The following is a 56,411-nucleotide window of genomic DNA, read 5'->3' as shown; positions in this document are numbered from 1 at the left end:
CCGCACAGTGAATAACGCGAACAGCTTGAACCGTCTATTATGATTCATTCCCGACTCTTCGCTGCCACTCTAAACCAAATAACGGCTGCCTACGCATTGTCTTGCAGAACCCATCAAGGCCTGGATAAATGTTTGCTGCATTGATATTCATCTGGTTTAGCTTTTTTAGGCCGCTGTAGCGTAGTTTTTTTGGGATAATGTACTTGACGATATCAGGGTTGCCTATCTGGTAATCTTTAACTATTTCTTCATGCGAATGCTTCAATGTGTTTGTAGCCACAAACAACCCTTGCTGAGAAAGCAGGCGATGATTAGAAAATGTTGGCTCAAAGGCAAAAAGACACGGATCATCAGATGCATTTTCACCTTCGAGAACTCTTGAGTAAATTTCGAGGCGATTTTTACCAAAGTATTCGTCATCATCATTTTTTATAGCGTGATGATTTACGCAATAAACTGCAGCACTACCTTCACCTGCCTCAAGAGCAAAAAACAATGCAATATAGGGAGAGAACGTAAAGTCAAGAAGCCTAGTGGGTGCCCCATGATGCTGCATTAACGATAACCAACTTAGACGATCAGCTTCTTTGGGTAGCGATGATAGATAAATATGTGCGTTGCACATAAAACGATCGATCATTACTCGCTCATGCTCCAACCTGTTCATGCGTTTTTCTGTTCTTGCATATGCCTTATGAATTGTTTGGGCCTCTTCAAACGCGCGATGTAACGAGCTTTCCAACTTCCAAGAAGCATCTATTTGGCCACGGTAAATCCATTTTCTATAATGTTTTCGTGAGACAGCATTGTCGTACTCACCCCAGCTCTTTAGAGTTATAATTTTCATGATTTTTATTTACTCAAAACTATAATTAGACAAAACATTTTGGCGTAATTTTTTTCGTCACTTGTGTCTGATAACGATCCTTGCTCATGGTTAATTCCTTGATCGACTTGAGTGGTTTTCATCACCATTCAAACGTAGAACATCATTGCCAATTCTGCAACAACTCTAGACTCCTCGACTTCGGGTCTTTTTGGATTTACAATTACTCCCCCCATCTTTATTCCGCTGCGGAAGCTAGGAAAACGTTTCCGCGCCCCGTGATTACTTTGCACCAGAATGTTGGCGATTTCCGATTCTCATTGTCGATGGTCATCATATACCCGCCGCCGGGAAACTCCTGATAATCCACTGTATTTCCATAGAGATCCATGCCCTGTTTCGCCAGCGAGAGCTTTATGGAATTATTAGTCTGAATGTTAGAGTCGCTTTCAATAGATATTGCGTCATATACCTTAGGTGTAACCAAGACACCCACATACATAACAAGTGAGCGGCTTTCACCTGGCTCTAATACCAATGGAAGTTTGACAGTTTTTTGATCGATGGTCATTATTCCACCATCGATTCCACTGTATGAGGTAAAGTCTGGTGATGGGCCAGTACTAATCGAGTACTGCATTAAAGAAAGTTTTTGGTTTCCAGTGTTTGAGAGACTGACTTCCCAAGGAATCTGTACGACACGTCCGAGAGATCCTAAGTTATGAGAAGCTATACGGATCGCGCCGTCAACGTACGGGTTTAGACGGACGGTCAAATCTTCTTTTTGTAATATTTGAAATTGTCGTTTCTGCTCATCAAGGGCGGAGTTTTGTTGAATATAGGCCACAAGGATCGTGCATATAGCAACAGCTAAAGATACTATTGCCATGACTCGAGCAAATCTGTCGCTGTTTGTGTTTTCGGTCATTGTGGCTGCTTCTATTAGTGTAGGGGAAATGGGCGGGGGAATCTATTTTTATAACAAAGGGGGATCAACAAAGGTGCGTATCCAGGACAAAAATTTTATTCATTCAGAATGCCCGAAACGGCGATGAAGCGTATGTGCTATCGCGGAGCAAGTAATTAGCACTCTTATCTCGCGTACGACAAAAGCCTGCAAAGCGGGCTTTTCTTGTGTACATCATCAGGCCAATTCCAACGACTGCTAGTGGCTGTTTTCTGCCTGTCGCGACCGGCGGAAAGCGATCATTCATGAGCGGCATCTTGCGACCAAGAGAAAATTTTTACCAAGAGTTTGACTTTGTTAATCCGATGAAAATGGCTCGTTACGTCGAATGGAAATTGGTGGATAAGTCCGTGCAATTACGCAGCAGGCTCAATTACGCTTCTCACACCGCGACCTCATAAGTTCAGTAATAACTTTTGAAGTGTATTTACCCCTAAGCTTAGCGACAAACAATGGTTCAATATCTTGAGCAAATCCTATGAGACCTTGCAAATGTGCAATCGATTTGCGGTCGAGTTGGCCTTGTATAAAATGATGAATCATTGCGCTGATCAATCGCTTTCTGTCACGACCGATAGTCACATTTCCATCGTTGCTTAGTACTAGTCCGGTAACTCGACGTTGGTTCTTTTTAGAGGCGTGAAGCGTTTTATTCGCATTGAGCAATAGCCCAGGCTCAGGTAATTCTTTGAGAGCACCCCGAAGAAATTCCTCAACAAGAAAAGTTTTGCCCTTTTCATTGGAGGAAAATGTTAAATCATCTGCATATCGTGAGTAGGTAATGTCACGCTCGAAGCACCACTGACTTACGACCGAGTCAAAGTTGAACATGACTGCATTAGATAGCATTGGCGAAGATGGAGCGCCAATACTTAGCGCCAACCGCCCTGTTACTTTATCGCGAATGCAACTCATCCTAGCCATGTCGGCGATGCTTCTTTCAGATAACTGCCCCTGAAATGCTCTAGATAACAGAGTCTGTATGTTGAATTCAGTTATCGATCCGAAAAAATTAACAAAATCAAATTTTGATATATATGAGCTACCAACATGCCGCTCAGCATTATCTTTAATGCTTGCTCCTTGCTTATACGCTGCTGCGCACTCATGCACCGGTAACTTGCAAAACCAAAAATTCATCATAAAATTTTGGATGATTTTAGTTTCTTTAGCAGGCTGAGCGATCGGCCTAATACCACCGTTTTTCTTAGGTATAGTATAGCGCTTGTAAGCATATGGAGCCCTGACTAGCAATCGAACGACTTCGTGTTCTGAAATCATAAATTCAGCTGAAAGGTGTTCACGAAAATTATACTCGCTCATTTCGCAACCCCTAACTTTGCTTGTTCAATAGCCCTATTGCGATTTCTTTCGGATGTTGCTGCTTTGTAATAATTGACGCATTCTACTTTCAGTCTCAATGTATCAACCATGCCTCCCGCTTTGAGAGCGAAGCGGAGCGTATGAAAAGATTCTTTACCACAAGCGTAAAATTTTGAATCACCGTAGCCGCCGATCTTCTTAATAAACTCAAACTCTTGCAATAAGAATATTTTTCGCCGCACATCATCACGATGAATATCTTTACCTAGCCCTTTAATCGCCTCGACAATTTCGCTTTCTTTAAGAGCAACAAAAATCCTAATCAGCTCATATATTAGAACGACAATATGAATATTGTTGCCAAGAGACAAGCTTTGTGTTTTTTTCAGAGCATTAAGTTCTTCTGCAATATCGTCCATAACGCCAGTAACAACATGCTCTGGAATCTCAAGCGGATACTTTGGGTTCCAAGGATAAACCTTGACGCCGCTTCCATGCCGTTCGTCTATATGCCTAAGAATTCCAAGATTAATAAAAGACTTATCGTCCGCATATTCCTCAGGTACAAATACAATGAGTTTTTTTTGAAAGTCTGGTAACTGCGAAAAAGCACCAAGCTCAGCAATGGAACCGTCGCTCTCAACGGCAATTGCAATGAGTGAGCAGATGCTCGCAAGATCTGCCTCAAAATCCATCAGGTTTCGATAGACCCCATCTTCATGCCACGACTTAATCTCTTCTGGCCGAAAAATATGGGGTGCCTTCATCATACTGAGCGCTTTGCGCTTCAAAGCATCACGAAGAGAATGGACGGGAGGATCCTCTGCATCGGCATGTTCTTTTTCAGGGACATAACCCCCGCAGAGTAGAACAATCGGATTCTTGGAGAAGTAAATTTTACTCTCGTCCAAGTCCACATCAGCAAGAATATGTCGCGGATCCATGCGAAAAAGGGCTCTTTACCAAGGTTCAGCCGCAGACAAGATCTGTGGACCGGAGCGACGAAGGAGCGTAGGGCCGCAGATCTTGTCTGCGGAATAAAACAACGCAATGCAATTGAGTCTGGCGAAACGCCTGACTAAGCCTTCAACGACTAGTATCTGGCTTTAAACGCGTAAAGAGGCCTCATTTCTAGGGCAGAACGCCAGCATTGTCAATTGTAATTTTCAAGTCTCATACCCCTAAATGCTCTGTTCCCGAGTGAAATTTGTAATGGGTATTCAAGGATATGAGCCGATCCCCTGGACGGAATCGGCAGACCAACGCGAGGGGTGCTTTGGGTTTGCATCTGGCCTTCTTTATCGTCTGCTATTGGCCGATTGCTGCCCGCTACGACAGGCAGAAATCGGTCAGAAGCAGAAATATAAAGAGTCTTCTAGACTTGGGGCGATTCAGTCCGGCATAGCACACTTACCAGAACTCTCATTTTTTGTAGTCTACGTACAGGGTAGTTGAGAGTGGATTTTTGCCGATCTCGTAATCAGGATTCAGTGTCGCGAGGTTGTGAGCGGCGATGCCAACACCGGCCACCAGACCTACGGCAAGCGCTCCTAGCGCCACTGGTGCACCGACAATGCTCGCTCCGGCAAAACCTGCAACCCCCCCCATCGAGAGGTTGCGAGCCATCATATAAATCCTGACAGACATGCCTTCTGATTCAATAGCGTTCTCCAGCCACGTCAGAGTGTTTGAGTACCTGTTGAATTCGCCGCACTCAAGAACAAAACTCTCATGTGACTTTATTTTATTTAAGACAAAATCATTAGTCACATCTTCAATTTTATAAACATTAACATCCATGACGCTTTCTCCAGGTTAACACTCCAGCTCGCTATCGGCAGAGCCCAGCAAAACTTTAGGGCTAGCTTTTAAGTACTGCATGAATGGTTTATGAACTAGTCACTAAGAACGATGAATATGTTGAATCACTCCCGATTCTTTAGAGCATTGAATGACTGCTTTTGGCCGTTTCCTGCCTGTCACGACTGACCAGGTTGGCTGCAAAAATCCCACTTCAGATGAAAGTCGCTTTCCATCAAGCGCAGTCTCTCGATTGCAGCTATGAAGTTTAGGGCGATCATGAGCCTACCCAGAACGCCAAATAACCGGCCAAATTCGTTTCCGCAAATAAGTGTCCACCCCTTGATTTCAGAGGCCTCCAGAGCATTAATGAATACTGCCTAGCGGAAACGAATACAACTTAAGGTATTGAAATATAAGGATTAATCTTCGGACTTGAAAACCGTCGACTGTAACAGGTCCATGAGTTCGAATCCCATCGCCTCCGCCATCTTAAGTACGACAAAGCCCTGATTATTCAGGGCTTTGTCGTTTCTACGGTTCACGAAAGCTTCCGCCCTTCTCATCGCGCTCCATGACTGATCGCACGATGCACCAGACGTGTTTTCAGCCCCGCACCCGCTATCACTCCGCCGAACGCCGCATCTCCTCCCGTGTAGGCATGCTCCAATCCGAGGCGCGCCTTTCATAAATAGAGTCGGGCTTCTGCTCTTCGTAGCTGAACATCAACAAGTAAAGCCCCAGCGCCACTGCAGCCAATAGTGCCCTGCCGATCGGATTGGCATCCTTCGGCAGTCCACCGGGGCCGATTGCTACCCAGCCTCCGCGAAGGTAAGCAAACACGGCTTGGGTAAACCACGCTTGCGCCCCTACACATGTCCAAAACTGACTCCACCCGCCCGTAAAGCACCAGAACGCGTTTACCAATGACGCGATCACCATGACCGCCAGGATCAAATAACGAAAACGTTTGAGAGCGCTCAGAATGCGGCTGTCCTGCTCCATATCTGCCCTGTTTTCACTTCAGGAAAAAAGATCCGATTATACCGTCGAGACTGCAAATATCGGCCAGCCGCCGGCAAACAGCTCGTTAAAATTGCAGTCACTCAACCGGCGTTTTTTTCTAGTACTCGACCAACATGATCGTCATTACTTGCGCGGGGGCAAGGAGCAAGACCTGATCCTCGCCAGCGTATTCAACCCGCCCCAGCGCGGGGACGAGCGGCACAAGCTCAACGCCAACCTGGAATCACGCTGGAAGTGTTCGAGCAGCATCAGGATATCTGGCGGGTTTGCTGGTGGCGCTTTTGGCCTCAGCCGCAGGCACACAAGGAGTGATCCTGATTCTAGCCGTGCTGACTATGCTGTTGGGCGCCGCAGCGGTATGGTGTTTTGCTGTCAGCAGAGGAACCCTGAATGCCGAAGAAACCACCGGCCCCTGAACACAAAGCCACCGCCGCAGACATCGAGCGTTCGATCCAGGCGTTAAACAAAATGGCCGAGCGCCTCTGGGGCGAAGGTCGAGAGGCCGAGGCCAAAGCCCTGCTCGATGCGCTCGATGCGTTGAACCGGGCGCTGGACAGAATCAGGATTGGCGAGAGTCGTCGGGTTATGACGCTTCACTGAGAAGCCGTGCCTAGAACCAACGTTATGAATCAGCTATGCCCAATTGGCAGGGCCAAGGATGAAGACAGATGCGCGCGATAAAAACTTTCTTCGGCATTTTGTTGCTGCTATTCGGTTTCGAATTCACCTACGAAAAACCCCGCCGAGTCTTCACGGCAGGGTTTGTCCGATTTTGCATGGTGGTCGCTTTTGCAGAATTGCTGATACTCCATATGATTTATAACGGCCCGGCGCGTTAGCTCTACGGTTTGAGAATCAGCAACGGCTCGCCCTTTTTGACGATGTAAGTCGCCAACTCCGAACCCTTGTCCGCACCTACGTTTTTGGCGACATGCGCCACCCCTTGCGGAATAAACAACGAATCCCCCGCTTTCAACGTCACCGGCGCCCTGCCCTCCAGTTGATATTCAAACGTGCCGCTGATCACGTAAGCGACCTCGACACCCGGGTGCGCATGCCGGGGCGAGGTCACGCCCGGTTCGAAATCGACTCGCGCCTGAATCACTTCGCGTTCGGCAGCACCGAGGTCCTCGCGCACCAGGTCGGTCCGGCTCAAGCCTTGTTGCCAGCTCTTGGCTGGCGCGTCAGCCGCGTGGACGATGCCGATCATTGAAGCGAGTAGCGCAGCGCTGGCCAGTAACAGTGGACGATGCATGATGTTGCCCTCTCAAACGCAGTGGTGGTGTAACCGCTACTTTGGGAGTCGCGTGTATGGCTGATGTGTCGTAAACCCCGGGTTTATTGTTCGCGTGTGTCTGCGCGGCAACTTGATACACGCTTATACAAAGGTGTCCTTGCCGGGTGACAGTGCCAACAGCCATGTCCGGAACGCGATGATCTTCTTCGCTTCCGCCGTTTCATGGGGCGCTACCAGATAAAAACCCAGTTCATCTTGCAAGCGCAGATCGAACGGAGCCACCAGACGGCCGGCCCGCAGATCGTCCTCGACATAGGTTGATCGGCCAATACACACGCCCTGCCCGTCGACAGCGGCCTGTACCGCCATCAGCGCCAGATCGAAGGTCAGGCGCGGGCCTTCGGCGAGTTGCGGCGGTTGACCGGCGGCACGCAGCCAGGCGCTCCAGTCACCGGCCGTCGCGCCACTGACTTGCAGCAATGCGTGATTGGCCAGGTCTGCAGGCGTTCGCAACGTCTTCGCCAATGCCGGACTGCATACCGGGAAAATGTCATCGGACATCAAAAAATCGCCACGCAGCCCCTTCCAGTCGCCGCGCCCATAACGGATCGCCGCATCAATCGTGCCCTTGCGAAAGTCGACCAGCTCAGTGGCCGCACTGATTCGCACATCAATAGCGGGAAACGCCTGCTGAAAGGACGGCAAACGCGGCAACAGCCACTTCGATGCAAACGACACCAGCGTACTGATCGTCAGCACGCTCTTATCGCGAGACGCGAGCAACTGCTCAGTCGAATAGCGCAGCTCATGAAACGCTGCACGCACACCCGGCAAATAGGCGTGCCCGTCCTCGCTCAGCACCAATCCCTCGTTGAGCCGCAAAAACAGAGGCGCGCCCAGCTCGGCTTCGAGTCGGCGGATCTGGTGACTGACAGCGGTCTGGGTGACATTGAGTTCTTCGGCAGCCTTGGTGAAGCTCATGTGCCTGGCGACCGCTTCAAAGGCGCGCAAGCCGTTCAGCGAGGGAAGTCGGACCGTCATGGTTCTGAGTGCTCATGAGATTTTGTCATACGCTAGCACCGTAAATGACCTTTGCGAAAGCCGCTTCAGCAATGGAATCTGGCGCCCTCGCTCAGCAAGGAAGTGCCATGAAACTGTATTTTGCGCCCATGACCTGTTCGCTTTCCCCGCATATTGTGCTGCGGGAACTGGGTTTGCCGTTCGAACTGGTTCGCGTCAACAACCAGAGCAAACGCACTGCCGATGGCCATGACTTTCGTGAGATCAATCCGAAGGGCTACGTTGCAGCGCTGGTTCTGGATAACAGCGAGGTACTGACGGAAGGGCCGGCGATCCTGCAGTTTCTGCTCGATCAGGTGCCCGGCAACACGCTGGCGCCACCCTTGGCTTCATGGGAGCGCACGCGCTTGCAGGAACATCTGAACTTCATCAGTACGGAAATTCACGGTGGCAGTGCACCGCTGTTCAATGCGCAGATCCCGGAATCGGTCAAAACGATTTTCCGCCACACACTGTTCAAGCGCCTCGACTACCTGAATCAGCAACTGTCGGCTCGGGACTATCTGATGGGCAACTTCGGCGTCGCCGATGCTTATCTGTTTACGGTATTGAGGTGGCTGCCGACCTTCGCCATCGACATACAAGACTGGCCGGCACTTGCCAGCTACATGCAGCGCATCGGCGCCCGCCCCTGCGTTCTTGCAGCCATCGCGGCGGAAGCCGCGACGCAGCCTGTCTGACCGGCCTCTGTAGCCATGGAACGGGCCATGTCGACGCTGTATCTGTAAACTGCGGCCCTCTTCACTCGCTCAATCAAAGGATCAGCATGGCTAACCAAGACATCACCTTCACTCCGGATCCGGACGCCGACTCGATTTCTTCGGACGTCGCTACGTTCAACGGCATCATGGTTTCTACCCAGATTCCAACCCGTGCCGACGGCAGCCTGGAATTGGGCGATATCACCGCGCAAAGCGAATGCACCCTGCAAGCGCTGAAAGTTGCGCTGGAAGGTGCCGGCAGTTCGATGGATCGGGTCATGCACCTGACCATCTACCTGACCGACATGGCTGACCGCGCGGCATTCAACGAGGTTTACCAGCGCTACTTCGCCAAGCCTTGGCCGGTGCGTGCGGCAGTGGGCGTTGCTTCGCTGGCGGTTGAGGGCATGCGCGTGGAAGTGACTGCGATGGCGGCCAAGGCCTGACTTCGCACCACCAAACCCTGTGGGAGCGAGCCTGCTCGCGAAGGCTTCCGTTCAGGCGCCATTGATACTGAATGTGCTGGCCCCTTCGCGAGCAGGCTCGCTCCTACCGGGGGTTGTGCAGTCTCAGCTGCCATCGGGCAGCACGGGCGTGCCGGGCGCGCGTTTCACGGGTAGAATGCGCGCCTAACCGTGACAGCCTGACTAAAAAAACTATGTCCTTGCCCAAGCATCATCTGGAATTGCTCAGCCCTGCCCGCGATGTCGCCATCGCCCGTGAGGCGATCCTGCACGGCGCTGACGCCGTGTACATCGGCGGCCCGAGCTTCGGCGCGCGCCACAACGCCTGTAACGAAGTCGGCGAAATCGCCGAGCTGGTGGAATTTGCCCGCAAGTATCACGCGCGAATTTTCACCACCATCAACACCATCCTGCACGACAACGAACTGGAGCCGGCCCGCAAGCTGATCCATCAGTTGTATGACGCTGGCGTCGATGCGCTGATCGTTCAGGATCTGGGCGTGATGGAGCTGGACATTCCGCCGATCGAACTGCACGCCTCGACCCAGACCGACATCCGCACCCTTGAGCGGGCGAAGTTCCTCGATCAGGCCGGTTTCTCGCAACTGGTATTGGCCCGCGAGCTGAACCTGCAGGAAATCCGCGCGATTGCCGACGAAACCGACGCTGCCATCGAATTTTTCATTCATGGCGCGTTGTGCGTGGCCTTCTCCGGCCAGTGCAATATTTCCCACGCGCAGACCGGGCGCAGCGCCAACCGTGGCGACTGCTCGCAGGCGTGCCGTTTGCCGTACACCCTCAAAGATGAAAAGGGTGGCGTGATCGCCTACGAAAAACACCTGCTGTCGATGAAAGACAACAACCAGAGCGCCAACATTCGTGCTCTGGTCGAGGCTGGCGTGCGTTCGTTCAAGATCGAAGGTCGCTACAAGGACATGGGCTATGTGAAGAACATCACCGCCTATTACCGCCAGCGCCTCGACGACGTGCTCGAAGACCGCCCGGACCTGGCCCGCGCGTCCAGCGGCCGCACCGCGCACTTCTTCCTGCCTGACCCGGAAAAGACCTTCCACCGTGGCAGCACCGACTACTTCGTCACCGATCGCAAGATCGACATCGGTGCATTCGATTCGCCGACCTTCACCGGTTTGCCAGTGGGCACGGTCGAGAAAGTCGGCAAACGTGACATGCAGGTCGTGACCCACGAGCCGCTGTCCAACGGTGATGGCCTCAACGTACTGGTCAAACGCGAAGTGGTCGGTTTCCGCGCCAACATCGCCGAAGCCAAAGGCGAGTTCGAAGAAGACGGCGAGAAGCGCTACCGCTACCGCGTCGAACCGAACGAAATGCCGGAAGGCCTGTTCAAGCTGCGCCCGAACCACCCGCTCAATCGCAACCTCGATCACAACTGGCAACAGGCGCTGCAGAAGACGTCTTCGGAGCGTCGCGTGGCCCTGAGCTGGGTCGCTCGTCTGCGTGAAGAGCAGCTGGAAGTCACCGCCACCAGCGAAGAAGGCATCAGCGCCAGCGTCACCCTCGCCGGTCCGTTCGGCGTGGCCAACAAGCCTGAACAAGCGCTGGAGCAATTGCGCGATCTGCTCGGCCAACTTGGCACCACGCAGTACCACGCCACCGACATCAAGCTGGATGCGCCACAGGCGTTCTTCATCCCCAACTCGCAGCTCAAAGCCCTGCGCCGTGAAGTGATCGAGAACCTGACCGCCGCACGCGTCGCGGCCCATCCGCGTGGCGGCCGTAAAGCCGAAACCAGCCCGCCGCCGGTGTACCCCGATTCGCACCTGACCTTCCTCGCCAACGTCTACAACCAGAAGGCGCGAGACTTCTACCACCGTCACGGCGTGAAGCTGATCGACGCTGCGTACGAGGCTCACGAAGAGCCGGGCGAAGTGCCGGTGATGATCACCAAGCACTGCCTGCGCTTCTCTTTCAACCTGTGCCCGAAACAGGCGAAAGGCGTGACCGGCGTGCGCACCAAAGTCGCGCCGATGCAGTTGATCCACGGCGATGAAGTGCTGACACTGAAGTTCGATTGCAAGCCGTGTGAAATGCACATCATCGGCAAGATGAAAGGCCACATCCTCAACCTGCCGCAACCGGGCAGCGTGGTTGGCCACATCAGCCCGGAAGACCTGATGAAAACCATTCCGCGCGCACCGCACTGAGTGGATGGCGAGTACGGTGCTACGGCGCCGTACTCGCCCGCCCTTCTGCGCAAATGCCAAATCGCAGGCATAAAAAAACGCCAACTTCTTGCGAAGTTGGCGTTTTTTCGAATATGGCAGGGGCGGCTGGATTCGAACCAACGCATGGCAGGATCAAAACCTGCTGCCTTACCGCTTGGCGACGCCCCTACTGCTCTTTCCAGCTACTCCGTTAGTTTCGCTGTGAGAACGGGGCGCAATTTACCAAGGTTTTTTTGCTTTGGGAAGCGCGAAGTGAAATATTTTTTGTTTTAAAACAGCGACTTAATATTTTGGCCTGAATCAGGTCCAGGGTGAGTCGGTTTAACCGCCGTGTATCACACTGTGTACGACCCCCACCGCGACACATCGACTTTCAACAAAGCCGTTCTTCGACACAGGCCAGATACGTCTCCGCGCTCAAATGCACTCAAGGTTTCAGGTGTTCATTCAGAACCCTTGGCCAAAGGCTCGCAAAGGAGACGTCACCATGAAAATGGCACTGCACACCCGCAAAACCGCATTCGGCTTGTCTATTCTGGCTGTGGCGCTGTTCGGCGCCTTTGGCAGCGCTCAGGCGCAAACGACTGAACCGGCCGCCGTCAGCTATTCCGCGCCCTCGCCCTTCGGCCCGCTCAAGCATGTGAAGGCCGGCGTGCTTGACGTCGCCTATGCCGAAACCGGCCCCGCGAATGGCCCGGTGGTGATCCTGTTGCACGGCTGGCCCTACGACATTCACAGCTACGATGAAGTCGCGCCGCTGCTCGCGGCCAAGGGTTATCGGGTTTTGATGCCCTATGCGCGCGGTTATGGCGATACGCAGTTCCTCTCCAAGGACACCCTGCGCAACGGTCAACCAGCGGCGCTGGCCAGTGACGTCATCGACTTCATGGACGCGTTGAAAATCAAGCAGGCGGTGCTCGGTGGTTATGACTGGGGCGCGCGTTCGGCGGACATCGTTTCGGCGCTGTGGCCGGAACGGGTGAAGGCACTGGTTTCGGTCAGCGGTTATCTGATCGGCAATCAGGCCGCCGGGCAAAACCCGCTGCCGCCCAAGGCTGAATTGCAGTGGTGGTATCAGTTCTACTTTGCGACTGACCGCGGTCGCGCCGGGTACGAGAAGAACACCCACGACTTCGCCAAATTGATCTGGCAGACCGCTTCACCGCAATGGAAATTCGACGACGCCACGTTCGACCGCAGCGCCAAAGCGCTGGAGAATCCCGATCACGTTGATATCACCGTGTTCAACTACCGCTGGCGCCTCGGCTTGGTCCAAGGCGAAGAGAAGTACGCAGCGCTGGAGCAGAAACTCGCCACCGCGCCGTCGATCAGCGTGCCGACCATTACCATTGAAGGCGACGCCAACGGTGCGCCGCACCCGGCGCCGGAGGATTACGCCAAGCGCTTTACCGGCAAGTATCAGTTCCGTTTGATCAATGGCGGGATTGGCCACAACCTGCCGCAGGAAGATCCGCAGGCGTTTGCCAAAGCGGTGATTGATGCGGATCACCTGTAGAAACAAAAAGGCAGTCAGCCGCAATGGCTGACTGCTTGATTATTTGAGGGTGGGATTGAGGCTTGAGGGATGGTCACGTTTTGCAGATGCTTTGCCTGAACGGACGCCATCGCGAGCAGGCGAACGCCTACAGGGGGAACGCATTTCAAATGTAGGAGTGAGCCTGCTCGCGATCACGCCCGACCAGACACCCTCAACCCCGACTAACGTGCGCGATCACTCGGTTGGCACAACCAGATCCAACGCTTTGTTCACCGCCAATTCCCCCAACATGACCACTTGCGCAATGCCCAGCAGGGTATGTCGGTTTGCGCCCTCCAGCATCCCGGCAAAATTACCGAGCATGACCGACGCGGACGCCAACGACCCGCAAGCATTGGTCAGCAACGACTCGATGTCTGCTTGCGGGTTGGCCATGAACAGAGCGTTGGGCGTATAGGGTTCGGCCATGATCGCGGCAGGCAACAGGTAATGGTCAAGCGCACGCTCAGCCGCTTCGTGGAGCTTTCTTGAATTGGGCGAGGCGTACGGCGATACCAGGTCAGTGACCGGTGGTTCGGGTGGCTGGGACATCAGCTGAAACTCCAGACAAGAACCGTTTGCGGTTCTTTGATAGAAGGCGTGAAGCGCCGCGATTACGGACGCTTCTGTGCAAATGAGGGGGCACGCCCCCTCACCCATCTGCATCGCGACTAGTGCGGCAAGCGCTGGTTGTCCAGAACTCGGCCGACCACCAGCTCGCTGAGCATGATCACCTGTTGCAGGATCAGCATCTTTTTGCGCTGTGAAGGGTCAATCGAATCGGCGAGATCTCGGGCCATGTCAGTGGCGGAGGACAAGGTTTCAGTGGCTTCGACGAGCAGGGTTTCGTTATCCACTGTGGGGTCGATGAGGTAGATCTTGCCGGTTTTGCGGGTGGGTATTGAGGTCTTCAGCGCTGAGGGGTTGAGGTAGAAGTTGATCGCGCGGTCGGAGGCCTCTTTGATGTTTTGAGGTTCGAGTGCGGCGTCGTAGGGGATTGGATCGGTTTCTGGCGGGTTTGGCGTGATTTTGAACATAAGGACTCTTTGTCTTGAAAGTATTGAAGAGCCGTCACTTTCGCTACCAAACGAAGGGTGGCGGCCACACGTGGGTTGGTAGACCGGTCAAGACAGAGTAAACCCCGGCGCCCCCGAAAGGGCCCCACGCATGGCCACCATATAAAACCGAGTCCCAAAAAAGAGACCGCATAAGGTGATGCAATACGGGCTGTCAAGAAACGGGCTACCAAACCCGATCACTGTTTTGCAGTGACAGGGAAACGATACAGCCCGCCTCAAGGCGCGTAAGCCGGCGGATTCTGGCGTACGCGTAGGCAACGGCGCAAGGTGTTGTAGCCGTTATGGCGTAACAGTGCGTGTAAGTTAAACGTGTGCGCGAAATGGTGTGTAAGCAGCCTGCATACCCTTGTCCCGGGATGCCTTGGCAAAGAGCTGGGCCAAATAGCGTTATTTCCATCGGTTCATATTAAGTGCGGACCTGATAAAGCATAGCGGCTTGCCTCTGCCATCAAGTCATCGCACATAGGATTCGCCTTGAGGACGTGTGCAGCCGGGTCGATTATCGACAAACCCAGCGATGTCTCTTCTGTGGCGCAAGTCCAGACCTCTCCCATAGGCCCGACAATTTGGCTCTCACCTCGGAACGTCGCCTCTGCGCCCGCATACATTTCCGCGCCAGTACGATTGGCACAGATAAGCGGAGTGGCGTTTTCCATTGCGCGAATGCGTGCAAGCCGGGTTGTCCAAGGCCCACCATAATTGGCTGGACAACACAGTAACTGCGCACCCTGGCGCACCAACAGGCGAGCGGCTTCTGGCATCCAGAGGTCGAAACAGGTAAGAACGCCGAAACGGCAGATTCCGTCATCGAAACACGCTAATGAATCGCCTGGGGTGAAGATGAGCTTTTCTATACGAGACAGGTGGCACTTGCGCTGTTTTCCCAGCCAGCGCCCTCGCGATACGACAATCGCCGTATTGTAGATTTGATCGCCGTCACGCTCGGCGATGCCCGCAATCAGCGTTGCATTCTTGTCTGCCGACAGCTGCAGTAAAAACTGCGCCGTTGGCCCATCGAGCGCCGATTCAGCATGAAGAAACAATGCCTCACGCGACTCGTGAAAATAACCAATGGTGCAAAGCTCGGGCATTACCAGGAGATCAAATTGTTCCGAGTCAACGGCATCGCGAATTTTAGTGAAGTTTGCTGCTGGGTCGCCAAATGAAACCGGGTACTGCAAAAAAGCGGTCAGCATGAATTCTTCCAACCATTATGGGGAGGGATCTGGGCCCGGAATTATCGTCCCTTGGGCGGCGTCAAGTCTGGACTATTTCTTTACCGGATCTCAGGCAGCCACCCGCGCCGCATCAGATCAGTCAACCGTAAACAACATCGACCTGGACATACCGAAGTGAACTCGGGCTGGTAACGGTTTGGGTTATTTGACCAGGCGTTTTTCTTTGGAAGGTCTGTAGCCGAAATATGAGCTGTAGCACTTGCTGAAATGACTCGGCGAGACGAACCCGCAAGCCACCAGCACTTCCACTTGTGACAGCTCAGTGTGCTGCAGCAAGCGCCGCGCTTCGGTGATGCGCAATTCCAGGTAATAGCGTTGTGGCGTGGTGCCCAGTTGTTCCTTGAACAAGCGCTCCAACTGGCGACGAGAACGGCCGGCATACACCGCCAGTTGCTCCAGCTCCAGCGGCTCTTCCAGATTGGCATCCATCAGCTTCACCACTTCACGCAGCGGCGCACTGACGCAGATGTTCTCGTCTGGTTTGATGCGCCGGTAACGCGATTCCTCGAAGGCGAGGATGTCTTCGATCCCTTCGACCAGGGCTTTGCCGTGCAGGCTCTTGATCCAGTCCAATGCCATGTGGAAAGCGCCGGACGGACTCGATGCCGTGAGCCGGTCGCGGTCGATCACGTAAGGCTCGCTGCTGACAAGGGTGGTTTTGGCGATTTCAGTCAGCGCCGGGCGATGTTCCGGGTGGATCGCGCAGCGATAGCCGTCGAGCAATCCGGCGCGGCCGAGGAACCACGAACCGTTCCACAACCCGGCGAGGCTGATGCCCCGCTCCGCTGCAACCTGAAGCAAATGAATAAACTCCTCACTCGCCCGCAACTCGGTGCGATACCCGCCACACACCACCAGCAGATCCAGTTGCTGAAGCGCGGCTGAATCCAGACGTGCGTCAGGGCGGATGACCAGCCCCAGATCACTGATCACTTCGCCGTCATCCAAGCCAAACGTGCGCGACGAAAACAACCCCGGACGCAATAGGTTGGTAGTGACAACGGTGTCCAGCGCCTGGGTAAACGCCGGTAGCGAAAAGTGTTCGAGCAGCAGAAAGCCGGTGCGGGTCAAGCGCGAGTCTTCCGCGCCTTGCTCATTCAGATAGCGGAGGTTTTTCCCCTTCATGCCTCCGCTGAATTGGCGTCGTTCGATCAAGTTGTGGTCCATCGGTCATGTTGTTGTGCGCCGATAGTTGGCTTGATCCGCTCAAGAGTCAATCACGCCTGTGGTTGATGGCTGGTGACGCAGTGAATTCCACCGCCACCGGCGGCGATGGCATCGATGTTGAGCTGGACGATTTCGCGCTGCGGATACAACTGCGAGAGCAGATCGAAGGCCTCCTTGTCGGCCGCTTTGTCGCCAAACTCCGGAGCGATGATCGCGCCGTTGATGACGAAGTAATTGATGTAACCGGCGGCGAAGTCCGGGTTGTCCTTGTTGAACTTGCTTTTGCGCGGTTTCAGCGGCGGCGACATCGTGTGGATCTGTAATTTGCGACCGTCAGCATCGGTGGCGTTCTTGAGGATTTCCAAGTGCGCCAGGGTGACCTTGTGATCGTAGGATTCAGGGTCGGTGTCGAGGTTGGCGATGACCACGCCGGGCTTGATGAAGCGCGCATAGAAATCGACGTGAGCGTCAGTGATGTCCTTGCCCTTAATGCCCGGCAGCCAGATGATTTTGCGCAGGCCCAGGCGTTCCTTCAGTTCAGCTTCGACATCGGCCTTGCTCCAGTCCGGATTGCGGTTGCTGTTGATCCAGCTGCTTTCGGTCATGATCCCGGTGCCGTGACCGTCGACCTCGATGCCCCCGCCCTCGCCCACCAGATCGGTGCGGATGTACGTGGCTTGCGCGTCGTCGGCGACCAGTGCGGCGATCTTCGCGTCTTTGCTGTGCCGCTGTTTGCCGCCCCAACCATTGAAATTGAAATCAACCGCGCCGAGACCACCCTTGTCGTCGATGACGAAATTGGCGCCGATGTCGCGCATCCAGATGTCGTCGAGCGCGGCGGTGACGTAAGTGATGTTCTGTGTGCCGCAGAATTCTTCGGCGATGCTGCGCTCATTTTTACGGCAGAACACCGTGACGGGTTCAAACCGGGCAATGGCGCGGGCGATGCGGCCGAGGGCTTCCTGGACGTCTTCGGTGAAGTCTTCCCAGATCGCATCCTGCGCGCCGAAAGCGATGTAGGCGCGCTCATGTTTATCGCCCTCGTCGGGCATGAACCAGCGGCCTTGCGCGGCAGCCAGGACTTTGCCCGGCGAAAGGCCCAGGCCTGTAACCGCAGCGCTGACAGCGGCGACCACCGAGGCCTGTTTGATGAAATCGCGACGAGTCGTCATGTGGGCTTCCTGTCTTCCAGTGAAGGGCCGACGCGTACGCCGGCCATTGATCATTTGCCAGTGGCAGTCTTGAATTTGGTCCAGGTGCGCATGCGCGCGCGCATGTCGGCCTGAGGGATGTCTTTGCCTGGTATCAATCGAGCATAGGTCGCCTCGTCGAGGTAGATATCCGGGTTGTCACGCATGCTGGCATCGACATTCGCCCGCGCCTTGGCGTTGGAGGTCGGATAACCGGTGAAATTGCTGATCGCTGCCATGTTCTCGGGGCGCATGACGAAGTTGATAAACGCGTAGGCGTATTCCGGGTGTTTCGCGTCGACCGGAATGGCCATGGTGTCCATCCACACCGTGGTGCCTTCACGCGGCACGCGATACTGAAACTTGGTGTGCTTACCGGCACTGTCCGAAGTGCGCTGGGCCTGGGTCATGTCGCCGCTGTAGCCGAGTGACAGGCACAGGTTGCCATTGACCAGATCGGTCACCGGTTGCGACTGGAACTTGCGGATGTATGGCCGCAGCTTCATCAACAGTTCACTGGCGGCGGCCAGATCCTCGGCTTTGGCGCTGCGCGGATCGCGACCGAGGTAATTGAGCACCACCGCCAATGCCTCATCCGGCGAGTCGATCATCGAGATGCCGCAATCGGCAAACTTCGCCGCCAGCTCCGGTTTGAACAGCATGTCGAGGCTGTTGACCGGCGCGTCGGCCCTGCGCTGTTTGATCTGTTCTTCGTTGTAGGTCAGGCCGATGGTGCCCCAGGTATAGGGCACCGTGGCTTTGCTGGAATGCTCGTAATGGCTGCGCAGTTTCTGCAAACCGGGTTCGATATCGGCCAGTTCGGTCAGCTTCGTTTGATCCAGCGGCATCAGGCTGCCGGCGCGCATCAAGCGTTCGGCGACGGTGTCGCCGGGGAAGATCAGGTCGTAGCCACTGCCGCCCGAAAGCATCTTCGCCTCCAGTGTTTCGCTGCCGTCCATGACGTCGTAGATCACCTTGATCCCGGTTTCGGCAGTAAAACGACTCAAGGTGTCTTCGGCAAAATAATCCGCCCAGTTGTACAGCCGCAGGGTTTTGTCTTCGGCGTGCAGCGACGGTATTAAGCAGATCAACGTCAGACCGATCGCGCCGCGCAAGCGTTTGTGGTGGATAGCCATATCAAACCCCTTGAGTGTTCCAGCGTGCGTGAAGTTGGCGACCGTCCTGACTGAGAAGCGGCCCGTACATGTCCGGACGACGATCGCGGTAGATGCCCCAGCTCAAACGCTCTTCGCGCATCGCCGCCAGATCGACGCAGTGCAGCAACACGCCAGTGCTGTCGCGGTCAGCGCTGGCGAGCAATTGGCCCTTGTGATCGCTGATGAACGACGAGCCATAGAAGCTCATTTGCAGGCTCGGATCGGTAGTCGCGACCTCTCGCCCGACCCGGTTCGCCGCCACCACCGGCAGCAGATTGGCAGCAGCGTGGCCGCGCATGGTCATCTGCCAATGGTCGCGGGAATCCAGCGCCGCGCAGCCCGGCTCGGAGCCGATCGCAGTTGGATACAGAAGTACTTCGGCGCCCATCAACGCCAGGCAGCGGGCGGTCTCGGGGAACCACTGATCCCAGCAGATCCCGACGCCTAGGCGGCCAAACGCGGTGTCCCAGACTTTGAAACCGGTGTCGCCGGGGCTGAAATACTCCTTCTCCTGATAGCCGATGGCGTTGGGGATATGGGTCTTGCGATACACACCCAGCAAGCGCCCGTCGGCATCGGCCACGCTCAGCGAGTTGAAGTAGGCGTTGCCGGCCTTTTCGAACCAGCTCAGCGGCAATACCACGCCCAACTCGCGGGCCAGTGCGGCGAAGCGCGCGAGCACATGGCTGTCGCGATACTCCTCGGCCAGGGCCATGTGTTGGTGGCTTTGTTCGATGCAGAAATACGGCGTGGCGAACAGCTCCTGCAACAGGATCACGTGCGCGCCCTGCTTCGCCGCGTCGCGCACTAGCTGCTCGGCGCGATCAAGGTTGCTCGGTAAATCCCAGGTGCACGGCATCTGGGTGGTGGCGAGGGTCAGCGTTGTCATGGTTTCAACCCCTCACTGGCCAGGCCGGCTGCTGTTGCGTGATGCAGTGCACGCCGCCGCCACCATGGGCCAGATGATTGATCCGCACCGGCACCACTTCGCGGCCGGGGAAGGTTTGCTCCAATACTTTGGCGGCGACGTGATCCGCCTCGATACCGTAGGCCGGCATGATGATCGCGCTATTGGCGATGTAGAAATTGGTGTACGAGGCACAGAACACTTCGGCGTCGGTGTCGACCGCGTCGGTGGCCTCGAACAATTCGATCAGCTCGAATTTACGTCCCTGCGCGTCGGTCGCCAGTTCCAGTGCACGGCGATTTTCCCGCGCCACTTCGGCGTATACCGACGACTTGTCGTGGGTTGCGTCAACCAACAAGACGCCAGGCCGGGCAAAGGCGCAGACGCCATCGACGTGGCCATCGGTCATGTCGCCGGTGACGTAATCCGGATCGCCCGGCAGCCAAATGGTTTTCTTGACGCCGAGCAAACGGCTGAAGATCTCTTCCATCTCCGCTTTGCCAATGCCGGGGTTGCGATTGGGGTTGAGCAGCACCGATTCAGTGGTGATCAGCGTGCCTTCGCCGTCGACATGAATCGCCCCGCCTTCATTACTCAGCGGCGTGCCGAAGCATTCCAGGCCAAGGTGATTGAGCGCACGGCGAGCCAGGCTTTCATCCAGTTCATGCGCCGACTTGCCACCCCAGGCGTTGAAGCGCCAGCTGACACCGGCCAGGCCTTGCTGCGGATGGCAAACAAAGGTCGGGCCTGAGTCGCGGCACCAGCTGTCATTCACGGCCAGCGCAATCAGCTCGATGTTCGGCCCGCACAATGCCTTGGCGCTGGCGACGGCGGACGGATCGACCACCAGTTTCACCGGTTCGAAGCGGGCGATGGCGTTGGCCACGCGCGCAAAATCTTCCTGCACTTGCGCCAGGGTCACACCCCAGCCCGACTCCCACAGCGCTTTGTTGTGCGGCCAGACCATCCACGTTGCGGCGTGGGTAGCCCACTCTGCCGGCATCATCCAGACGCTGTTTTTATTATCGTTGTGCTGCATGATAAGCCTCGTTAGTTAAGCCAATGTGTTCACGCCGCCAATGCTACGGACGCGAAAACAGGCAAACAAACGATGGATTTAGCGCACAACTGATTAGAGGAACTTATCGATATGCTCAAGCACTGGCCGCCGCTCAGCTCCCTGCGCGGCTTTGAAGCCGCCGCCCGGCTGGGCAGTTTTCACAAGGCTGCCGACGAGTTGAACCTCACTCAATCGGCGATCAGTCAGCAGATTCGCAGCCTTGAGGCTTACCTTGAGCAGCCGTTGTTTTTTCGCAGCGGTCGCAGCGTCGCGTTAACCGATGCCGGGCACGATTTGCTCAGCACCACGCAAGCGATGTTGCAGCAATTGGCAGTGGGGATTCGGCGCCTGGGGCAGTATCAGAAACCCAATCAACTGGTGCTCAACACGACGCCGGCGTTTGCCCGGCATTGGTTGTTGCCAAGATTGGCGGACTTTCGCGATCAGCATCCCGACGTGGATCTGTGGATCTACAGTACCGACGAGGTGCCGGATATGGCCACGCAGACCATCGACATCGCGATTCGCGACGATATCAGCGCGCAGGCTGAGTGCAGTTTCAAAGTGCTGCAAAGCGATCGACTTTATCCGGCGTGCCATCCGCGCCTGCTGAACACGCCGGCAGCGCAACGCAGCACCTTGCATGGCGAGCGGGAAATGGACTGGAGCCATTGGGCGGTCGAGGCCGGTATCGATGTCGGCCAGCAGGCTCAGGGGTTGAATTTTTCCGACCCGGGGCTGCTACTGGACGCGGCTTGCGCGGGGCTTGGGATTGCGCTGGTGAGTCAGTTGCTAAGCCGTCAGGCGCGCGCTGACGGCTTGTTGCAACCGCTGGTCGAGGCGACTATTCGCGGGCCAAACTGGGCACTGCTGACCCACCGCGACAGTGAAAATGACCCCATGGCCAGGTCTTTTATCGATTGGTTATCCGCCAACCTGAGCCTTGGCTCAAACGGCCGAGAAAACCCCGGCGCCTAAACGTCCCTCGAGACGCCCGCACAGCACGTAGTGCTGATAGCCGCTGGAGAACGATCCCTGGGAAATCGCGATCCTGACATCGTCATTCAATCGAAGGTACTGGGCTTCATCAAAGTTTTCTGCGCTGACTTCGCCCGCACGCCCGAGACGCTCGCTGTCCACCGTGAGACCTTGGCTGGCGAAGTGCTCGAAATCGATGATGCGATTCACCGCGTGCCGCTCCAGCACACCCTGATTGGGATGCATCGAGTAGATATGCAGGCCTTTATTGGCGCAGCGGTCGCACATGTCGACACAGTTTTTCTGCGTCGATTTACGCCGCGTCAGTTCTTCAAGCGGCATGTCGAGGTACTTGCCAACCTGATACTCGGTCTGATTGAAGATCGTGCAGCAAAGCACCGTGTTGCCATTGCAGTCGATGACCAGCCAGTCATCCTTGAGCGTGCACGCCATCTTGGGAAATTGCTGGATGACGTTGACGAGATCGTCGTACGGCGGCAATGCGAGGCGTTTCAGGGTGTCAATGTCCGTAGCCGTGACAGACGGGTCACGCTCGACAATGGCCAGTGTCTTCTCCAGCGGCATCATCACCGAATACCCGGTGGTGAAGATGAAGCCAAGACGCTCACTGAACGCGCGCATCAGTGATTCTTCTTCGATGTTATCCAGGTAGCGGTGATAGTAAACATCTACACGGGTCCTCAGACCCAAGCGCTGTTTGATCTCCTGCAGGGCGATCATGTTTTGTTTTACAACTTCGATATCGCCGCCGACATGGCCCTTTTCGTAGGTCTCCTGGTAAAAACCCGAGAGCGAAATACGGAAGTAACTCGGCTCGGCCATCAGGGCCTTTTCCATATTCTTGGCGAGATTAAGGTTGGTGCTGATACCGCTGCCCATACCGGCAGCGTTAATGATCTCGATAAATTCGCCAATTTTTGGATGAATCAGCGGCTCGGTCCAGTTATAGAGGTAGATCGTGTCGACGCCCTCTGTCTTGGCCTTGTCGACAATCTGCTTGAACATGTCGAGCTGCATGGCTTTTTTGAAATTGAGATTTTCCGAGTTGCCCATTGGGCAAGACGGGCAGCTCAGATTGCACGCACCGACGATATCGATGTACATATTCATGCGGGTGAAGCTCCTTGACTTGAAAGCCACGCATCTCATCACTGCAGTCTTTCAAGTCGCCTGATTGTGTTGGTTTTTTGACGGCACTGGCACACCGGCTAGCAATAACTGCACCACAATGCTTCTACGCCATTAACTCAACGACCCAATCGATAAACACGCGCAATTTCAGGCTGACATGCCGGTTCGGCGGATAAGCAATGTAAAGCGGCATCGGCGCGAGTTTCCAGTCTTCGAACAGCGGCACCAGCTCGCCACGCGCTTGATGGGCGGCAGACATGTACTTGGGCAGCCACAGCACGCCCATGCCCGCCAGGCCTGCCGCGAGGTAGGCGTTGCCGTCATCGACTGCCAATACGTGCCGTCCCTTGATCTGCAGGTTTTCAGTGGCGTTGTGCAAGGCATATGGCACCGGTTTGCCGGTGCGTGCCCAGAGAAAACCGACCACGCGATGGTGGCTGTCTTCCAGGTCTCTCGGGTGCGCGGGAATGCCCGCGCGCGCCAGGTATTGCGGTGCGGCAAACACTCCCAACTGCAGATCGGCGACCTTGCGTGCCATCAGCGACAGGTCCATGAGTTCGCCGCCGCGCACCACGCAATCGACGTTCTCATCAATGATGTCGACAATACGGTCACTGACGCCCATGTCGATCTGGATATCCGGATAACGCGCGTGAAACTCAGGCAGCGCCGGCACCAGAATCAACCGTGCGAGCGGACTCGGGACGTCCACTCGCAGCCGGCCCGAAGGTGATGCCGCCGCGCCGGGCAGGCTGGTTTCGGCATCATCGAGGTCGGCGAGCAAGCGGATCACGCGTTGGTAATACGCCGCGCCATCGGCGGTGACATTGACCTTGCGCGTGGTGCGATTGAGCAACTTGACCCGCAGGCGCGCCTCCAGTTGCTGAACCAGTTGGGTCACGGTGGTCTTGCTCATGTGCAAGGTTTCCGCCGCTTTGGTGAAACTCCCCGCCTCGACCACTCGGGCGAAGGCCTGCATTGCGTCAAAACGGTCCAAGGTGTGCCCTCGATTGTTTGGATTTCACAAACAGTGAACGCCAAGCTTGCGCGTTTATCGCTGGCCTGCAAATACCTACAGTGGCTCCATCAACTCAAATGAAGGAGACACTTCCATGACTCAGCGCGATGTTGTTTTTCCATCCGCACGCCGCACGCTTTACGAACGCCACCGTTACTCGCCCGCCATTCGCTCCAACGGTTTTCTGTTTGTCTCGGGACAGGTCGGCAGCACCGAGGACGGCACGCCAGAGCCAGACCTGAAGAACCAGGTGCGTCAGGCGTTCACTAACCTCAATGCAATCCTTGAAGAAGCCGGTGCCAGCTTCGATGACGTGGTGGATGTCACCGTATTCATCGTTGATCCCCAGTCGAAATTCGAGACGATCTGGAATGTGGTGCTGACCGAGTTCTGGGGCGAGGCGCCGCATCCGACGGTGACGGCGGTTGGTGTGACCTGGCTGTATGGGTTTGATTTCGAGATCAAGGTGATTGCCAGGTTGCCGTAAATATCCGGACACACCCATTCGTTTGCCATTTCAGAGGTCGTCTGTTTGCATGCTGCCCCACATCAGCATTCAGATCAGGGAGAGGATCGATGAACATTTTGGTGGTGGGTGCCAGTAAAGGCTTGGGCCGAGCTTTTATCGAAGGTTTGGGTAACGCGGGAGACACGCTGATTGGTGTGTCCCGCACGCGTCCCGAAGGTTTGGTGTGCAAGGCAGAGCATCCAGTACGCTGGGTGGAAACCGATCTGATGAACCCGGCCAAAGCCGCGCACGCCATCGAGCATGCGGTCGTCGACGATGGGCTGGATACGCTGATCTATAACCTCGGCATCTGGGAAGAGTCGGCTTTCGATCCAGCCTATGACTTTCTCGACAGTCCGGACGAAGAATTGCAAGCCATCGTCAGTTGCAACATCAGCGCAACAATCCTGTTGATCAAACGCCTGCTTCCCCTTTTGCTGAAAAGCCCCCATCCCAGAATCATCCTCACCGGATCAACCTCGGGCCTGCCACAAAGCGGGCGTCCGGAAGTCGCCTTCGGCGCCTCCAAATTCGCCCTGCGCGGGATTGCCGATACGCTGCGCGAAGGCTACCGACAGCAGCGTCTGGCGGTGACTTGCCTGAATCTGGGGTATCTCAACACCGAGGATCGGCTGAGCACGCCGCGAGATCTGGCTGCGCAGCGTGGCGAGGGTCAGCTGATTCCAGTTCACGATGTCGTTCAGGTGGTGCGCATGATTCTGAGTCTGTCTTCGGCCAGCTACGTCAAGGAACTCACCCTGCCGGCAATACTCGATGAACGCTTTTGACCGTTCCTGCCCTGATGGCGCTGGCCTTTACGCGTGCGAATACGTATAACCTCGCCGATTCGGCTACCCTCACGTAGCGCGCTGGTTCAGCTCTTCACACTTTTTGACGCTCACGAAACGGAGAATTCCATGCTCAAACGAACACTGGCACTGACCGCCGGCCTGGCCCTGTCGTTTTCTACCTTGATGGTGCACGCCGCTGACGTTTTGCGGGTCAGCGCGATTCCCGATGAAGCGCCGACCGAACTGCTACGCAAGTTCGAACCGCTGGGCGCTTATCTGGAACAGCAACTGGGCATGAAGGTGCAGTTCGTGCCGGTGGCCGACTACCCGGCAGTGGTTGAAGCGCTCGCGACCGATCGCCTCGACATGGCCTGGCTCGGCGGTTTCACGTTCGTGCAGGCGCGCTTGAAGACCGACGCAACCACGCCAGTCATTCCGTTGGTGCAGCGCGAACAGGATGCGCAGTTCACCAGCAAATTCATCACCGCTGACCCCAATGTACATAGCCTCGCCGACCTGAAGGGCAAGACCTTCGCTTTCGGTTCGGTGTCGTCGACTTCCGGCAGCCTGATGCCGCGTTACTTCATGCTGAAAAACGACAACATCAAGCCTGAGGGCTATTTCAGCCGTGTCGCCTACTCCGGCGCCCACGACGCCACCGTGGCCTGGGTGCAGGCTGGCAAGGTTGACGCCGGTGTGCTGAACGCCAGTGTCTGGCAGAAACTGGTCGACGCCGGCAAGGTCGACACCAACAAGGTCAAAGTCTTCGCCACCACCCCGACCTATTTCGATTACAACTGGACCGTTCGCGGCACCCTCGACCCGACACTGGCCGCGAAGATCAAAAAAGCCTTCCTTGATCTGGACCCGGCCAACCCTGAGCAGAAGAAGATTCTTGATCTGCAAGCAGCCAGCCGCTTCATCGACACCAAGCCCGAGAACTACAAGGGCATCGAGGAAGCCGCCCGCGCCGCCGAACTGCTGAAATGACCCTACGCCTCAAACAAGGCAGCCTTCGCCACGCCAATGGAGTCGACGCCCTGCGCGGTGTCGACTTGCAGATTGGCGTTGGTGAACAGGTCGCCATCATTGGCCCGTCCGGGGCCGGTAAGTCGAGTTTGCTCAACCTGCTGGCCACCGCCCTGCGGCCCAGCAGTGGCGAGATTGAAGTGCTCGGCGAACGCGCCTGGCACTTGTCCGCCCGCCTGCGTCAGCGTCTACGCGCGCGAATCGGTCTGGTGCATCAGGCGCCGCCACTGCCACCGCGTCAGCGTGTGGTGACGGCGGTGCTGGCCGGCAAGCTCGGCCAATGGAGTCTGGGTAAAAGTCTTTTGAATTTGTTGCATCCGCTGGATGTGGCCGGTGCGCGCGCGGCGTTGGCGCGACTGGACCTGGGCGACAAATTATTTGCGCATTGCCAGCAATTGTCTGGCGGCCAGTTGCAACGCGTCGGTATCGCCCGCGTGTTGTATCAGGCGCCGGAAATCCTCTTGGCCGACGAACCGGTGTCAGCCATGGACCCGGTCATGGCCGGGCACACGCTGTCGATCCTCTCGCGGCATGCTCGCGAACATAACGTAACGCTGGTGGCGAGCCTGCATGCGGTGGATCTGGCGCTGTCGCACTTCCCGCGAATCATCGGTCTGCGCGACGGGCAGATTCTGTTCGACAGCCCTTCTGATCGCGTCACCCCGCAAATGCTCGACGCGCTTTACGCCAATGAAAAACTGCAATCACCGACCGCTGCGGTGGCGCCTCTGACTGTGCAGATTCCACGATGCTGAAAGGCGATTCACGCGATCCCGCTGCATGGCCGCGTCTGCTGCTGACGTTGCTGGCGATTGCTTTGCTGTGGCCGGGCATTCAGCTCAGCGAGCTGAATCTGGGCGTGTTGCTGCCCGACAGCCAGAATGAAATGGGCCGTTTTGTCGCGCAATTCTGGCCACCGGCGCACGACGAAGCGTTTCTGCAGTTACTGTTCAAAGCCACCCTGCAAACTCTGGCCATCGCCACCGCCGGCATGGCTTTGGCGCTGGTGTTGGCGATACCGGCGGGCCTGGTCGCCAGTCGTGCGCTGTCGCTGTCTGCCGCGTCACGCGGTGGCGTGCCGAGCCGACTGGGGCGTCTGTTGCGCTGGCCGGTGCGCGGACTGTTGATTTTCCTGCGCAGCGTGCCGGAAATCGTCTGGGCGCTGCTGTTTGTGCGCGCCGTAGGGTTGGGGCCGGCGGCCGGTGTGCTGGCCATCGCCATTACCTACAGCGGCATGCTCGGCAAGGTCTATGCGGAGATTTTTGAATCGACCGATCAGCGTCCGGCGCACGCACTGTTGCAGGCTGGCAGCGGCCGTCTGGCGGCGTTTGCTTACGGCACGTTGCCCAACGTCGGGTCAGAACTGCTCTCGTACACGGTCTATCGCTGGGAATGCGCGATCCGCGCGTCAGTGGTGATGGGGTTTGTCGGCGCCGGCGGCCTGGGTCAGCAGATCGACCTGTCGATCCGCATGTTCGCCGGCGGTGAGGTCGCCAGTATCCTGCTGTGCTTCCTGGTGTTGGTATTGGCCGCCGACCAACTCAGCCGCTTGCTGCGCTGGAGGCTGACATGAATCGTCTGATCAACTTGCTGCTGATCGCCGGCATCGCGCTGGCTGTCATCGCGTCCTTCTCTTATCTGGGACTGGATCTGGGCGAAGTGGGCAGCGCCACCAGCCTCAAGCAGATGGGCGCGTATGTGCAGCGTTTTCTCAGCCCGGACTTGAGCGCGGATTACCTGAAAGCCATCTTGCACGGTTCGATGGAAACTCTGGCGATGTCGGCCCTCGGCACCCTGCTCGCTGCCGTGTTCGGCATCGTTCTCGCCCTGCCCGCCGCCGGACGGTTCGGCTGGCCGCTGCAAAGCGCCTCGCGCCTGCTGCTCAATGCCTTGCGGGCGATTCCGGAACTGGTCTGGGCCGCGCTGATGGTGCTCGCCGCCGGCCTCGGCCCGAACGCCGGCACCCTCGCCCTCGCCTTGCACACCACTGGGGTGCTCGGTCGCTTGTTCGCCGAAGCCTTGGAAAACACGCCACCGCAACCGGCCGAAGCCATTCGTTTACAGGGCGGCAATCCGCTCCTCGCCTTTTGCTACGGCACCCTGCCGAACCTTGCGCCGCAACTGCTCGCCTATGTTCTGTACCGCTGGGAAAACAACATCCGCATGGCCAGCGTGCTCGGCTTTGTCGGCGCTGGCGGATTGGGGCAGATGCTTTATGTGAGCCTCAGCCTGTTTCAGGAAGCGCAAGCCAGCACGGTGATTCTGGCGATGCTGGTGCTGGTGTTTGTGGTCGACTGGTTGAGTGCGTGGAGCCGCCAGCGCTGGGTCAAGGCCTAGTACGCAGGCTGGCGAGTGGATATCTGGCAGAAGCTGATTATGCTTCAGGAAAGCTTGCACATTTGCGCGATGGCGGCACTGTGCAAGCTTCCCGCAACAGCGCTTCCGGCATATGCCACAAGGCCAGAGTGAGACGAGCAATAACGGGGGACTCCGGCCTACAACAATAAGCACGACGGAGAACACCCATGGCCACAACCTACACAACGTCCACCGGCAGTCCACCGCGCAGCGGCGGCATCACCAAGGAAGAGCGCAAGGTCATCTTCGCTTCGTCCCTTGGCACGGTTTTCGAGTGGTACGACTTTTATCTCTACGGTTCACTGGCGGCGATCATCGCCAAGCATTTCTTTGCCGGTGTCAACGAAACCACTGCGTTTATCTTCGCCCTGCTCGCCTTCGCCGCCGGGTTTGCCGTGCGGCCGTTCGGTGCCATTGTGTTCGGCCGCCTCGGCGACATGATCGGGCGCAAGCACACGTTCCTGATCACCATCGTGATCATGGGCGTATCGACGGCGATTGTCGGCTTGTTGCCCGGCTACGCGACCATTGGTGTTGCCGCGCCGGTCATCCTCATCACTCTGCGCTTGCTCCAAGGCCTGGCGTTGGGCGGCGAGTATGGCGGCGCCGCGACCTACGTGGCCGAACACGCGCCGCGCAACAAGCGCGGCTTCTTTACCTCGTGGATTCAAACCACCGCGACCCTCGGCCTGTTTCTGTCGCTGCTGGTGATCCTCGCCTGCCGTACGGCGCTGGGCACTGAAGCCTTCGAAGCGTGGGGCTGGCGGATTCCGTTTCTGCTGTCGATCCTGCTGCTGATCGTCTCGGTGTACATCCGCTTGCAGTTGAGCGAGTCACCGGTGTTCCAGAAAATGAAAGCTGAAGGCAAGGCGTCGAAAGCGCCGCTGACCGAATCCTTCGCGCGCTGGGACAACCTCAAAGTGGTGATCATGTCATTGCTTGGCGGCACGGCCGGGCAAGCGGTGGTCTGGTACACCGGGCAGTTCTACGCGTTGTTCTTCCTGCTGCAGACGCTGAAGATCGACCCGCAGACCGCCAACCTGTTGATCGCCGGTTCGCTGCTGATCGGCACGCCGTTCTTCGTGATTTTCGGCAGCCTCTCCGACCGGATCGGGCGCAAGCCGATCATCATGGCTGGGTGCATTCTGGCCGCGTTGACCTACTTCCCGATCTTCCACGCGCTGACCCAGTACGGTAACCCTGATGTGTTTATCGCCCAGGAGAAGAATCCGGTCAAAGTGATCGCCAACCCTGAGCAGTGCTCGTTCCAGTTCGACCCGGTCGGCAAGGCCAAATTCACCAGTTCCTGCGACCTGGCGAAGACCCTGCTGGCAAAACGGGCGATCCCGTATGAGAACGTGATTGCCGAGCCGGGCACCGTCGCGCAAGTGCGCATCGGCGACAAAGTGGTCGAAAGTTTCGAAGGCAGCGCCCTGCCGGCCGCCGACTTCAAGACGCGTAACGATGCGTTTACTGCAACCCTCGGCACCGCGCTCAAGGAGGCCGGTTATCCGGAGAAAGCCGACCCGGCGAAAACCAATTACCCGATGGTGCTGCTCCTGCTGACCGTGCTGGTGATCTACGTGACCATGGTCTACGGCCCGATCGCGGCGTGGCTGGTCGAACTGTTCCCGACCCGCATCCGCTACACCTCGATGTCGTTGCCGTATCACATCGGTAACGGCTGGTTTGGTGGCTTCCTGCCGACGGTGGCGTTTGCCATGGTCGCCGCGACCGGGGATATCTACTACGGCTTGTGGTATCCGATCGTGATCGCGGTGATGACGGCGGTACTCGGCACATTCTTCCTGCCGGAAACCAAGGATCGCGACATTCTCAAGGACTGACACTGATTACCGTGCAGGAGCTGCCAAAGGCTGCGATCTTTTGATCTTTTTTTGAATATCAAGATCAATAGATCGCAGCCAGCGGCAGCTCCTACAAGGGAGTCAGCGAGCTCAGAGCGTCACGCCCGCCCATGGGCAGAAAACGCCGGTCGAGCTTGTAGAGCAGCGCCATGCTCACGTCCATATCGTTAAGCGCGCGATGGGCACACACCGCTTTTTCGTCGGCGGCCTTGGCGCGCTCGCAGTCGAAGCTGGCCGCGTGGCTGGCCCCGCCGATCATCAAAACAGACACACCGAGCACAGCTGGAAAGAGGTTTTTCGAGGACATGGCGTCAGGTATCCGGACAGTCGTGGATTGAATCGGTTTGGGCCATCGTATGGCGTATAAGTTTCTGCGCACCGCTCATCCCGGCGCCCCGCAAAAATATCGAACGCCCACCGCAACGTCACCTCCAATGTTTACATCACTGGAGGTCAGCACCATGAATAGCGATGACAGCAAAACCCCGAACGCCCCGCCCACCGACACCTCCGGTAAACCGGTGAATGTGGTCGAGCGCGATCTTGAAGACCGGGACGACGACACCGAAGCCGTGGACGAGGTGATCACGCCTTCATCCACCCGCGTGAAGGAACAGGACGCCGAGACGCTACAGCGCAAGATCGATGAGATAGAGCGCAAAGTGGCTGATGGTAATTAGTGTTTTGCAGGCGATCGCAAAAATCTACGGGATCTACCCCAACCCCAGCCCTCTCCCCCAAGGGGGCGAGGGGGAAAGGGAGCCGTTTTGTGTGCTTTTCACGATCTGAGTTCGACGCGCAATTGCACATCGCTAACTTGCATGAACACCCCGGTCAGTTCCCCCACCGTCCGGGAGAGGGGGAATGGGAGCCGATCTGTGTGCTTTTTGAATCTTCAGTTCACCCCGGTATTTCAAGTCGGCGTAACTTGCATGAACACCCCGGTCAGTCCCCTCTCCCCCTGGGAGAGGGCTAGGGTGAGGGCTTCTTCGCCATATTGAGTTTCACGGCCGCCCGAATCAGCGCAATCAACGCTTTCTCATCAATCCGGTCACCCTCGTGGAAATCAATCGCCCGTCGCGTATTGCCCTCAAGACTGGCATTGAACAACCCCGCCGGATCGTCCAGTGACGCACCCTTGGCGAAGGTCATTTTCACCGCAGCCTTGTACGTCTCGCCGGTGCTGATAATTCCATTGTGCGACCACGTCGGCACACCCCGCCACTTCCATTCCTCAACCACTTCGGGATCAGCCTTGTGCATGATCGCGCGGATCTGCGCCAGCGTTTCACTGCGCCAGTCACCCAGCTCGGCGATGCGTTGATCAATCAGAACGGAAGCGGATTCGGTGCCCTCGGTTTTATTCATCGCAGGATTCTCGACTCCAGCCTGCACAAACCACGCCTCACCGAAGCCCTGCGCACCGGTTTGATCTTCGGCGTGATCGAAGCCATCACGCCTATCATCGGCTGGTTGATCGGCCAGGCAGCGACTCGCTGGGTGGCTGAATGGGACCACTGGATCGCCTTCACCCTGCTGCTGGTTCTCGGCCTGCACATGATCTACAACGGTCTGAAACACGAAGAAGAAGAGGAAGAAAAACCCGGTTCGCACTCCTTCCTGATTCTCGCCGTTACCGCGTTTGCCACCAGCATCGATGCCCTCGCGGTCGGCGTCGGCCTGGCGTTTGTCGACGTGAACATCTGGATCGCGGCAGCGGCGATCGGTCTGGCGACCATGACCATGGTGACTATTGGCGTGATGCTCGGCCGAGTGCTCGGTGCTGTGGTTGGCAAGCGTGCGGAAATCGTCGGGGGCGTGGTGTTGATGATTGTCGGTGCGACAATTCTGTATGAGCACCTGTCGGTCTGATTCAAGCGGAGGTCAGCGTCGCCAGCGCCAAGGCATTGCCCAATGCCGCGCCGCCGGCGGTGTTGTCGAATATGCACCAGGTCGCAGCACTTGCTGCGGCCGCTGATTGCAGAGCTTGTGCGAGGTTTAGCAGATAAGTGGAATCGTAGGCGCTGTGGTAAATGCGTGGTGAGCCGTGCAGGCGCCAATACTGGGTTCCCGTCCAACCGGCTGGCGAAACATCACGGCGGATGCGCGAAGGATCGACTGCTGCTTGTGCGATCTGATGAGTCATTAACATCGACTCAGCGCTGACCCACGATTCATGCCTTGGCTCAAGCACCACCGCGCCGGAGAAGCGCTCGCGCAATGTCGTGAAAAAGGTTTCGGCGCTGGCGGCGTCAAACGCCAGCGAAGGTGGTAACTGCACCAGCAAGCAGCCCAAGTGTTCGCCCAGACCGCCGCATTCAGCCAGAAACCTGTCCAGCGCCGCCTCGCAACCTGCCAGGCGTAATTCATGGGTGATGTGTTTGGGCATTTTCACCGAAAAACGGAAGTCCTCCGGTACGCCATCGGCCCAACGCTCGTAGGTTTGCCGACGATGCGGACGGTAGAACGAGCTGTTGATTTCCACGCCATTGAGTCGCGCGGCGTAGCGCTGCAAATGCGTGCCCTCTACCGGAAATACCGGCCAGTGCTCGCGTCCCAGACTCCAGCCTGCACAGCCGATGAAAATCAAAAGCACACCTCCGGGTTTGTCCTGCCTGATCGTTCCTACGCTCTGCGTAGGAACGATCAAACCTGTGCGTTAACCGGTTATTTTTTCCCGGGTAATACGGCGCCGAGTACTTGTTTGGCGGTTTGCACGATCACCCCGGCTTCATCCGGATCGCCCTTGAGCAACGTCGTGGCGAATTTCTTCGCCTGCTCAAGCTTGATGTGCGGCGGCAAGGGCGGCACGTTCGGGTCGGTCTTGAACTCGATCACCACTGGCACTTCCGAGGCCAGTGCCTTTTCCCACGCAGCGGCGACGTCTTCTTCGCGATCAACAAAGATGCCTTTCAGGCCAATGGAAATGGCGAACAAGTGGTAAGGCACGTCCGGGATACTTTGCGACGCTTCGAACTTCGGATCGCCCTCCATCACCCGCTGTTCCCAAGTGACCTGATTGAGATCCTCGTTGTTGAACACCGCGCAGATCCATTTCGGACTCGCCCACTGCCGCCAGTATTTGGCGACGGTGATCAGTTCAGCCATGTTGTTCATCTGCATCGCGCCATCGCCCACCAACGCAATGACCGAACGCTCGGGATAAGCAAACTTCGCGGCAATCGCGTAAGGCACAGCGGCGCCCATGGACGCCAGGCCACCGGACAACGAGCACTGCATGCCACGGCGGATTTTCAGATCACGGGCAAACCAGTTGGCGCAGGAGCCGGAGTCGCTGGTGACGATGGCCTCATCGGGCAAGCGCGGCGACAGCTCATAGACCACCCGCTGCGGGTTGACCGGGTCGGCTTTGGCCATGGCGCGTCTTTCGAGGGTTTTCTCCCAACTGCTGCGCCAACCTTCGATTTTCTTGCGCCACTTGTTGGAGGTTTTCTGTTCGAGCAGTGGCAATAACGCGGCGAGGGTTTCCGCCGAGTCGCCGACCAGGTTGACCTCCATCGGATAACGCAGGCTGAGCATGTCCGGCTGCAAATCGATCTGCACACCGCGCGCCTGACCTTCCTTGGGCAGAAATTCCGAGTAGGGAAAACCCGAGCCGATCATCAGCAAAGTGTCGCATTCGTTCATCAGTTTGTAGCTCGGTTCAGTGCCGAGCAGGCCGATGCTGCCGGTGACCCAAGGCAGATCGTCAGGCAACACGGCTTTGCCCAGAAGCGCCTTGGCGACGCCGGCACCGAGTTTTTCCGCCACGGCGATGACTTGATCGGTCGCCTGCAATGCCCCGGCGCCAACCAGAATGGCGACCTTCTCTCCCGCATTCAAAACATCGGCGGCACGCTGCAGATCTTCGTCATAAGGCAGTACTTTGGGTTTCGTGTAACCCACCCCGGAATGCGCGGTGCCATGGGCGCGCGCCGGAGCTTCGTACTTCAGCTCCTGCAAATCGTTAGGCAGAATCAACGCGGTTACCCGGCGTTCGCCCACCGCAGTGCGCACTGCGCGATCAAGCAGATGACGCACCTGCGAAGGCGCCGACGCCTGCTGTACAAATGCCCCGGCGACATCCTTGAACATCGACACCAGATCCAGCTCTTGCTGATAGTGGCTGCCCAATGCGGTGCGTGCCTGTTGACCGACGATGGCGAGCACCGGCATGTGGTCCATGCGCGCGTCATAGAGGCCGGTGATCAGGTGCGAGGCGCCCGGGCCGGACGTAGCGATGCACACACCCAGCTCGCCGGTGAACTTCGCGTGTGCCGAGGCCATGAACGCGGCCATTTCTTCATGCCGCGCCTGAACGAATTCGATTTTGCCCTTGGCCCGACTGAGCGCGCCGAACACGCCGTTAATGCCGTCGCCCGGATAACCAAAAATTCGCGTAACGCCCCATTCACTGAGCCGCTCAACCAGAAAATCTCCCACTGTCATCGTCATCTCGACCCTCGTCTTTCTCCGCTGCATGGAGCTGCCCCGGCAGAACATCCGCCGGGAGGTGTAAGGGTCTGGACAGTTGGGTTGTTGGCGAAGTTTCGATTGGTTTCCTCAGGCCAATCCTTGTTTGTTCTTCTAAGTCCCCTACAAGACCTGTCGATCGGTGATGAGGCCTGCTCGCGAAGGCGCCAGAACAGCCACTGCTGAGGCGGGGCCTTTCAACGATGCGGATGCACCGTCCATGCGACCAGTTTGATCACGATCGGCCGCACGACCAGGATGCACAGGAACGCCACCGGCATCGCCAGCTTATAGGCGTGCAAGGCATTACTCAGGTAGTCGTTATCAATGCCCGAATTGGCGGCGGTGATCACCAACGACATCAGGAACGCCATGATCGTCGCCATGTACAACGCAAACACATAAGGCGTGGCGCGCGGCGACAGCTTGCGTCGGCCAAGGATCAGGGCGTCGGAGCTTGTTGGTTGATTCATAAGGCGTTTCCATCCATTGACAGGGAGACCGCACGTTAGCAAAGCCGGTCTGCCGCAACTAGACGCTCAGTCGCAGGTACTTTATAAAGCAGAACTTACGAATCAACCCTGAACGGGACGATGGATGAATCTGTTAGCGGCGATTGCCAGTTTTATCAAAGTGGTCGAAGCCGGCTCGATTGTCGGCGCCGCCAAGACCCTCGGTGTCAGTGCGGCAGCGGTCAGCCAGACGCTTAATCGACTGGAAGCGCACCTCGGTGTACGGCTGTTGCAACGCACCACGCGCAGCATGGCACTGACCGAAAACGGCGCGGTGTATTTCGAGAAAGTCCGCCGCATTGCGGCGGATCTGGAATCGGCGCAAAGCTCGATCAGCAGCGATAAAACCGAGTTGCAGGGCCGGCTGAGCATCGCCTCGACATCTGCCTTCGGCCGCCACGTACTGGCGTCGCTGATTGCGGGTTTCGGCGCACTGCACCCGCGCCTGCTCATCGAACTGTCGACCACCAACGGCAAGATCAACCACATCCCGGACGGCATCGATCTGAGCCTGCGGATCAAGCCGCAACTGGAGGACGGTATCGTCGCGCGCAAGATCGTATCGCTGCCCTTCATCATGTGCGCCGCGCCGGCCTATCTTCAGCGCGCCGGGTGGCCGCAATCGCCGGATGATTTGCAAAACCATGCCTGCCTGGCCTTTCGTTATCCCCTGGACGGGCGTTTTCTGCGCTGGAGTTTTATCCGCGACGGCCAGCGTTTCGACGCCAATATCAACGCCACCGCCATCAGTGATGACATTGATGCACTGGCGCAAATGGCGGTTCACGGTGCCGGGATCACACGACTGGCGGAGTTTGTTGCAGCGCCTTTCCTGGCGAGTGGGCAACTGGTGCCGCTGTTTGAACACAGCGTCGTCCAGCCAATGGACATCTACGCCTGCGTGCAAGAACGTGCGGCGATGACGCCGAAGGTCAAAGCCTTTCTGGATTATCTGACAGCGCATCTGGCCACGCGCTGGCCGATGGAAAATGTTTAAGATTCTGGGTTCAAAGAGGCTCGCTGAAGCGCGCGAAATCGGGCAAAGTCCACCTCGCCCAATCGGCCCATCACGGAAGATAACAACAATGAAAAAAACGCTCGGTGCCCTGCTACTGATCTGCTTGAGCAGCCACGCCTTCGCTGACGCCCAACCCGTTGGTTTCCAGTACGCCACGCTGGCCGATCCGCGCAATGAGCGCCCGCTGGAAATGGTCGTCTGGTACCCAGGTGCGCCCACCTCTGCGACGCCACAATTGTTCGGCGACAACCCGGTATTCGTCGGCGCCCCTGCGGTGCTCAACGCCCCGGCCGCCAAGGGCGAGCATCCACTGGTAGTGCTGTCCCACGGCAATGGCGGGAGCTGGATCAACCAGACGTGGCTGGCCAGTGCACTGGCCCATCAAGGTTACATCGTCGCGGCGGTCAACCACCCCGGCACCACCAGCCGTGATCGCAGCCCGCAAGCCGCAGCGCAGTTGTGGCAGCGCCCCGTTGACCTCAGCCGGGCCATTGATGCGGTGACGGCGCAACCGGAAAAATTCGGCGCGGTGACGAAGGATCGCATTGCCATAGTTGGCCATTCGCTCGGCGGCTGGACGGTCCTCGAGGCCGGCGGCGCGCGCTTTGACCCCGAGCGTTTTGCCGAAGACTGCAAGGTCCACACGCAGCTCGCCAGTTGCACCGCTTACCAACAAATGAACACTGCAAACACCGCGCAAGCGAAAGCTCAATTGGCCGCCGACTGGCGTGACAAGCGCGTCACTGCCGTGGTTTCACTGGATCTGGGCCTGTCGCGCGGGATGACCGACGCCAGCCTCGCGGCCTACCCCGTGCCGATCCTGGTGATCGCTGCCGGCGTGCCGTCGAAAGAACTGCCCGCTGAACTGGAGTCCGTCGACCTCGCCAAACGTCTGCCAACAACCTCATCGCGTTATGTCGAGATCAGCGACGCCAGTCACTTCAGTTTCATGGCAATCTGCAAACCTGGCGCCGTGGCCATGCTCGACGAGGATGTACCGGGCGACAGCATCATCTGCACCGATGGCGACGGCGGTCGTCCGCGTGCGGTCATTCAGCAACAGGTGATTTCCCTGATCAGCGGGTTTCTGGCGCCGTCACCTGACCGTTTGAAACCAGCCATCACTTACCAGGAACCCCAATAACAATGCTCACGCCCTCCCCTCAGACCTTCCGGGGCAGTTGCCTGTGCGGCGCGGTGAAATATCAGATCCGCTCACGGCCCAAAGCGCTTTCGCACTGCCACTGCAGCCAATGCCGCAAAAGCCACGGCGCGGCATTCGCCAGCTATGGCAGCGTACTGCGCCAGAACCTGGAACTGTTGGAGGGCGCTGATCAGGTCAAGTCGTATCAGTCCTCTGAGTCGGTGCAGCGCCAGTTCTGCTCGCACTGCGGCTCGTCGCTGTTCTGGACGCGTGATGCGGGTGAGCACAGGGAATGGATCTCGGTAGCGCTGGGCACGCTGGACACGACGTTCACCACGGAAAAACAGCAACACGTGGAAGTAACATCGAAGGCGCCGTGGTTTGAAATCAAGGATCAATGGCCGCAGCGTTGAGACTGAACGATTCATTCATTCGACATCCTTTGGACGCAGAGATCAGATGAACCTCTCATTAAAAGCAGCCTTGCCTGCTGCTGTCGTGGCCACCCTGACTGTCGTCGCGCTGCAAATGTTTCTGTACGACGCCGAAATAACCCTGGCTCAGGCATCATCAGGCACTGTGCCTGTTCAGTTGATAGCTGAAATGCTCCTGACCATCGCACTTCATCTGTTCGTCCTCCTGATGATCCCGGTGCTTCTGATCGTCTACAGGAAGTACATCGCTGCTTATGCAGTGCTTGCTCTGGCCCTGTCTGCCTACTGCCAGATCACCACAGGGTTGAGTACGATGGGGCCGATGATCGCGGTTATTGCTTTCTCGATCCTGGGTTTTTATGGCCTCAAAAAAGCCAGCGAATGGATCCGCTACATTCGCGCAAAATGAACGTCAACCGGGTGGGCACTCCTCGCATAGCCATCATCCCGCGTAGTGCTAACCCTTCTGCTTAACTGGTTCATTGCAGTTCTTCTCTTCAGGAGGCCAGCAATGAAATCTGTAAAACTGCTCCCCATCATGCTCGTGGCCAGTAGTCTGTTCGGCTGCGCGACGTCCTCCAGTCCCGGTACCAATGTGCCGCTGACTGCCACCCGGCAAAACAGCGGGCAAATCGGCAACGTCACGCTCGCTGACTGGGGCAAGGACACCGGATTCAGCTTCTTCATCAGCGGCGCGCCCAGCGGTGCTTCCCTGCCGTTGCGTCTTTACGCATTCGTCTACAAAGGTAGCTGCGCGCAGCCCGGGCCGGTGGCGTACGCGATGAACGACAAGGTCACCACCGAGCGCCAACCGGTGCGCGGCTGGGCCTTTTCACGTAGCGCTCCGGTGAGCCTGTCGACGTTGCTGACCGGCGAGTACGCCATCGTCGTGCGTACGGCCGCAACCGATGGCAACGTGGATATTTTTTGTGGCGACATCCGGCAGGCAGACAAGATGAATGACACAGCAGGTCAATCGCTGACCAAACCACCGTCGAGTTGACGACTGCAAACACTCATCGCTGCAGTCAGCCACACTCGGAAGGTTGTGCTGTTGGCGCAGTTCTCAAACGGGCGCGGCGATAGCAGGCAGTAGGTCGAGCCGTCCTGGATAAAACCGAATGGTGCGGTCAATTGCCCGGACTCCCGCTCACTTTGCACCCTCAGAAAAGACGCCACGCCGATGCCTTGGCCGGCCAGTGCCGCCTGGATGCACAGATTGGTCTGGCAGCATGTTTGTTACTTCCGGGGATCGGTAAGACTTGAATGCAGCGGGCAATCGGCCCATCGCCCTCTGGAATACACAACGGGTTCTGTGGTGTCCTGTCTATTCTCAACAGGTATTTTTTCCACTTGCCAACGAAGAGGCCCCTTAGATGAGCAAAGCGCCGTACGTTCCGCCCCAGGTCTGGAAAAACGAAGCCCCGTCCGGTGGCCAGTTCGCCAGCATCAACCGGCCGATTGCCGGGCCGACCCATGACAAGACCTTGCCGGTCGGCAAGCATCCGTTGCAGCTCTACTCGCTGGCCACGCCCAACGGCGTCAAAGTGACGATTATGCTGGAGGAGCTGTTAGCACTGGGGCACAGCGCTGCCGAATACGATGCGTGGCTGATCCGCATTGGCGAGGGTGACCAGTTCTCCAGCGGCTTTGTCGAGATCAACCCCAATTCGAAAATCCCGGCGCTACTGGATCGTAGCGTTGAGCCGCCGATTCGTGTGTTCGAATCCGGTTCGATCCTGCTGTACCTGGCGGAAAAATTCGGCGCATTCCTGCCGAAAGATCCGGCGGGCCGCACCGAAACCTTGAACTGGCTGTTCTGGCAGATGGGCTCGGCGCCCTATCTGGGCGGCGGTTTCGGGCACTTCTATGCCTATGCGCCGGAGAAGATGGAGTACCCGATCAACCGCTTCACCATGGAAGCCAAGCGGCAACTGGACGTGCTCGACCGGCGTCTGGCCGAAAGCACCTATCTGGCCGGCGACAGCTACACCATCGCTGACATCGCAGTCTGGCCCTGGTACGGGCAATTGGTGCGCAACAACGTTTATTCGGCGGCCGAGTTTCTCGCCGCTCACGAGTACACCCATTTACAGCGCTGGGCCGAGGACATCGCCCAGCGGCCGGCGGTCGTTCGTGGGCAACGCGTCAATCGCACCTGGGGTGATGAGACAACCCAAGTACCCGAGCGTCACCAGGCTGAAGATTTGAACTGACAGCCCTTTCATCACGTTCAGCAGCGGGCCGATCACAAGCGTTTGTGATCGGCCCGTTTGGCTTCTATCTCGCCCCCGAAAAACCACGACTCTGCGCCAACCCACGCCGTAGAGCGCCCGACCGATTGTGAAAAATTCGTTAACTAACTGAGCCGTACGCCTTTCTTCACTTCGAATGATCTGACAGACTAATGCGAATAATTCCTACACGCACTCGCACTGGATTCGTTTTCGTATCATTTTGGGGAAGCAGATTGATGTCGTTTCGCACCATTCACCGCCGCTCAAACCGTTCACCAAACCTGTTGGCACTCGCCATTTGCATGGCCAGCATCACACCGGCGCTGGCCGATGAGGCAACACCTGCCACGTCTGAAACAGCCGCGCCGGCCACGCTGGAACTGGACGCGACGGAGATCGGCGCAACTCAGATGAGCAGCACCACCGAAGACACCCAGTCCTACACCACCGGCCCGATGCGGACGGCGACCAAGCTGTCGCTGACCATGCGCGAAACACCCCAAGCGGTAACGGTGATCACCCGTCAGCGCATGGACGACCAGAACATGACCAGCATCAACGACGTGGTGAAAGGCACGCCGGGACTGTTCCTCAGTCAGGCCAGCGGCCCGGGTCGGCAGACTTACAGTTCACGCGGTTTCGACATCGACACCATCATGTACGACGGCCTGCCGAGCTCCTATTCGCCGTTCTCGATGGCGGTGCAACCGAACCTGGCAATGTTCGACCGCGTCGAAATTGTCCGTGGCGCGACCGGCCTGGTCACCGGTGCCGGCAACCCTTCGGCGGCGATCAACCTTGTGCGCAAACGCCCGACGGCCGATCAGCGTGTAACCCTCACCGGCGCCGCCGGCAGTTGGGATGACTACCGTGGCGAGATCGACGCCTCCAGCCCGTTGAACGAAAGCGGCACCCTGCGTGGTCGAGTGGTCAGTTCCTATCAGGGCGCCGACAGCTTCCGCGACAAGGAAGAAAACGACCATGGCCTGTTCTACGCTATCGGTGAAGCCGACCTTAGCGACAGCACCACCGCGACCCTCGGCTTCTCGCGTCAGAACGAACAGACCAACTATTTCTGGGGTGGCCTGCCGATCGGCACCAACGGCCACCACCTCGACCTGCCCCGCTCCACCTACCCGGGCACCGACTGGGAAAACCGCAAGCTGCAGATCGATACTGTGTTCGGCGAAGTCGAGCATCGTTTCGACAACGACTGGAAACTGCACGTCGCCGGCTCGTCCTCGACCCTCGACGGCGAGTTCTCCGGGACTTACCTGTCGCGTTACGCCGGCCCGCTGGAAACCACGGCCTATCAATCCCATCACACCGACAAGCAGCGCTCGCTCGACGTGTTCGCCAGTGGCCCGTTCGAAGCGTTCGGCCGCAGCCACGAACTGGTGGTCGGCGCCAGCAACCGCGTGTATGACGCGACCACCAAGGAATACGATCCGTACACCACGGCCTGGCCGATTGGCGCGCCCAAGCCTGATTTCGTACGGGACGGCAAAACCCGCAACGTCACCACTCAGGACGCGGTGTACCTGACCACTCGCCTGAGCCTGGCCGATCCGCTGACGCTGATCCTCGGCGGCCGTCTCGACTGGTACGACTACGATGACCGCACGGCCGATGGCGACTACAAAGTCACGCGTAACCTGACCCGATATGCCGGCCTGATCTACAAACTCGACGACCATCATTCGGTGTACGCCAGCTACACCGACATCTTCACCCCACAAACCCAGAAGGACCTCGGCGGTAAGGTGCTCGAACCTATCGTCGGCGAAAACTACGAGGTCGGCATCAAGGGCGAGTACTTCGACGGCGCCCTCAACGCCAGTCTGGCGGTGTTCCAGATGGACCAGACCGGTCGTGCCACCCAGGCCGACAATCAGTTCGGTTGCCCGGTCCTGACCTGCTACGACTCGTCGGGCAAGGTACGCAGCCAGGGCGTGGACATGGAACTGCAAGGCGCGCTGACCGACAACTGGCAGGTCGGCGCTGGCTATACCTATACCCGCGCGCACTACATCAAGGACGAAAACCCGGCCAACAACAATCAACGTTTCGAAACCGACACGCCAGAGCATCTGTTCAAGGTGTCCACCGTCTATCGCTTCCAGGGTCCGCTGCAACACCTGCGCGTGGGCGGCAACGTTTACTGGCAAAGCCGCATGTACAACGACGTCGCTCTGGCCAATAACGGCAGCTACCGCCTTGAACAGGGCGGCTACGCGGTCACCGACCTGATGGCCGGGTACGAGGTCAACAAACACCTGGATCTGCAAGTCAACGCGAACAATATCTTTGATCGCGTCTACTACTCCGCCATCGGTTCCAATGTCACGTGGGGCTCCAACGACAACTACGGCAACCCGCGCAGCTATATGCTGACGGCCAAGTACAAGTTCTGAGTCGCTGACCTTCTAATCAGCAACAAACAAGGGCGCCGGGGAAAGCCACGGCGCCCTTGTACTTTCTGGCCTCTTCATTAGTCATGAGCAGCAATAACCGTTAGTCTCTGAACGAACTCTTCACAAAGCATCGCGCCATGACCAATCCGGCCTTTACCCCTGACATTGACGCGATCCGCAGCATTGACGCGGTGCCAGTCATCCTGAGCATGGTCAAACACCTCACCGGCATGCGTTTCGCCGCAGTCGCGCGGGTCACTGAAAGTAACTGGGTGGCATGCGCCGTCGATGACTCCATTGATTTCGGGCTCAAACCCGGTGGCGAGCTGGTACTTGAATCGACCATCTGCCACGAGATCCGCCAGCACCGGCAGCCGGTGATCTTCGGGCACGCCAGTGCACACCCGGTCTTTTCGTTGCACCACACGCCGAAAACCTACGGGCTGGAAAGCTACATTTCCATTCCCATCGTCAAAGCCAATGGCGATTTCTTCGGCACGCTGTGCGCCATCGACTCGGTCCCGGCCAATATCGACGAACCGGCCATTACCAAAACACTGACCCTGTTCGCTCAATTGATCGCCATGAACCTGGACACGCAACGTCATCTGGAAGCGACCCAGATCGAGCTGAACAACGCCAATGAACTCGGACGCCTGCGCGAGCAATTCATCGCCGTTCTCGGCCACGACTTGCGCACACCACTGAGCGCGGTGCGCATGAGCGCTGACTTGCTGGAAAGCAAAACCGAAGACAAACGTTCGCTCAACCTGATTGCGGCGATTCGCAACAGCTCGGTGCGCATGGGCGTGTTGATCGAAAACATCCTCGACTTCGCCCGAGGACGTCTGGGCGGCGGGATTCCGGTGCAGCGCAAGTTGGTGGATGACCTGCAGCACACCTTGCAACTGACCCTTGCCGAGGTTCAGGCGTCCCATCCGCAAGCGAATTTCATCCATGAACTGGATGTGCCGGCAGGCGTCTATTGCGATGCGCTGCGCATCAGCCAGTTGCTGTCCAATCTGCTGGGTAACGCGGTCACCCACGGCTCGAACAGCACACCGATCATCCTCAAAGCCTGTGCGGAAAACGACGAGATCGTGATTTCCCTGACCAACCAGGGCACGCCGATTTCAGCGCAGCTGATGCCCTTGCTGTTCGAACCCTTCTCCCGCGCCGAAGCCGGGCAACGTTGCGAGGGCTTGGGACTGGGGCTTTACATCGCCTCGCAGATAGCGATGGCACACAACGGCACGTTGAGCGTTACCTCAAGCGCCGAGTCGGGAACCTGCTTTGTGGCGAGATTCCCGGCCCGGTTCAAATGGGTCTAAGCCGTCTGCCGACGCATCGTCAGAATCGCCGCGCCAAACCCGATAAACGTAGACCCGACCACCCGGCTGACCCAACGGGACAGCGCCGGACGAGTCAACACACCCTTGGCCCGCGAGGCCAGCGCGGCATAAACGCTCAGTGACGACACCGACAACGCCATGAAGATCGAAGTCAGGATCAGAAACTGCGGCAAGAGCGCGGCGCCCTGATCAATGAACTGCGGAAACAACGCAGTAAAAAACATCGTTGCCTTGGGATTGGTCACCGCCGTCAGAAACGCCGACTTGTACAACTTGCCGCGGGTCGGCCGCACCTTGCTCGCCTCCCCCTCGACTCCCTCAGGCAGCATCGGGCCTTTCTTGAACAGCTGCTTGACGCCGAGATAGAACAGATACCCGGCACCGATGATCTTCACTGCATTGAACAGCAGTTCCGAACTGGCCAACAACGCCCCCAACCCCAACATCGCCGCCGCCGACAGACAGAACAAGCCACTGGCGTTACCCAATGACGACCAGATCGTGCTGCGCTGCCCATGCGCGAGACTGTTATTGATCGCCATCAACGTCGCCGGCCCCGGACTGGCGATGGCAATCGCCGCAACCAGAGTGAAGGTCAATATCGAGTGAGAATCCATTTTCGCTGCTCGTATGATTGAAGTTGCCGCATGTTACAACAACCGGCTGCATAGCCCAGATCAAAAGCCCCTCACCCTAGCCCTCTCCCGGAGGGAGAGGGAACTGACCGAGGTGACTACCAGAGTTACGCCGACGTGAAATACCGAGCTGGACTCAAACACAGAAACCAAAAAACCGAACACGCCCGCGCTTCTCACCACTCAACAGGATGAGCGTTAGCTCGGCTGCAGCTTTTGATCTTGATCCACGGGCGACGTCGGAAGGCTGAGTGGAGGGATTGATCGGGGCGTGGGAGCGCAGCGACCGTTTGGCGCAGCCAAACACAGCGAGAGGAGGTGCAGCGAAGCAAACCGTAGACGCTGCGCCCGGATCGATCCCGGAGCGAAGGAACCCCGAGCCCCAGCGAGCGGGCCGCACGCAGGAGCAAGCCTTTTGGGTTACCTTTTCGGCGTTTGGAAAAGGTGACCCGCCGTAAGGGCGGAACCCTAAGCCGCCATCACCGCAGCAACGGATATTCACAAAGAACACCCCGAGCATGGTCGGCCCAAAGGCCGCCAAGCTCAAAAAACAGCCAAAAAAAAGCCCCACAACCCCATAAAGGCGCGAGGCAAAAAATTGGTTGGTTGCGGCCAACCAAAGGAGCTCAGTCAAATACGTACAAAAACCAAAATCAGATGCAATCCTGCGCCGCCCGCTCAAAACTCGAAGGCAAAAGATTCGAAGCCAGCAAATGGCGCTCATAGATAAACACCTTGCCGCCATTACCGGCCTTGTAAGCCTCCAGCACGTTGTCAGCAGAAATCTTGCTCGGCACCACAATCCGATAACTACGCTGAGTCTGCGAAACCGTCGGGTTCAACGCACTGCCCTGCAACTTCGGCACAACACAATCGGCGTACTGCGCAGGCGTCTTGCTGGTCTGCAGCGTCAGGCTCGGATTGTTCGGCGCCGAAGCGCAACCGGCGAGCAGCAAAGAGGCAACGGCCAGAGCGGGCACAAATAAAAGACGCATCGGTGTCATCCTGAAAATAAAGGTTCGGTTCAACCGGCAACGGTTCAGCCTCACGGAGCCGCCGTCGCCATTTATGTTTTAAGTGATCAGCTCGACGCCACCAGCGCCTTGAGCGACACATCGAATTGCTTCAACGCGTTGAGTTGCAGGTCACGCTGCTTGCCGATCTGTGCAGCGATGGCCGGTGCCGCCTGGTTATGCACCCAGACCGAAGGCAACTGTTTCTCGACGGCGCCTTCTGCCTTGCCGATGTATTGCAGGTCGGCGTCGTAGAAGCGTGCGGTAAAACGCGCTTCAACCAGACTGTTCTGCTGCGTCAGCAAGCGGTTGAAGGTATCGAGCTTCACCACCACGTCCGGATGCGCCTGTACCAGGGCATCAAGGTTGTCGTAAACGGTCACCGACAAGAACTGTTGTTGCAGCGAACTCACCAGCCAGTCGATGGCCAGTTCCGGATCGGAACTGTCAACGAACGCTTCACGAATCCGCGAATCCAGCGCGTCTTTCGCGCCGTTGACCGCCATGTCGTGGTAACGCTCAAGGTATTGCAGGTTGTCCAGGGTGTTCTCGCTGAGCAACACACCCACGGTTTGCGAATGTTGCAACGTGGCGCTGCTGCCCGTGATGGTCTGGAAGTGACACGACCCGGCGTCGGCTGCGTAAGTCGGAGCTGTGAACAGTGCGCCGCCTGCCAGCAGGGCGACCAAAGCCAGTCGGGTCATAGTCTTCATCGCGCAGATTCCTTGAGCGGCGTGTTCGATGGAAGCGATTTTCCGCCGAATGCCGACAAAGCAGAACTTGCGTTTCGTGATGGTCACTATTACTTCTAGCAATAGTTGCGCAACGTGCAGACTGATACACACTCAACCACAACTAGAAAACATGAAATGAGGAGTTCGCCTTGAGAACGTTTGACCTGATCCGTGACGCCGTTCTGCCCGATTTCCGCGAGCGCGTGGCCGAGTATCTGGTTCAGTACGAAAGCGTATTGCTGAACAAAGACATTACTGACCCGCAGCTCATCAAAGACACCGCCAACCAGTTGCGCGGCTACCTGCGCGGGCTTAACACCACCCGGGTGCTGGGCATGGCCGATTGGGAAGAGCTGGATCGCCGAGTTGTCGGCACCTGGCTTGAGCCCAAGCCATGACCGACCGGCACGGCGGTCAGGGTGGCGGCGAGCGACCGCGCCCTCCCCGCTGCCAGCGGTCTGCGCGGCAACACGCCCTCTGCGAAAAAACCGCCCGAACGCTTACAATCGCCGGTCTAATCGCCAATCAGACAGGCTCATCCAGAAATGCCGCTCGACCCACCTACGATGCTGACCCTTTCCATCGCCCTCGCAGCCGCCGCAGCGCTGTACCTGGCGATCGAATGGCGCAGCATTCGTGAGCCTTCGCTGCTGTTCTGGAGCGCCGGTTTTGCCACCATCACCGTCGGCTCCACCCTGGCCCTGCTGCGTAGCAGCGGCTTTTTGCTGATCGGCATCTGGTTCGCCAACGGCCTGCTGGTGACCGCGCATTTCCTGTTTCTGCTCGGTGTGGCGCGCTTCACCCAGATACGCTTGTCGACGGCCTGGTACCTGATCTTTGTCACCTGGCTGGTCTTGCTGCTGTTGCCGGAGGGGCCGCTGTGGTCGAAGGTCATGCTGGCGGCCAATTCGTTGCTGGTGGCGCTGTCGACCCTCAAGGCCAGCTCGCTGCTGCGCCCCCATGGCAAATCGTTGAGCGTCGGCGCGGTGCAGTTGCGCTATGTGCTGCTCGGTCACGGTATTTTCTACGTGGCCAAAGCGCTGACTGTGGTGATCCCCGGCACGCTGATCGATCTGGCGGCGTTTCGCGGCGAGATCATTCAGATTTCCCTGGTCGAGGGTGCGATGGCAATCATGTTGATCGCCCTGTCGATGACCGGCACCGAGCGTTATCGCCGGGAAAAACAGATCGCCCGCCTCGCCGAGCGCGACCCGCTGACCGCCCTGTACAACCGCCGCGCCCTGGAAAAACGCGCGCCGCGCCTGTTCGAACACGTTTCGCCGGCGCATCCCGGCGCCTTGCTGCTGATCGACATCGACAACTTCAAACTGGTCAACGACCAATACGGCCACACCGCCGGCGATCGTTTGCTGATTACCTTGAGCGAGATGATCCGCTCGGTGCTGCCGCGCAATGCGCTGACCGCACGCCTGGGCGGTGACGAGTTTGTCATTTTGCTCAGCAGCACCTCGGGTGAGCGCGTCATGGAACTGGGCAACGCGTTGCGTGAGCAGTTTCTGAGCATGACCTCCCAGACATTCCCCACCACCGCTGCGGTGACCCTGAGCATTGGCGCCAGCCTGTTCGACAAGCCGCCCGCGCACCTGACGGCGCTGATCGAACAAGGCGACGCCGCCCTATACGAATCGAAACGCGGCGGACGCAATCGTCTGCGCCTGACCGGACTCACCCCTCCAGGATAATAAAAACCATGTCCAGCCTCGCTCCCCCTTTGCAAGACCTCGCCGCACCCGAAGGCGTTTGCTACGGCTGCGGTGGCCGCAACCCGCACGGTCTGCACGTCAAAAGCCGCTGGCACGAAGACGGCGTTCACGTGATCGCCGAACACCTGCCGGACGCCAAGTACTGCGGCTGGCCGGACCTGGTCTACGGCGGTTTGATTGCGATGCTGGTCGACTGCCATTCCAACTGGACGGCGATGGCGTATCACTACCGCGCCGAAAACCGCGAACCCGGCAGCCTGCCGCGCATCGACTGCGTTACTGGCAACCTCGGCATCAAATTCATCAAACCGACACCGATGGGCGTGCCGCTGGTTTTACGGGCGAAAGTCGAGGGTGAGGTTGGGCGCAAGACGCGGGTGATTTGCGAGGTGTATGCGGGGGAAGTGCTGACGGCCGTGGGCGATTCGGTGTTTGTGCGTGTCGATACCGGGCAATTGGCCGACGCGGCACACGGGCGATAAACCTGGCGAGCCTGCCTGGCTTGTCGAACCGTTACCGGCAGGCCCTGGCGACTGTTCAACTGACCACAGCCCCTTTGGGGCCGCTGGCAATCAGGGCGGCGCCACAAGCGGTTTTCATGCCGTCCAACGCCACAGGCGTGCCATCAACGGTGTAAGTGCTACTGCCCTCGGCGATGGGGAAAACCCCTTTGCACAGAGGGCAGCTTACCTTGTGTCCGACACCGGCAATGGGCTTGCCATTGAGATCGGTTCGAAAGAATGCTTCAAGGACCGTGCCACCATGTGTGGTGGAGTCACCCAAGCGAATCGCGTCTTTCACAGCATCACTCCTTTGCCGTTCAATCAGGCCCGACGGTCTGACCTTCGCCCCCTCACTCTTCAATCTCCCAAGCCAATCCCGGGTCCGCTGTGCCGTGTTCGCAAAAATACAGCAACGCTTTCCGGGCACTTTCTTTGTCGACAACCTGGTTTTTCGGGTAACTCCCGGACTGCCCACCGACGACGACATCAACCGTCTCATCGCTTGATGCATCAGGAGTGGTCAGTGTGTACAGCTTCTCGTCGACGTTGACCGCGATAAACACAACATAGCGATGGTCGTTCCCCCCGCCCACGCTCATGTAGTTTTCGTCATCGAGCAAAAACAGTGTCGAACTGAACGCCTTTCCATCCAGTCGATCCAGAGTTGCGAGTACCTTTGCGCGGTCGGGACTCAAGTGCTCTCGCTCTTTGAAAGCCGCGCCGCTTGCTTCGTCTTCTATGATTTTTTCCAGCTTCATGATCACTACTTCGTTGGTGTGTAAGTTCGGCTGCCACTGGGTGAATGCACGGTAATATTACATCCCAGATTTCGAGCCAGTGAACGAATTCCCCCTGCGCCCGGCAACCCGCAAGCCTTGCACGGATCGCGGTCGACCCACATTTCGGCACTTTCGGCTTTACCTGCCATGCCCGCATTCACGGCATGTTGCACCGCTTCAGCCTCCGCGTGGGTTTTGGTTTGCGCATTTACCCGGTCGAGGGTAATCGCCGTCTTGGGATTCTGGTCACCTGAGTTTATACCCTCGAAACTCTGACCATTGACCCTCAATAAAGACAATGTCGATGTGTCATTGGCAGAACCTGCGACGGGTAGACCCAAGGCTTTCCTGCGGTCAGCCAGTCGCTGCCGTGGATCACAGGTTTCCAGGCCCAGCGGATCGATCCAGCCCGTCGGGTTTGGTGCATAGGCATAAAGATTCAAGCCACCGGCATAGCTGATCGGGTCTTTGCTGATGAAACGACCGACCTGCGGATCGTAGTACCTGTAGCGGTTGTAATGCAGGCCCGTCTCATGGTCATGGTACTGCCCCTGAAAACGCAGTGGATTCGTCAGCCCTTGTTGCCTGGCCCAATCTGAACGCTGTTCCTGAACTTGGCCCCACGCCTTGTATTGCGCACTCCAGACGATTTCACCTCGCTGGTCAGTCAGTTCCTGTGGCGTGCCCAAGTGATCGCACTGATACCAGCTCAACTCATCGATCGGTTGGGCCTTGGGTGCGTGGCTCCACAACGGATCATCGTCCAGTCGATATTCGTCGCTGTAGTCGGGCTGCTCCGACAGTTTGATTGCCTGATGCCGCAGTGCCTGAGCGACAGGCACAAAGGTGCCAGGCTCGTACACGTAATGCACGGTACGACCATAGTCACCATCCACCTGTGCCAGGCTACTTTCCCAGGCTAGAACGTCACCGTCCCAACCATATATCGTGAAGCCGCAACCCGACTCGCGCTGCTTGCGTGCATATTCGTGATGGTTCCATTGAGAGCCGGCTTCAGGGTGCTGTTTAAAGTGCGCACGGGAGTGTTTGTAAATCCTGCGGCCCAGCGCATCGTAGGCGTAATCGACCTCCAGACGGGCATCGTCAAAATGCACCAGACGGTCGAACAGATCCCAGCGCAGCCGGCTGTAACTGCCGTTATGCCAGCGCTGGATCAGGTTGCCCCGCTCGTCATACTCATAATGAGTGCCGGCGTACTCGCGCAGCAGGTTATCCAGAAGCTTGCTGCGGGCCGGGTCCTGATCCAGCGGGCGTCGGGTTTGCCGGGCCGTTTCGTCGAGCAGATTGCCAGCCGGGTCGAAGGCGAAGGTTTCCACACCCAGGCGACTGCTCGCCTGAAGCAGACGACCGATCGGATCGTATTGATAAGCCAACGTCCCTCGGCGGGTATCGTGAATACCGCGCAACTGACCTGCCGCATCGTACTGATACTCGCGTTTGAGCACAGTGCGCTTATCGTCGGCGCGTCCCAGCAACTGCTCCTGCAAACGTCCGGCGGGGTCCCACTGCTGGGTTTGCAACAGATGATTGCCCTGATGCCGCGCAACTTCACGATGCAGGTCGTCGCGCTCGAAACCGATAAGGTCATGTTCATCGAGGCGCATGCCCAACAGATGACCGCTGCCGTAAGTCAGCCAACTGACCCGATGACCGTCCGGACGCAGCGTGGCCACTCGCTGATTGAGCGCATCGTATTCATGTCGCCAGATCGCGACCGAGGGTTTTTCCAACCCCAGAAAATGCTGATGTTCGCGCAGCAGGTTGCCAGCCGGGTCATGGAACCACTGCAAGCGGCTCTGATCGTTACTGGCCAGCACCAGGTTGCCGTTACCATCGTAGGCGAAGGTTTCCGCTTGCGACTCGCTGCCCAGCGTCGCCAAACGGCTGATCATCCGGTTCATCGGGTCGAACTGGAATTCGGTGAGGCGCTCGCCGTCGCGAATGGAGGCCAATCGCCCGGTCTCGGTGTCATAGCGATAGTGTTTGCTGCGCCCATCGAAGCCGGTTTCATGGAGCAAGCGCCCCACCGGATCGTACTCGAACTGCACCCGCTGCTGGTTCTCGTTTTCCAAGGCGGTCAGCCGCCCCAGTCGGTCCCAGCGATAGCGCAACGTCTGCTCCGTGGCATCCACTCGCTCGGCCACCAGCCCCGCAGCCGTGTAACGCCAGGAGGTGCAGCGGTCCAGCCCGTCGACATGGGCCAGTAAACGACCTTCAGCATCGTAAGTGAAACGTTCTTCGGTTTTATCCGGATGCCTGATCAGCACCCGCTGGCCGGCACGGTATTGGTACTCGGTGCTTTGCCCGGCGGCGTCGGTGAAGCAAATCAACTGCCCAAGACTGTTGTACTCCCAGGTACTGGACTTGCCGGAGCAGTCGGTATATTTCGTCAGTTGACCGGCATCGTTGTATTCAAGTTTCTTCTCGGCGCCGTTGGCGTCCTTGATCGCTTTGAGCAGGCCTGCCGAGGTGTAGGCGTATTCGGTCTGGTTGCCCAATGGGTCAATGGCTTTCTCCAGATTGCCGTGAGCATCATAGTCGCGCAGCCAGAGCCCGCCTTCGGCGTCACTGATCTTGATCAACTGATCTTGATCGTCATACGCAAAATGCACGACGGTGTCGTCGGCACGAATATGCTCAAGCACATTGCCCCGTTCGTCATAACTGAAGCGGTCGATGCTGCCGTCGGTGTGCACATGGCGCACGACGTTTTTCGCCTCATCGCGAAACAGCCATTCCGAGCGTTCATCCGGGTGCCGAATGCGATAGGTGTAGCCAAGGATGTCGTAGTAGTGCCAGGTCTCGTTGCCATGGGCATCAGTGACATACGTCAGGCGGATGTTTTCGTCCCACTCCAGCCGGGTATCGAAACTGCCGTCATCCGCCCATTCGCGGACGGCTTTGGCATCAGCGCCCTGACCTTGCCATTGCAGGTTCATCCCGCGCCCGGTGCGATCGGTGTAACGCGTGACCAGATGGTGCTGGTATTGATAATTCCAGGCCGCGCCGTTTTCATCCTGAGCCTGGATCAGATCACCGCTGGCGTCGTAGCGATAGGCACACAATTGACGCGTGGGTGCACCGTCGCGAATTTCCCAGAGACCGATCAGGTGCCCTTGCGCGTCGAGCAGGGTGCCGAGCTGCAAGTGGACGTTGCTGATTTCGCCTTCGTAGGTAATCAGATCCGACAACACCGCCTCGTCGTCATGACGGTGTTCGTAGTGAAGCATGACCCCGGCACCGCTGCGCAGGACGATACCGATCAGCACGTAACGCTGACCGCGGCGCACGTAGGTTTCCTTGCGCTCGACACCGCTGCACAGCACCAGCCGGTTTTCGTCGACCCGCACCAGCGTCAGGCTTTCAACCGGGTCGTAATGGGCCTCACCGACTTTGGGCAGTGGGTAGTTGTGGCTACGTCCATCTGCCGCGTGAAACACCAGGCCGTCATCGACGCGATCGAAACGGGTGGTGAATTCGGTAATCCAGCGAGCGCCCATGTCCCCTTTGTCATAGGCCTCCAGGCGCGAGTAATACGTGCGCGTCCAGTTGATCGGGAACGGGCCCGGCAGGCTGAAATCAGTGTGACGGAAAGTCTCCGAGCCCGTCGAGAAACTGATGCTGTGCGCGGTAATCGGGCACACCACGTTTTTTCTGCAATTAGGGTCGGCTTTCGCCCCGGCTTGCTTGGACTGCATCTCAAGCTGACCTTCCCCGGCCTTGCGCTTGGCCTGGGTGGTGCCGCCGGGTTTGACGTTCGTACTCTGACCATGCGCCTTGCGCTTACGCCAGGTGACCACGGCGCCACCGAGCATCTGCAACAGCCAGCCGATGGAGTGTTGAACACCCGGATCGCTGAGCTTCTTCAGCTGTGTTCGCAACTCTACGCCCAAAGTCCGCAGCATGGACGTATTGCTGAGCACCAATGCCTTGGCTTTTTCCGGCAGCAGGTTTTTCGCTGCGCTGTTGGCTACGCCTTTGCCGGCGGCCTTGTAGGCACTGAACGCTGCACCGAAGATGTTGCCGATGGCCGCTTTGGGGTCATGCAGTAACTGGCTGCGTGCCGCCGTGATCTTTGAACCCGCAGCGTTGAGGTCGCCCTTGGCATCGAGTTTGCCATTGACGACGGTTTCCAGCCCCTTGGCAATCTCGTTCACCGCGCTCTGGCCCAGTTTGCCAGCGTCGTCGAGAATGCCAGCGAGTTTGGGCTGGGCCTGTTTTACGAAGTCATCGATCGTGCCGACAATGGTCGCGTTCAAATGCCCGATCAACACTTCGATCAGCGAATCACCCAGAAGCATCTTCGCGCTGTTACGCAGTTCCTGGCGCACCAGGCCCAATGTCGGACGCAGCGTCATGCGTGCCGATGCCATGGTTGGAGGGGCCGGCAGTACGCCAATCAGGTTGATCCCCAGGCTGACCCAGTCCAGCACTTGGCGCTGCTTGCTTTTGGCCAGGGTCACGATGTCGCCAAGGGCGTCGACCAGCGCCATGATGTTACCCACCACCGGCAAGGCACCGGCAACGTTCTTCACACGGTCGAGCGTGACAACCCCGCCACTGATCGACTGCAGCCAGGCATCGAATTTAGCGGCGCCGCGACCGACGTCTTGAATATCGATGGTGTTGAGCGGAACGACAGCAACCTGGGGTTCACGTTTTTTATCGGGCGCAGGAGTCGGAGTAGTCATGACATGAACTCATCTGGCAGCAAGCTTGAGGCCGGACTCAGGCCGGGCGTTTGAATCACGATTTTGGGCAACGAAACGGCAGGCAAACTCGGCAACTTGCCGTTCTTGCTCGCGGCGCCGAGGATGCTCGACGCACTCGGCAACGCCGCACTCGCCAGCTTCGGCAACCCCGCCACCCCGCCCTGCACCACACCTTTCACTTGCTGCGCCGTTTGCATCGCACTCATCCCTGTCTGCGCCATGTCCTTGCCCTTCTCCAACATGTCCCAACTCTTGCTCGGCAACACCTGCGCGACCATCGCCTGCACCTGACTCGGCACGTCTTCGGCACCCGGTGGATTCAACGGCCATTCCGGCTTGCCGATGTAACTGCCATCGCTCCAGGTGTCCGCCGGATCCTTGCCGAACAGCACACGCGCCGGCCCCGGTGCAGCGCCGGCGACGCTGGCGAAACCCTTGCCGTCGAGCTTGCCTTTGATACTTTTGCCCAGCGCATCGATGACTTCGTAATCGCCCTCTTTGATGCCCTGACGCCCGGCGTATTGGTTGAACAATTCCAGGTTGCCCTTGCCCGGTTTCGGCGGCTCCGGGAACACCCCGGCGAGACTTTTCGCGCCGGTGTAGGCGAAGTTCGCCGCGTGCGCGGTGTACGGGCCGCTGGTGGCGTGGGTGATGCCGCCGGCGTTGTAGGTGGTGGCGCTGCCGCCGCCCTGAATCACCAGTTCGGTTTTCGCGGTGATGGTGATGCGGTCGGCGTTGGCGGTGATGTTGAGTTTGGCCAGCAAGTTGATGCTGTCCTTCAACGCACGCACGTCGATGTCGCCGGAGGCCGCGACCAGCCGCCAGCCCATGCTTTGCACGAACAGGCGCATGCCGCGACTGGCACTGGCCAGCAAGCGTTTGCCGATCGACAGGCTGGTGTGGCCGGTGCTGCTCAGCGCCAGGTGTTCGCCGGTGGCAATATGGCTGGAGCGCGGTGTCGTCAGGGCGATGCCGGCCGGGCTGGCGAGGACCAGATGCGGTTCGGTGAACTCGGGGAATTCGTTGGCGGTGAGGTTGGCAGGACCAGAGCCGAGCACACCTTGATGCTGGGCGTGCAGCGCTTTGGCGACGTCGTCCTGATCGCCCGCCTCTTGGGCTTGCAACTCTTTGGCTTGCACCGCGAAACCGTCTTGCTGATCGCTGGCGGTGGCGAGGCGTTCAGCGGTTTCCGGCAAGTCTTTGTGGTGCTTGGATTCGTTCGGACGCGGCTCGGTGGTGATGAGCAGACCAGCCGCCGCACGCACCGCACCGTGGCGGTCGGTTCTCAACTCAAAACCTTCGCCGCGCGGCTGACCACCGCTCGGGCGCGGATGGGTCAGGTAACCAAGGTTGATCGCACTCGCACCGTGATCACTGCGCAGCGCGATGCTGATCTCGCTGGTGGTGTCGTCGATGCGCAGTTCGTTGGCGCGGCTGCCCTTGTATTCCTTGCTCTTGACCGTTGCTAGCGTCTTGAAATCCGGCAGTTTGTACGGCGGCAGATTGGCGCCGTGGTACAGGCAACCGGTGATCAGCGGCTGATCGGGATCGCCTTCGAGAAAGGTGATCAACACCTCCATGCCGACCCGCGGAATGTTGATCGAGCCAAAGGTTTCTGCGGCCCAGCTCGACGCGACACGCATCCAGCAACTGGTCATGTCGTCGTGCTTGCCTTCGCGGTCCCAGAAGAACTGCACCTTCACCCGGCCGTATTGGTCGCAATAAATCTCTTCGCCTTCAGGGCCGCAGACCACCGCGCTCTGGGTGCCGAGGACTTTCGGTTTCGGGTGATTGAGCGGCGGACGGTACGGCACATCCCACGGGATCGCGCTGAAGCGGTTGCGGTAGCCCTGGTGGAAATCGTCCTTGAGGTCGGTGGTGTCGCTGGTCACCGACTCTTCCAGCACCTGCGGTTGCTTGCCTTCGTGGAAGATTTCGGTGAGCAGCCACAAATCATTCCACGTCGGGTTGGCGTGGTCGGTCAGGGCGAGGAAATGCCCGCTGACGAGGATCGGCTGATCGCTGTTGCCCTCGGCCAGAC

At 57.9% G+C, this 56,411-nt stretch carries 56 protein-coding genes, 1 tRNA gene and 1 pseudogene; 27 read left to right on the top strand and 31 right to left on the bottom strand.

Annotated elements, in window-relative coordinates; genetic code table 11:
* Positions 1-37 precede the first annotated feature (37 nt).
* From H8F23_RS23330 to H8F23_RS23305, 6 genes are all read right to left on the bottom strand, one after another.
* The gene (locus H8F23_RS23330) at positions 38-847 is read right to left on the bottom strand and encodes an FRG domain-containing protein (RefSeq protein ID WP_194935929.1); all 810 of its coding nucleotides are present in this window, start codon (positions 845-847) and stop codon (positions 38-40) included.
* A gap of 217 nt (positions 848-1,064) precedes the next feature.
* On the bottom strand, positions 1,065-1,754 hold the full coding sequence (locus H8F23_RS23325) for a hypothetical protein (protein ID WP_194935928.1): 690 nt from the start codon (positions 1,752-1,754) through the stop codon (positions 1,065-1,067).
* A gap of 408 nt (positions 1,755-2,162) precedes the next feature.
* Complete coding sequence (locus H8F23_RS23320) at positions 2,163-3,116, bottom strand: retron St85 family RNA-directed DNA polymerase (protein WP_194935927.1); 954 nt, start codon at positions 3,114-3,116, stop codon at positions 2,163-2,165.
* Positions 3,113-4,060, bottom strand: coding sequence for a retron St85 family effector protein (locus tag H8F23_RS23315; RefSeq protein WP_177121329.1), 948 nt, complete (start codon positions 4,058-4,060; stop codon positions 3,113-3,115). The genes H8F23_RS23320 and H8F23_RS23315 overlap by 4 nt, the downstream gene beginning before the upstream one ends.
* A 478-nt stretch (positions 4,061-4,538) precedes the next feature.
* On the bottom strand, positions 4,539-4,916 hold the full coding sequence (locus H8F23_RS23310) for a hypothetical protein (RefSeq protein ID WP_194935926.1): 378 nt from the start codon (positions 4,914-4,916) through the stop codon (positions 4,539-4,541).
* Between the two features lie 624 nt (positions 4,917-5,540).
* A complete protein-coding gene (locus H8F23_RS23305; RefSeq protein ID WP_194935925.1) occupies positions 5,541-5,921 on the bottom strand; it encodes a hypothetical protein in 381 nt (126 codons plus the stop codon).
* On the opposite strand from H8F23_RS23305, the gene H8F23_RS29060 reads away from it, so the two are divergent.
* Positions 5,902-6,405, top strand: a complete 504-nt coding sequence (locus H8F23_RS29060) for an ectoine synthase (protein ID WP_267464112.1) — start codon at positions 5,902-5,904, stop codon at positions 6,403-6,405. The genes H8F23_RS23305 and H8F23_RS29060 overlap by 20 nt on opposite strands.
* A complete protein-coding gene (locus tag H8F23_RS23295) occupies positions 6,333-6,542 on the top strand; it encodes a hypothetical protein (RefSeq protein WP_194935924.1) in 210 nt (69 codons plus the stop codon). Before H8F23_RS29060 ends, H8F23_RS23295 begins: the two co-directional genes overlap by 73 nt.
* A gap of 241 nt (positions 6,543-6,783) precedes the next feature.
* Here H8F23_RS23295 and H8F23_RS23290 read toward each other — a convergent pair whose 3' ends face one another.
* Complete coding sequence (locus H8F23_RS23290) at positions 6,784-7,197, bottom strand: cupin domain-containing protein (protein ID WP_093433097.1); 414 nt, start codon at positions 7,195-7,197, stop codon at positions 6,784-6,786.
* A gap of 123 nt (positions 7,198-7,320) precedes the next feature.
* Positions 7,321-8,220, bottom strand: coding sequence for a transcriptional regulator GcvA (locus H8F23_RS23285; RefSeq protein ID WP_194935923.1), 900 nt, complete (start codon positions 8,218-8,220; stop codon positions 7,321-7,323).
* 107 nt (positions 8,221-8,327) lie between these two features.
* On the opposite strand from H8F23_RS23285, the gene gstA reads away from it, so the two are divergent.
* The 3 genes from gstA (at position 8,328) to H8F23_RS23270 (ending at position 11,607) form a co-directional block, all read left to right on the top strand.
* Complete coding sequence (gene gstA, locus H8F23_RS23280) at positions 8,328-8,939, top strand: glutathione transferase GstA (protein WP_194935922.1); 612 nt, start codon at positions 8,328-8,330, stop codon at positions 8,937-8,939.
* 86 nt (positions 8,940-9,025) lie between these two features.
* Positions 9,026-9,406: a RidA family protein gene (locus H8F23_RS23275; RefSeq protein WP_194935921.1), complete on the top strand. Its 381-nt coding sequence runs from the start codon at positions 9,026-9,028 to the stop codon at positions 9,404-9,406.
* Positions 9,407-9,618: 212 nt separating this feature from the next.
* A complete protein-coding gene (locus tag H8F23_RS23270) occupies positions 9,619-11,607 on the top strand; it encodes a peptidase U32 family protein (RefSeq protein ID WP_194935920.1) in 1,989 nt (662 codons plus the stop codon).
* 114 nt (positions 11,608-11,721) lie between these two features.
* Here the strand turns inward: H8F23_RS23270 and H8F23_RS23265 are convergent.
* Positions 11,722-11,796 (bottom strand) — tRNA-Gln (locus H8F23_RS23265).
* Positions 11,797-12,115: 319 nt separating this feature from the next.
* Here H8F23_RS23265 and H8F23_RS23260 point away from each other — a divergent pair.
* Entirely contained in the window at positions 12,116-13,144 is a 1,029-nt protein-coding gene (locus H8F23_RS23260; RefSeq protein WP_194935919.1) for an alpha/beta fold hydrolase, read from the top strand.
* A 216-nt stretch (positions 13,145-13,360) separates the two neighbouring features.
* Here H8F23_RS23260 and H8F23_RS23255 read toward each other — a convergent pair whose 3' ends face one another.
* The 8 genes from H8F23_RS23255 to H8F23_RS23220 form a co-directional block, all read right to left on the bottom strand.
* Positions 13,361-13,717: a DUF6124 family protein gene (locus tag H8F23_RS23255; RefSeq protein WP_194935918.1), complete on the bottom strand. Its 357-nt coding sequence runs from the start codon at positions 13,715-13,717 to the stop codon at positions 13,361-13,363.
* A 119-nt stretch (positions 13,718-13,836) separates the two neighbouring features.
* Positions 13,837-14,202, bottom strand: a complete 366-nt coding sequence (locus H8F23_RS23250) for a DUF6124 family protein (protein WP_194935917.1) — start codon at positions 14,200-14,202, stop codon at positions 13,837-13,839.
* Positions 14,203-14,645: 443 nt separating this feature from the next.
* Complete coding sequence (locus H8F23_RS23245; protein WP_194935916.1) at positions 14,646-15,440, bottom strand: nitrilase-related carbon-nitrogen hydrolase; 795 nt, start codon at positions 15,438-15,440, stop codon at positions 14,646-14,648.
* Between the two features lie 183 nt (positions 15,441-15,623).
* Positions 15,624-16,649, bottom strand: coding sequence for a GlxA family transcriptional regulator (locus H8F23_RS23240; RefSeq protein ID WP_194935915.1), 1,026 nt, complete (start codon positions 16,647-16,649; stop codon positions 15,624-15,626).
* A gap of 50 nt (positions 16,650-16,699) precedes the next feature.
* Positions 16,700-17,821 carry an agmatine deiminase family protein gene (locus H8F23_RS23235; protein WP_194935914.1) on the bottom strand — a complete coding sequence of 374 codons (1,122 nt, stop codon included), beginning with the start codon at positions 17,819-17,821 and terminating at the stop codon, positions 16,700-16,702.
* A 50-nt stretch (positions 17,822-17,871) separates the two neighbouring features.
* A complete protein-coding gene (locus H8F23_RS23230; protein WP_194935913.1) occupies positions 17,872-18,975 on the bottom strand; it encodes an extracellular solute-binding protein in 1,104 nt (367 codons plus the stop codon).
* 1 nt (position 18,976) lies between these two features.
* Positions 18,977-19,885: an N-carbamoylputrescine amidase gene (gene aguB / locus H8F23_RS23225; protein WP_194935912.1), complete on the bottom strand. Its 909-nt coding sequence runs from the start codon at positions 19,883-19,885 to the stop codon at positions 18,977-18,979.
* A gap of 4 nt (positions 19,886-19,889) precedes the next feature.
* Positions 19,890-20,942 carry an agmatine deiminase family protein gene (locus tag H8F23_RS23220; RefSeq protein ID WP_194935911.1) on the bottom strand — a complete coding sequence of 351 codons (1,053 nt, stop codon included), beginning with the start codon at positions 20,940-20,942 and terminating at the stop codon, positions 19,890-19,892.
* A 111-nt stretch (positions 20,943-21,053) separates the two neighbouring features.
* On the opposite strand from H8F23_RS23220, the gene H8F23_RS23215 reads away from it, so the two are divergent.
* A complete protein-coding gene (locus tag H8F23_RS23215) occupies positions 21,054-21,941 on the top strand; it encodes a LysR substrate-binding domain-containing protein (RefSeq protein ID WP_194935910.1) in 888 nt (295 codons plus the stop codon).
* Here the strand turns inward: H8F23_RS23215 and H8F23_RS23210 are convergent.
* Positions 21,912-23,072, bottom strand: a complete 1,161-nt coding sequence (locus H8F23_RS23210; RefSeq protein ID WP_093433127.1) for a radical SAM/SPASM domain-containing protein — start codon at positions 23,070-23,072, stop codon at positions 21,912-21,914. The genes H8F23_RS23215 and H8F23_RS23210 overlap by 30 nt on opposite strands.
* Before the next feature lie 124 nt (positions 23,073-23,196).
* Positions 23,197-24,090, bottom strand: coding sequence for a LysR family transcriptional regulator (locus H8F23_RS23205; protein WP_093433130.1), 894 nt, complete (start codon positions 24,088-24,090; stop codon positions 23,197-23,199).
* Positions 24,091-24,205: 115 nt separating this feature from the next.
* Here H8F23_RS23205 and H8F23_RS23200 point away from each other — a divergent pair, with 115 nt between their 5' ends.
* From H8F23_RS23200 to H8F23_RS23170, 7 genes are all read left to right on the top strand, one after another.
* Positions 24,206-24,598: a RidA family protein gene (locus tag H8F23_RS23200; protein ID WP_099758999.1), complete on the top strand. Its 393-nt coding sequence runs from the start codon at positions 24,206-24,208 to the stop codon at positions 24,596-24,598.
* Between the two features lie 89 nt (positions 24,599-24,687).
* The gene (locus H8F23_RS23195) at positions 24,688-25,407 is read left to right on the top strand and encodes an SDR family NAD(P)-dependent oxidoreductase (RefSeq protein ID WP_194935909.1); all 720 of its coding nucleotides are present in this window, start codon (positions 24,688-24,690) and stop codon (positions 25,405-25,407) included.
* Between the two features lie 129 nt (positions 25,408-25,536).
* On the top strand, positions 25,537-26,400 hold the full coding sequence (locus H8F23_RS23190; protein ID WP_194935908.1) for a putative selenate ABC transporter substrate-binding protein: 864 nt from the start codon (positions 25,537-25,539) through the stop codon (positions 26,398-26,400).
* Positions 26,397-27,194 carry a phosphonate ABC transporter ATP-binding protein gene (locus tag H8F23_RS23185; protein WP_194935907.1) on the top strand — a complete coding sequence of 266 codons (798 nt, stop codon included), beginning with the start codon at positions 26,397-26,399 and terminating at the stop codon, positions 27,192-27,194. The genes H8F23_RS23190 and H8F23_RS23185 overlap by 4 nt, the downstream gene beginning before the upstream one ends.
* Positions 27,188-28,012, top strand: coding sequence for a PhnE/PtxC family ABC transporter permease (locus tag H8F23_RS23180; RefSeq protein ID WP_194935906.1), 825 nt, complete (start codon positions 27,188-27,190; stop codon positions 28,010-28,012). The genes H8F23_RS23185 and H8F23_RS23180 overlap by 7 nt, the downstream gene beginning before the upstream one ends.
* Positions 28,009-28,776: a phosphonate ABC transporter, permease protein PhnE gene (gene phnE, locus H8F23_RS23175; protein ID WP_194935905.1), complete on the top strand. Its 768-nt coding sequence runs from the start codon at positions 28,009-28,011 to the stop codon at positions 28,774-28,776. The genes H8F23_RS23180 and phnE overlap by 4 nt, the downstream gene beginning before the upstream one ends.
* Before the next feature lie 188 nt (positions 28,777-28,964).
* Positions 28,965-30,644: an MFS transporter gene (locus H8F23_RS23170; RefSeq protein WP_194935904.1), complete on the top strand. Its 1,680-nt coding sequence runs from the start codon at positions 28,965-28,967 to the stop codon at positions 30,642-30,644.
* Positions 30,645-30,735: 91 nt separating this feature from the next.
* Here H8F23_RS23170 and H8F23_RS23165 read toward each other — a convergent pair whose 3' ends face one another.
* The gene (locus H8F23_RS23165) at positions 30,736-30,972 is read right to left on the bottom strand and encodes a lysozyme inhibitor LprI family protein (protein WP_194935903.1); all 237 of its coding nucleotides are present in this window, start codon (positions 30,970-30,972) and stop codon (positions 30,736-30,738) included.
* 154 nt (positions 30,973-31,126) lie between these two features.
* Between H8F23_RS23165 and H8F23_RS23160 the strand changes: the two genes are divergently transcribed.
* Positions 31,127-31,345: a hypothetical protein gene (locus H8F23_RS23160; protein ID WP_116255587.1), complete on the top strand. Its 219-nt coding sequence runs from the start codon at positions 31,127-31,129 to the stop codon at positions 31,343-31,345.
* A 292-nt stretch (positions 31,346-31,637) separates the two neighbouring features.
* Here the strand turns inward: H8F23_RS23160 and H8F23_RS23155 are convergent, their stop codons facing one another.
* Positions 31,638-32,033, bottom strand: coding sequence for a DUF1801 domain-containing protein (locus H8F23_RS23155; protein WP_194935902.1), 396 nt, complete (start codon positions 32,031-32,033; stop codon positions 31,638-31,640).
* 15 nt (positions 32,034-32,048) lie between these two features.
* Here H8F23_RS23155 and H8F23_RS23150 point away from each other — a divergent pair.
* Positions 32,049-32,537 (top strand): annotated as a pseudogene (locus tag H8F23_RS23150) (manganese efflux pump MntP); the annotation flags it as partial.
* A gap of 1 nt (position 32,538) precedes the next feature.
* Here H8F23_RS23150 and H8F23_RS23145 read toward each other — a convergent pair.
* The 3 genes from H8F23_RS23145 to H8F23_RS23135 form a co-directional block, all read right to left on the bottom strand.
* Positions 32,539-33,255 carry a DUF72 domain-containing protein gene (locus H8F23_RS23145; protein WP_194935901.1) on the bottom strand — a complete coding sequence of 239 codons (717 nt, stop codon included), beginning with the start codon at positions 33,253-33,255 and terminating at the stop codon, positions 32,539-32,541.
* Positions 33,256-33,332: 77 nt separating this feature from the next.
* Entirely contained in the window at positions 33,333-35,120 is a 1,788-nt protein-coding gene (locus tag H8F23_RS23140) for a thiamine pyrophosphate-requiring protein (protein ID WP_194935900.1), read from the bottom strand.
* A gap of 215 nt (positions 35,121-35,335) precedes the next feature.
* A complete protein-coding gene (locus H8F23_RS23135) occupies positions 35,336-35,611 on the bottom strand; it encodes a DUF2798 domain-containing protein (protein WP_194935899.1) in 276 nt (91 codons plus the stop codon).
* 124 nt (positions 35,612-35,735) lie between these two features.
* On the opposite strand from H8F23_RS23135, the gene H8F23_RS23130 reads away from it, so the two are divergent.
* The 8 genes from H8F23_RS23130 (at position 35,736) to H8F23_RS23095 (ending at position 44,228) form a co-directional block, all read left to right on the top strand.
* A complete protein-coding gene (locus tag H8F23_RS23130; RefSeq protein WP_194935898.1) occupies positions 35,736-36,647 on the top strand; it encodes a LysR family transcriptional regulator in 912 nt (303 codons plus the stop codon).
* An 88-nt stretch (positions 36,648-36,735) separates the two neighbouring features.
* Positions 36,736-37,812 (top strand): alpha/beta hydrolase family protein, encoded by a 1,077-nt coding sequence (locus tag H8F23_RS23125; RefSeq protein ID WP_194935897.1) that lies wholly within the window; start codon positions 36,736-36,738, stop codon positions 37,810-37,812.
* A 2-nt stretch (positions 37,813-37,814) separates the two neighbouring features.
* A complete protein-coding gene (locus H8F23_RS23120) occupies positions 37,815-38,225 on the top strand; it encodes a GFA family protein (protein ID WP_194935896.1) in 411 nt (136 codons plus the stop codon).
* A gap of 46 nt (positions 38,226-38,271) precedes the next feature.
* The gene (locus H8F23_RS23115; protein WP_194935895.1) at positions 38,272-38,655 is read left to right on the top strand and encodes a hypothetical protein; all 384 of its coding nucleotides are present in this window, start codon (positions 38,272-38,274) and stop codon (positions 38,653-38,655) included.
* Between the two features lie 102 nt (positions 38,656-38,757).
* The gene (locus tag H8F23_RS23110) at positions 38,758-39,249 is read left to right on the top strand and encodes a hypothetical protein (protein ID WP_194935894.1); all 492 of its coding nucleotides are present in this window, start codon (positions 38,758-38,760) and stop codon (positions 39,247-39,249) included.
* A gap of 373 nt (positions 39,250-39,622) precedes the next feature.
* Complete coding sequence (yghU, locus tag H8F23_RS23105) at positions 39,623-40,462, top strand: glutathione-dependent disulfide-bond oxidoreductase (protein WP_194935893.1); 840 nt, start codon at positions 39,623-39,625, stop codon at positions 40,460-40,462.
* A 257-nt stretch (positions 40,463-40,719) separates the two neighbouring features.
* Positions 40,720-42,897, top strand: a complete 2,178-nt coding sequence (locus H8F23_RS23100; protein WP_194935892.1) for a TonB-dependent siderophore receptor — start codon at positions 40,720-40,722, stop codon at positions 42,895-42,897.
* 137 nt (positions 42,898-43,034) lie between these two features.
* Positions 43,035-44,228, top strand: a complete 1,194-nt coding sequence (locus H8F23_RS23095) for a GAF domain-containing sensor histidine kinase (RefSeq protein WP_194935891.1) — start codon at positions 43,035-43,037, stop codon at positions 44,226-44,228.
* On the opposite strand, the gene H8F23_RS23090 is transcribed toward H8F23_RS23095, so the two are convergent.
* The 3 genes from H8F23_RS23090 to H8F23_RS23080 all read right to left on the bottom strand — a co-directional run bounded on the left by H8F23_RS23090 (position 44,225) and on the right by H8F23_RS23080 (position 46,610).
* Positions 44,225-44,866 carry a LysE family translocator gene (locus tag H8F23_RS23090; RefSeq protein ID WP_150652868.1) on the bottom strand — a complete coding sequence of 214 codons (642 nt, stop codon included), beginning with the start codon at positions 44,864-44,866 and terminating at the stop codon, positions 44,225-44,227. The genes H8F23_RS23095 and H8F23_RS23090 overlap by 4 nt on opposite strands.
* A gap of 671 nt (positions 44,867-45,537) precedes the next feature.
* Positions 45,538-45,879 carry a hypothetical protein gene (locus tag H8F23_RS23085; RefSeq protein WP_095126388.1) on the bottom strand — a complete coding sequence of 114 codons (342 nt, stop codon included), beginning with the start codon at positions 45,877-45,879 and terminating at the stop codon, positions 45,538-45,540.
* 86 nt (positions 45,880-45,965) lie between these two features.
* Positions 45,966-46,610, bottom strand: coding sequence for an ATPase (locus H8F23_RS23080; protein ID WP_194935890.1), 645 nt, complete (start codon positions 46,608-46,610; stop codon positions 45,966-45,968).
* 170 nt (positions 46,611-46,780) lie between these two features.
* Here H8F23_RS23080 and H8F23_RS23075 point away from each other — a divergent pair, with 170 nt between their 5' ends.
* The 3 genes from H8F23_RS23075 to H8F23_RS23065 all read left to right on the top strand — a co-directional run bounded on the left by H8F23_RS23075 (position 46,781) and on the right by H8F23_RS23065 (position 48,837).
* The gene (locus H8F23_RS23075; protein WP_194935889.1) at positions 46,781-47,029 is read left to right on the top strand and encodes a hypothetical protein; all 249 of its coding nucleotides are present in this window, start codon (positions 46,781-46,783) and stop codon (positions 47,027-47,029) included.
* A gap of 147 nt (positions 47,030-47,176) precedes the next feature.
* The gene (locus H8F23_RS23070) at positions 47,177-48,334 is read left to right on the top strand and encodes a GGDEF domain-containing protein (protein ID WP_194935888.1); all 1,158 of its coding nucleotides are present in this window, start codon (positions 47,177-47,179) and stop codon (positions 48,332-48,334) included.
* A gap of 8 nt (positions 48,335-48,342) precedes the next feature.
* A complete protein-coding gene (locus tag H8F23_RS23065) occupies positions 48,343-48,837 on the top strand; it encodes a PaaI family thioesterase (protein ID WP_194935887.1) in 495 nt (164 codons plus the stop codon).
* Between the two features lie 55 nt (positions 48,838-48,892).
* Here the strand turns inward: H8F23_RS23065 and H8F23_RS23060 are convergent, their stop codons facing one another.
* The 4 genes from H8F23_RS23060 to tssI form a co-directional block, all read right to left on the bottom strand.
* Positions 48,893-49,156, bottom strand: coding sequence for a PAAR domain-containing protein (locus H8F23_RS23060; RefSeq protein WP_194935886.1), 264 nt, complete (start codon positions 49,154-49,156; stop codon positions 48,893-48,895).
* 52 nt (positions 49,157-49,208) lie between these two features.
* Positions 49,209-49,616, bottom strand: a complete 408-nt coding sequence (locus H8F23_RS23055) for an Imm1 family immunity protein (protein ID WP_194935885.1) — start codon at positions 49,614-49,616, stop codon at positions 49,209-49,211.
* A gap of 5 nt (positions 49,617-49,621) precedes the next feature.
* Positions 49,622-54,349 carry an RHS repeat-associated core domain-containing protein gene (locus tag H8F23_RS23050; RefSeq protein WP_194935884.1) on the bottom strand — a complete coding sequence of 1,576 codons (4,728 nt, stop codon included), beginning with the start codon at positions 54,347-54,349 and terminating at the stop codon, positions 49,622-49,624.
* On the bottom strand, positions 54,346-56,411 hold a 2,066-nt coding region (gene tssI, locus H8F23_RS23045; protein WP_194935883.1), incomplete at its 5' end, for a type VI secretion system Vgr family protein. The genes tssI and H8F23_RS23050, both read right to left, overlap by 4 nt.

This window comes from Pseudomonas neuropathica, assembly GCF_015461835.1.
Lineage (GTDB): Bacteria > Pseudomonadota > Gammaproteobacteria > Pseudomonadales > Pseudomonadaceae > Aquipseudomonas > Aquipseudomonas neuropathica.
Note: the sequence above shows the minus strand (reverse complement) of the source record. Positions and strands in the feature narration are given on the sequence as shown.

Bases quoted from the DNA above. Each gene is read 5' to 3' on its own strand.
- H8F23_RS23330 (WP_194935929.1), bottom strand. From the start codon at position 847: ATGAAAATTATAACTCTAAAGAGCTGGGGTGAGTACGACAATGCTGTC.
- H8F23_RS23325 (WP_194935928.1), bottom strand. From the start codon at position 1,754: ATGACCGAAAACACAAACAGCGACAGATTTGCTCGAGTCATGGCAATA.
- H8F23_RS23320 (WP_194935927.1), bottom strand. From the start codon at position 3,116: ATGAGCGAGTATAATTTTCGTGAACACCTTTCAGCTGAATTTATGATT.
- H8F23_RS23315 (WP_177121329.1), bottom strand. From the start codon at position 4,060: ATGGATCCGCGACATATTCTTGCTGATGTGGACTTGGACGAGAGTAAA.
- H8F23_RS23310 (WP_194935926.1), bottom strand. From the start codon at position 4,916: ATGGATGTTAATGTTTATAAAATTGAAGATGTGACTAATGATTTTGTC.
- H8F23_RS29060 (WP_267464112.1), top strand. From the start codon at position 5,902: ATGCGGCTGTCCTGCTCCATATCTGCCCTGTTTTCACTTCAGGAAAAA.
- H8F23_RS23305 (WP_194935925.1), bottom strand. From the start codon at position 5,921: ATGGAGCAGGACAGCCGCATTCTGAGCGCTCTCAAACGTTTTCGTTAT.
- H8F23_RS23295 (WP_194935924.1), top strand. From the start codon at position 6,333: ATGCCGAAGAAACCACCGGCCCCTGAACACAAAGCCACCGCCGCAGAC.
- H8F23_RS23290 (WP_093433097.1), bottom strand. From the start codon at position 7,197: ATGCATCGTCCACTGTTACTGGCCAGCGCTGCGCTACTCGCTTCAATG.
- H8F23_RS23285 (WP_194935923.1), bottom strand. From the start codon at position 8,220: ATGACGGTCCGACTTCCCTCGCTGAACGGCTTGCGCGCCTTTGAAGCG.
- gstA (WP_194935922.1), top strand. From the start codon at position 8,328: ATGAAACTGTATTTTGCGCCCATGACCTGTTCGCTTTCCCCGCATATT.
- H8F23_RS23275 (WP_194935921.1), top strand. From the start codon at position 9,026: ATGGCTAACCAAGACATCACCTTCACTCCGGATCCGGACGCCGACTCG.
- H8F23_RS23270 (WP_194935920.1), top strand. From the start codon at position 9,619: ATGTCCTTGCCCAAGCATCATCTGGAATTGCTCAGCCCTGCCCGCGAT.
- H8F23_RS23260 (WP_194935919.1), top strand. From the start codon at position 12,116: ATGAAAATGGCACTGCACACCCGCAAAACCGCATTCGGCTTGTCTATT.
- H8F23_RS23255 (WP_194935918.1), bottom strand. From the start codon at position 13,717: ATGTCCCAGCCACCCGAACCACCGGTCACTGACCTGGTATCGCCGTAC.
- H8F23_RS23250 (WP_194935917.1), bottom strand. From the start codon at position 14,202: ATGTTCAAAATCACGCCAAACCCGCCAGAAACCGATCCAATCCCCTAC.
- H8F23_RS23245 (WP_194935916.1), bottom strand. From the start codon at position 15,440: ATGCTGACCGCTTTTTTGCAGTACCCGGTTTCATTTGGCGACCCAGCA.
- H8F23_RS23240 (WP_194935915.1), bottom strand. From the start codon at position 16,649: ATGGACCACAACTTGATCGAACGACGCCAATTCAGCGGAGGCATGAAG.
- H8F23_RS23235 (WP_194935914.1), bottom strand. From the start codon at position 17,821: ATGACGACTCGTCGCGATTTCATCAAACAGGCCTCGGTGGTCGCCGCT.
- H8F23_RS23230 (WP_194935913.1), bottom strand. From the start codon at position 18,975: ATGGCTATCCACCACAAACGCTTGCGCGGCGCGATCGGTCTGACGTTG.
- aguB (WP_194935912.1), bottom strand. From the start codon at position 19,885: ATGACAACGCTGACCCTCGCCACCACCCAGATGCCGTGCACCTGGGAT.
- H8F23_RS23220 (WP_194935911.1), bottom strand. From the start codon at position 20,942: ATGCAGCACAACGATAATAAAAACAGCGTCTGGATGATGCCGGCAGAG.
- H8F23_RS23215 (WP_194935910.1), top strand. From the start codon at position 21,054: ATGCTCAAGCACTGGCCGCCGCTCAGCTCCCTGCGCGGCTTTGAAGCC.
- H8F23_RS23210 (WP_093433127.1), bottom strand. From the start codon at position 23,072: ATGAATATGTACATCGATATCGTCGGTGCGTGCAATCTGAGCTGCCCG.
- H8F23_RS23200 (WP_099758999.1), top strand. From the start codon at position 24,206: ATGACTCAGCGCGATGTTGTTTTTCCATCCGCACGCCGCACGCTTTAC.
- H8F23_RS23195 (WP_194935909.1), top strand. From the start codon at position 24,688: ATGAACATTTTGGTGGTGGGTGCCAGTAAAGGCTTGGGCCGAGCTTTT.
- H8F23_RS23190 (WP_194935908.1), top strand. From the start codon at position 25,537: ATGCTCAAACGAACACTGGCACTGACCGCCGGCCTGGCCCTGTCGTTT.
- H8F23_RS23185 (WP_194935907.1), top strand. From the start codon at position 26,397: ATGACCCTACGCCTCAAACAAGGCAGCCTTCGCCACGCCAATGGAGTC.
- H8F23_RS23180 (WP_194935906.1), top strand. From the start codon at position 27,188: ATGCTGAAAGGCGATTCACGCGATCCCGCTGCATGGCCGCGTCTGCTG.
- phnE (WP_194935905.1), top strand. From the start codon at position 28,009: ATGAATCGTCTGATCAACTTGCTGCTGATCGCCGGCATCGCGCTGGCT.
- H8F23_RS23170 (WP_194935904.1), top strand. From the start codon at position 28,965: ATGGCCACAACCTACACAACGTCCACCGGCAGTCCACCGCGCAGCGGC.
- H8F23_RS23165 (WP_194935903.1), bottom strand. From the start codon at position 30,972: ATGTCCTCGAAAAACCTCTTTCCAGCTGTGCTCGGTGTGTCTGTTTTG.
- H8F23_RS23160 (WP_116255587.1), top strand. From the start codon at position 31,127: ATGAATAGCGATGACAGCAAAACCCCGAACGCCCCGCCCACCGACACC.
- H8F23_RS23155 (WP_194935902.1), bottom strand. From the start codon at position 32,033: ATGAATAAAACCGAGGGCACCGAATCCGCTTCCGTTCTGATTGATCAA.
- H8F23_RS23140 (WP_194935900.1), bottom strand. From the start codon at position 35,120: ATGACGATGACAGTGGGAGATTTTCTGGTTGAGCGGCTCAGTGAATGG.
- H8F23_RS23135 (WP_194935899.1), bottom strand. From the start codon at position 35,611: ATGAATCAACCAACAAGCTCCGACGCCCTGATCCTTGGCCGACGCAAG.
- H8F23_RS23130 (WP_194935898.1), top strand. From the start codon at position 35,736: ATGAATCTGTTAGCGGCGATTGCCAGTTTTATCAAAGTGGTCGAAGCC.
- H8F23_RS23125 (WP_194935897.1), top strand. From the start codon at position 36,736: ATGAAAAAAACGCTCGGTGCCCTGCTACTGATCTGCTTGAGCAGCCAC.
- H8F23_RS23120 (WP_194935896.1), top strand. From the start codon at position 37,815: ATGCTCACGCCCTCCCCTCAGACCTTCCGGGGCAGTTGCCTGTGCGGC.
- H8F23_RS23115 (WP_194935895.1), top strand. From the start codon at position 38,272: ATGAACCTCTCATTAAAAGCAGCCTTGCCTGCTGCTGTCGTGGCCACC.
- H8F23_RS23110 (WP_194935894.1), top strand. From the start codon at position 38,758: ATGAAATCTGTAAAACTGCTCCCCATCATGCTCGTGGCCAGTAGTCTG.
- yghU (WP_194935893.1), top strand. From the start codon at position 39,623: ATGAGCAAAGCGCCGTACGTTCCGCCCCAGGTCTGGAAAAACGAAGCC.
- H8F23_RS23100 (WP_194935892.1), top strand. From the start codon at position 40,720: ATGTCGTTTCGCACCATTCACCGCCGCTCAAACCGTTCACCAAACCTG.
- H8F23_RS23095 (WP_194935891.1), top strand. From the start codon at position 43,035: ATGACCAATCCGGCCTTTACCCCTGACATTGACGCGATCCGCAGCATT.
- H8F23_RS23090 (WP_150652868.1), bottom strand. From the start codon at position 44,866: ATGGATTCTCACTCGATATTGACCTTCACTCTGGTTGCGGCGATTGCC.
- H8F23_RS23085 (WP_095126388.1), bottom strand. From the start codon at position 45,879: ATGCGTCTTTTATTTGTGCCCGCTCTGGCCGTTGCCTCTTTGCTGCTC.
- H8F23_RS23080 (WP_194935890.1), bottom strand. From the start codon at position 46,610: ATGAAGACTATGACCCGACTGGCTTTGGTCGCCCTGCTGGCAGGCGGC.
- H8F23_RS23070 (WP_194935888.1), top strand. From the start codon at position 47,177: ATGCCGCTCGACCCACCTACGATGCTGACCCTTTCCATCGCCCTCGCA.
- H8F23_RS23065 (WP_194935887.1), top strand. From the start codon at position 48,343: ATGTCCAGCCTCGCTCCCCCTTTGCAAGACCTCGCCGCACCCGAAGGC.
- H8F23_RS23055 (WP_194935885.1), bottom strand. From the start codon at position 49,616: ATGAAGCTGGAAAAAATCATAGAAGACGAAGCAAGCGGCGCGGCTTTC.
- H8F23_RS23050 (WP_194935884.1), bottom strand. From the start codon at position 54,349: ATGACTACTCCGACTCCTGCGCCCGATAAAAAACGTGAACCCCAGGTT.